General features: G+C 72.0%; 34 protein-coding genes (1 of these 34 only partly in view). 22 read left to right on the top strand and 12 right to left on the bottom strand.

The window, feature by feature from the left end; translation table 11 throughout:
- The 7 genes from ACIOKD_RS01410 to ACIOKD_RS01380 all read left to right on the top strand — a co-directional run.
- On the top strand, window positions 1–487 hold the 3' portion of the coding sequence (locus ACIOKD_RS01410; RefSeq protein WP_402076634.1) for a radical SAM protein. It extends 869 nt beyond the left edge of the window; the window shows 487 of its 1,356 coding nt (coding positions 870–1,356); its start codon lies off the left edge, out of view; its stop codon occupies window positions 485–487.
- Window positions 488–731: 244 nt separating this feature from the next.
- A complete protein-coding gene (locus ACIOKD_RS01405) occupies window positions 732–2,249 on the top strand; it encodes a cellulose binding domain-containing protein (RefSeq protein ID WP_402076633.1) in 1,518 nt (505 codons plus the stop codon).
- Between the two features lie 426 nt (window positions 2,250–2,675).
- The gene (locus tag ACIOKD_RS01400; protein WP_402076632.1) at window positions 2,676–10,262 is read left to right on the top strand and encodes a SpvB/TcaC N-terminal domain-containing protein; all 7,587 of its coding nucleotides are present in this window, start codon (window positions 2,676–2,678) and stop codon (window positions 10,260–10,262) included.
- A gap of 129 nt (window positions 10,263–10,391) precedes the next feature.
- Window positions 10,392–19,919: a neuraminidase-like domain-containing protein gene (locus ACIOKD_RS01395; protein WP_402076631.1), complete on the top strand. Its 9,528-nt coding sequence runs from the start codon at window positions 10,392–10,394 to the stop codon at window positions 19,917–19,919.
- Between the two features lie 289 nt (window positions 19,920–20,208).
- Entirely contained in the window at window positions 20,209–21,330 is a 1,122-nt protein-coding gene (gene rsgA, locus ACIOKD_RS01390; RefSeq protein ID WP_402076630.1) for a ribosome small subunit-dependent GTPase A, read from the top strand.
- A 113-nt stretch (window positions 21,331–21,443) separates the two neighbouring features.
- The gene (locus ACIOKD_RS01385; RefSeq protein ID WP_402077666.1) at window positions 21,444–22,832 is read left to right on the top strand and encodes a DNA-3-methyladenine glycosylase 2 family protein; all 1,389 of its coding nucleotides are present in this window, start codon (window positions 21,444–21,446) and stop codon (window positions 22,830–22,832) included.
- Complete coding sequence (locus tag ACIOKD_RS01380) at window positions 22,829–23,308, top strand: methylated-DNA--[protein]-cysteine S-methyltransferase (protein WP_402076629.1); 480 nt, start codon at window positions 22,829–22,831, stop codon at window positions 23,306–23,308. Before ACIOKD_RS01385 ends, ACIOKD_RS01380 begins: the two co-directional genes overlap by 4 nt.
- Before the next feature lie 32 nt (window positions 23,309–23,340).
- Here the strand turns inward: ACIOKD_RS01380 and ACIOKD_RS01375 are convergent, their stop codons facing one another.
- Entirely contained in the window at window positions 23,341–23,709 is a 369-nt protein-coding gene (locus ACIOKD_RS01375) for a PPOX class F420-dependent oxidoreductase (protein WP_402076628.1), read from the bottom strand.
- Between the two features lie 112 nt (window positions 23,710–23,821).
- On the opposite strand from ACIOKD_RS01375, the gene ACIOKD_RS01370 reads away from it, so the two are divergent.
- A complete protein-coding gene (locus ACIOKD_RS01370; protein ID WP_402076627.1) occupies window positions 23,822–25,081 on the top strand; it encodes an SGNH/GDSL hydrolase family protein in 1,260 nt (419 codons plus the stop codon).
- Between the two features lie 121 nt (window positions 25,082–25,202).
- Here ACIOKD_RS01370 and ACIOKD_RS01365 read toward each other — a convergent pair whose 3' ends face one another.
- Both ACIOKD_RS01365 and ACIOKD_RS01360 read right to left on the bottom strand, forming a co-directional pair.
- A complete protein-coding gene (locus ACIOKD_RS01365; RefSeq protein WP_402076626.1) occupies window positions 25,203–25,685 on the bottom strand; it encodes a DUF456 domain-containing protein in 483 nt (160 codons plus the stop codon).
- A gap of 36 nt (window positions 25,686–25,721) precedes the next feature.
- Window positions 25,722–26,747 (bottom strand): winged helix-turn-helix transcriptional regulator, encoded by a 1,026-nt coding sequence (locus ACIOKD_RS01360; RefSeq protein WP_402076625.1) that lies wholly within the window; start codon window positions 26,745–26,747, stop codon window positions 25,722–25,724.
- A gap of 450 nt (window positions 26,748–27,197) precedes the next feature.
- Between ACIOKD_RS01360 and ACIOKD_RS01355 the strand changes: the two genes are divergently transcribed.
- Together ACIOKD_RS01355 and ACIOKD_RS01350 are read left to right on the top strand one after the other, a co-directional pair.
- Window positions 27,198–29,252, top strand: coding sequence for a protein phosphatase 2C domain-containing protein (locus ACIOKD_RS01355; protein ID WP_402076624.1), 2,055 nt, complete (start codon window positions 27,198–27,200; stop codon window positions 29,250–29,252).
- 63 nt (window positions 29,253–29,315) lie between these two features.
- Window positions 29,316–31,058 carry a pyruvate dehydrogenase gene (locus tag ACIOKD_RS01350; RefSeq protein WP_402076623.1) on the top strand — a complete coding sequence of 581 codons (1,743 nt, stop codon included), beginning with the start codon at window positions 29,316–29,318 and terminating at the stop codon, window positions 31,056–31,058.
- A 41-nt stretch (window positions 31,059–31,099) separates the two neighbouring features.
- Here ACIOKD_RS01350 and ACIOKD_RS01345 read toward each other — a convergent pair whose 3' ends face one another.
- Window positions 31,100–32,518, bottom strand: coding sequence for a helix-turn-helix domain-containing protein (locus tag ACIOKD_RS01345; RefSeq protein ID WP_402076622.1), 1,419 nt, complete (start codon window positions 32,516–32,518; stop codon window positions 31,100–31,102).
- A 350-nt stretch (window positions 32,519–32,868) separates the two neighbouring features.
- On the opposite strand from ACIOKD_RS01345, the gene ACIOKD_RS01340 reads away from it, so the two are divergent.
- From ACIOKD_RS01340 to ACIOKD_RS01330, 3 genes are all read left to right on the top strand, one after another.
- Window positions 32,869–33,513 (top strand): hypothetical protein, encoded by a 645-nt coding sequence (locus ACIOKD_RS01340; RefSeq protein WP_402076621.1) that lies wholly within the window; start codon window positions 32,869–32,871, stop codon window positions 33,511–33,513.
- Window positions 33,514–33,635: 122 nt separating this feature from the next.
- Complete coding sequence (locus tag ACIOKD_RS01335) at window positions 33,636–34,169, top strand: hypothetical protein (RefSeq protein WP_402077663.1); 534 nt, start codon at window positions 33,636–33,638, stop codon at window positions 34,167–34,169.
- Between the two features lie 754 nt (window positions 34,170–34,923).
- Window positions 34,924–35,307, top strand: a complete 384-nt coding sequence (locus ACIOKD_RS01330) for an ATP-binding protein (RefSeq protein WP_402076620.1) — start codon at window positions 34,924–34,926, stop codon at window positions 35,305–35,307.
- A gap of 51 nt (window positions 35,308–35,358) precedes the next feature.
- Here the strand turns inward: ACIOKD_RS01330 and ACIOKD_RS01325 are convergent, their stop codons facing one another.
- A complete protein-coding gene (locus ACIOKD_RS01325; protein WP_402076619.1) occupies window positions 35,359–36,390 on the bottom strand; it encodes a DUF2637 domain-containing protein in 1,032 nt (343 codons plus the stop codon).
- 321 nt (window positions 36,391–36,711) lie between these two features.
- Window positions 36,712–37,602, bottom strand: a complete 891-nt coding sequence (locus ACIOKD_RS01320) for a (2Fe-2S)-binding protein (RefSeq protein ID WP_402076618.1) — start codon at window positions 37,600–37,602, stop codon at window positions 36,712–36,714.
- 1,056 nt (window positions 37,603–38,658) lie between these two features.
- Between ACIOKD_RS01320 and ACIOKD_RS01315 the strand changes: the two genes are divergently transcribed.
- Window positions 38,659–39,399 carry a GntR family transcriptional regulator gene (locus ACIOKD_RS01315; RefSeq protein WP_402076617.1) on the top strand — a complete coding sequence of 247 codons (741 nt, stop codon included), beginning with the start codon at window positions 38,659–38,661 and terminating at the stop codon, window positions 39,397–39,399.
- Between the two features lie 446 nt (window positions 39,400–39,845).
- Here the strand turns inward: ACIOKD_RS01315 and ACIOKD_RS01310 are convergent, their stop codons facing one another.
- Together ACIOKD_RS01310 and ACIOKD_RS01305 are read right to left on the bottom strand one after the other, a co-directional pair.
- Window positions 39,846–40,619 carry a hypothetical protein gene (locus ACIOKD_RS01310; protein ID WP_402076616.1) on the bottom strand — a complete coding sequence of 258 codons (774 nt, stop codon included), beginning with the start codon at window positions 40,617–40,619 and terminating at the stop codon, window positions 39,846–39,848.
- A gap of 190 nt (window positions 40,620–40,809) precedes the next feature.
- Window positions 40,810–42,564, bottom strand: coding sequence for a PucR family transcriptional regulator (locus ACIOKD_RS01305; RefSeq protein ID WP_402076615.1), 1,755 nt, complete (start codon window positions 42,562–42,564; stop codon window positions 40,810–40,812).
- A 356-nt stretch (window positions 42,565–42,920) separates the two neighbouring features.
- Between ACIOKD_RS01305 and ACIOKD_RS01300 the strand changes: the two genes are divergently transcribed.
- From ACIOKD_RS01300 to ACIOKD_RS01280, 5 genes are all read left to right on the top strand, one after another.
- A complete protein-coding gene (locus tag ACIOKD_RS01300) occupies window positions 42,921–43,811 on the top strand; it encodes an FAD binding domain-containing protein (RefSeq protein ID WP_402076614.1) in 891 nt (296 codons plus the stop codon).
- Window positions 43,811–44,452: a (2Fe-2S)-binding protein gene (locus ACIOKD_RS01295; RefSeq protein ID WP_402076613.1), complete on the top strand. Its 642-nt coding sequence runs from the start codon at window positions 43,811–43,813 to the stop codon at window positions 44,450–44,452. The genes ACIOKD_RS01300 and ACIOKD_RS01295 overlap by 1 nt, the downstream gene beginning before the upstream one ends.
- 2 nt (window positions 44,453–44,454) lie before the next feature.
- Entirely contained in the window at window positions 44,455–46,854 is a 2,400-nt protein-coding gene (locus tag ACIOKD_RS01290) for a xanthine dehydrogenase family protein molybdopterin-binding subunit (protein WP_402076612.1), read from the top strand.
- A gap of 231 nt (window positions 46,855–47,085) precedes the next feature.
- Window positions 47,086–48,543: an NCS2 family permease gene (locus ACIOKD_RS01285; RefSeq protein WP_402076611.1), complete on the top strand. Its 1,458-nt coding sequence runs from the start codon at window positions 47,086–47,088 to the stop codon at window positions 48,541–48,543.
- A 264-nt stretch (window positions 48,544–48,807) separates the two neighbouring features.
- Window positions 48,808–50,025: an XdhC family protein gene (locus ACIOKD_RS01280; protein WP_402076610.1), complete on the top strand. Its 1,218-nt coding sequence runs from the start codon at window positions 48,808–48,810 to the stop codon at window positions 50,023–50,025.
- Between the two features lie 42 nt (window positions 50,026–50,067).
- Here ACIOKD_RS01280 and ACIOKD_RS01275 read toward each other — a convergent pair whose 3' ends face one another.
- A complete protein-coding gene (locus tag ACIOKD_RS01275) occupies window positions 50,068–50,727 on the bottom strand; it encodes a TOPRIM nucleotidyl transferase/hydrolase domain-containing protein (protein WP_402076609.1) in 660 nt (219 codons plus the stop codon).
- A gap of 213 nt (window positions 50,728–50,940) precedes the next feature.
- Window positions 50,941–51,381: an SRPBCC family protein gene (locus ACIOKD_RS01270; RefSeq protein WP_402076608.1), complete on the bottom strand. Its 441-nt coding sequence runs from the start codon at window positions 51,379–51,381 to the stop codon at window positions 50,941–50,943.
- 187 nt (window positions 51,382–51,568) lie between these two features.
- Between ACIOKD_RS01270 and ACIOKD_RS01265 the strand changes: the two genes are divergently transcribed.
- On the top strand, window positions 51,569–52,321 hold the full coding sequence (locus ACIOKD_RS01265; RefSeq protein WP_402076607.1) for a hypothetical protein: 753 nt from the start codon (window positions 51,569–51,571) through the stop codon (window positions 52,319–52,321).
- 117 nt (window positions 52,322–52,438) lie between these two features.
- A complete protein-coding gene (locus ACIOKD_RS01260; RefSeq protein WP_402076606.1) occupies window positions 52,439–53,158 on the top strand; it encodes a sigma-70 family RNA polymerase sigma factor in 720 nt (239 codons plus the stop codon).
- A 56-nt stretch (window positions 53,159–53,214) separates the two neighbouring features.
- Here ACIOKD_RS01260 and ACIOKD_RS01255 read toward each other — a convergent pair whose 3' ends face one another.
- Window positions 53,215–54,651, bottom strand: coding sequence for a hydrolase (locus ACIOKD_RS01255; protein ID WP_402076605.1), 1,437 nt, complete (start codon window positions 54,649–54,651; stop codon window positions 53,215–53,217).
- Window positions 54,652–54,936: 285 nt separating this feature from the next.
- Window positions 54,937–56,112: a magnesium and cobalt transport protein CorA gene (locus tag ACIOKD_RS01250; protein ID WP_402076604.1), complete on the bottom strand. Its 1,176-nt coding sequence runs from the start codon at window positions 56,110–56,112 to the stop codon at window positions 54,937–54,939.
- 237 nt (window positions 56,113–56,349) lie between these two features.
- Here ACIOKD_RS01250 and ACIOKD_RS01245 point away from each other — a divergent pair, with 237 nt between their 5' ends.
- Complete coding sequence (locus ACIOKD_RS01245; RefSeq protein WP_402076603.1) at window positions 56,350–57,507, top strand: winged helix DNA-binding domain-containing protein; 1,158 nt, start codon at window positions 56,350–56,352, stop codon at window positions 57,505–57,507.
- The last annotated feature ends 164 nt before the right edge of the window (window positions 57,508–57,671 follow it).

Raw genomic sequence — 57,671 nt, 5'->3', positions numbered from 1 at the left:
CCTGTTCAAGATGTTCTGCCCGGGCAAGGAGCGCTACGTGGGCCGCGACGAGTGGCACAAGCGCATCCTGGACTCGGCGGAGGTCTTCGGCGCGCGCAATGTCATCCCCAACTTCGTCGCGGGCGTGGAGATGGCCGAGCCCTTCGGGTTCACGACGGTCGACGAGGCGATCGCCTCCACGACGGAGGGGCTGCGGTTCTTCATGTCGCAGGGCATCACGCCCCGCTTCACGACCTGGTGCCCCGAGCCGACGACCCCGCTGGGCAAGGCCAACCCGCAGGGCGCGCCGCTGGAGTACCACATCCGGCTGCTGGAGGCCTACCGGTCGACGATGGACGAGTTCGGGCTCGCCTCGCCGCCCGGATACGGGCCGCCCGGACCGGGCAACGCGGTGTTCTCGGTCAGCTCGTTCATGGACAGCCTCCCGGCGAACGCGCCGGTGGGGGAGGAGAAGGAAGCGGGTACGGACGAGGTGCCGGTGGCCTGAGGGCCAGGGCGGCCGACAGGGGGCGAAGGGCGGGGCGAGGTGCCGGTGGGGACGTACGTCTGAGGCCGGTGGGCCCGGTGGGGCATGAGACCGGCGGTAACCGGATGTGGTGGTGCCGCTTGTCAGTTGTGCGGGAAGCGTGAAAAACTCGCCCGGTCGCGAGACGTCCCCCGCAACTCCCGTATTGAACGGGTGAGTTGACCCCACTTGAACCCCCATCTGGATGCAGGTGAAACCCCCACCCATGCCAGACCTGCCGACCCCTCAGGACGCCGCCGAGGCAACCTTGTTCTCGGAGTGCTGGGACGCGGTTCTTTCCTACGCCGACCTCTGCACCGGCGGCTCCGCCGACGCACGCCCCCTGGCCTCCGAGGCCTTCTCCCTCGGCATACGCGAAGCGCGTGCCGCGGAGGCCCAGACCGGCGGCAGAAGCTTCGGACGCCGGGCACGTACGCCCCGGCTGCCCCGCATACCGCTCCTCCTGACCGCCGTACGACAGACCACCATCGACTGGGAGGCCCAGGGTCACGGCGACCGACTCGTACCCGAACTGCGTCTGTGGCTCAACTCCGAGCACGCCGAGCGCTTTTCCGGCCCGCCCCTGCACCGGCCGCTGGCCCTGCGCGGGCTGCGGGACATGCAGGAACCGGACGCCGCGCTCCTGTGGCTGAGCGAGGTCGAGGCCATGCCGACGGCCGCGGTGGCCCGCCGGCTCGGCCTCGATCCGGCGGGCCTCGTCGAGGAACTGCAGCAGGTGCGCGGGGTGTTCCGCGACCGCTGCCACCGCAATCACCTCGACACCCCGCTCTCCGAGGAGTGCCGCAGCTATGCCCGGCTGCTCGACGCGGTCACCCGCTCGCCCGCCGCCGACGTGCCGGACGACCTGTCACGGCACCTGGCGCGCTGCGTCGAGTGCGCGGAGGCCGCCGCCTGTCTGAAGCACAGCGGGGGCGGGCTGCCGTCCGCGCTCGCGGGCGGAGTGATCGGCTGGGGCGGCCTCGCCTACCTCGAACGGCGGCGCAGGGCCGTCGAGTCGGGGCTCAGCCGCAGTGCCGCCGACGACACGGACGAACCCGCCGCCTGGATGCGGGAGAGCGGCGGCCGGGCCCGGATCGGGCGCGCCGGGCTGCTGGCCGTGGCCGCCGGGGTCTCGCTGCTCGCACTCGTCGTGACCCTGGTGCCCTTCGGCTCGGGGGACGACGGCACCGAGACCGCCGCGGAGTCGGGCCGGCAACCCGTGGGGGAGCAGGTGCCCTCGTTCGACGGCCTGCCGTCCGGCTCCGGTTCGGTGGGCGAATCGACGTCGTCCACGGCGTCCCCGAAGACGCCGAAGTCCAGCGCCGGCGCGGGGGCCGGTACGGGGCCCTGGTCGGAGAAGGAGGCCCAGGGCGACTCGTCGTCCTCCGCCGAGCAGGACGGCATCCAGCCCGATCCCAGCGAGCCCGCCGTCTGCCACGCCAGGTACGACCTGGTCAGCGAGTGGCCGGACGGATTCCAGGCCACCGTCATCGTCAAGTCCGACTACGCCCTCGACACCTGGCGCGTCGGCTGGACCTTCCGCGACGGACAGAAGCTGACGCAGATGTGGGACGGCGGCTTCGACCAGAAGGGTTCCCGGGTGTCGGCGAGCGCCGCCGACTACAACAAGTCCGTCGCCGCGGGCGGCTCACTCGCGGTGGGCTTCCTCGCGTCGTGGCGCGGTGAGAACTCGGCGCCGGTCGACTTCACGTTGAACGGGCGGAGCTGTACGCACTCCGACTGAGCGGAGCGGAGCCCCGCCGCCCCCGTGTCCACCGTGACCATCGCGGACACGGGGGCGGCACTCGATCTCGGCCGGATCGAGCAGTTCCAGCGGACGGCCGCGCGGACGGCCGCGAGACGCCGTTGTGCCCGTGGCGTTCCAAGAGCAGAACCGGACAGATCGCATATGCTGCTGGATCGTTTCTGCGCACTCGGGGGCGGTAAGACGAGAGGATCGGCGGCCGAGTGGAGCGCGGACGCCTTTCGGTGAAGTACGCCTTTGACTCGTTTCAAGGTGACTTGTGCCCGTCTCGGGCGACAGACAAATCATTATGCCCCCTGGCAGCGGTTGCCCTGATTCGCCCTGTACTGGAGAGACATGCCTACCGGACGCTTGCCAGGCGAGTGGGCGCCCCTCGGCGGGTGCCTGCCACGAAACGGGGGTCTCGTGGACAAGTCCAAGAGAGAGGCGTCCTCGGACGCCGGGCGCGGTGTCGGGGGCGGCAGCGGTGCGGTGCTCGGAGGGTCGCTCCCGAAGGGCGGGGGAGCGATCCGGGCGATCGGCGAGAAGTTCGCCGCCGATCCGGTGCACGGCACCGGCCGGCTGTCCGTACCGATCGTCACCAGCGCGGCCCGGGAACTGACTCCCGCGTTCTCGCTCACCTACGACTCGGGCTCGGGAAACGGCCTGTTCGGCATCGGCTGGCAGTTCTCCCCGCCGATGGTCGCCCGCCGTACGGACACCGGCCTGCCCCGCTACCGCGACACCGCCCCGGACGTCGCCGCCGAGGACGCCGATGTCTTCCTGCTGACCGGCGGCGACGACCTCGTGCCGTTCCCGCCGGGGGAGGGCGGCGCGGTCTCCGCGCACCCCGGCTACCACGTGCGCCGCTACCGGCCGCGCGTCGAGGGCGACTTCGCGCGGGTGGAGCGCTGGACGCGCACCGCCGACGGCGACGTGCACTGGCGGACACTGTCGGCCGACAACCTCCTGAACGTCTACGGACGCGACGGGGCGTCCCGTGTCGCCGATCCCGCCGATCCGCACCGGATCTTCAGCTGGCTGCTCTGCGAGACCCGCGACGACCGGGGCAACGCCGTGCGGTACGACTACCGGGCCGAGGACGCCGAAGGAGTCGACACCGCGGCGCCGCACGAGCAGGGCCGGGGCGCCCCGGACAGCCTCGCGCGCGGTGCGGGCCGCAGCCTCCACCGTGTGCGGTACGGCAACCGCGTCCCCCTGCTCGACGGGAACGGCCGCCGGCCGGTGGACGTGACCCCGGACCAACTGCGCGACGCCGACTGGATGTTCGAGGTGGTGCTCGACTACGGCGACCATCCGGGCGAGGCCCCCACACCGGCGCCCACCGCACCCCGGCTGTGCCGCGCCGACCCGTTCTCCACCCACCGGCCGGCCTTCGAGGTACGCACCTACCGGCTGTGCCAACGCGTACTGATGTTCCACCACTTCCCCGACGAGCCCGGGGTGGGCCAGGGCTGTCTCGTCGCCGCCACCGCCTTCACCTACCGGGCCGCCCCCGACGCACAGGGCGTGCCCGGCGACCCCCGGCGCGGCCACCCGGGCGGTTCCTTCCTCGAATCGGTCACCGTCAGTGGCTTCCAGCGGTCCGCCGACGGCGGATACACCGGGAGCTCGCTGCCACCCCTCACCTTCACCTACACCCACGCGGAGATCAGCGCCGAGGTTCGCCACCTGGACGGCGACAGCCTGCAGAACCTGCCGGCCGGGCTGGACGAGCGGGCGTACGACTGGGTGGACCTGGACGGCGAAGGGCTGTCGGGCGTGCTCAGCGCACAGGGCGGCGCCTGGTACTACAAGCCGAACCTCGGCGACGGCAGGCTCGGTCCGGTGCGCCGTCTCGGCACCCAGCCGTCCCTGCGACTGAACCGCTCGGGCCCTGAGCTGACCGACCTCGACGGGAACGGACAACTCGATCTCGTACGGCTGGACCGGGAGCCGCGCGGCTTTCACACCCGGACCGCCGACGGCGCCGGCTGGGAGCCCTTCACCCCGTTCGCCTCCGCGCCGGCTGTCGACCTCGACGCCCCGTCCACCCGACGCCTCGACCTCACAGGAGACGGCCTCGCGGATCTGCTGACCTGCGAGGACACCGGTGTCGTCTGGTATCCGGGGCTCGGTGCGCGGGGCTTCGGCCCCCCTCGGGGCGCCCCGCATCCCGACGAGGACGGGGCGGGACCGCGCCCCCTGATCGGCGACAGCACGCACACACTGTTCCTCGCGGACATGTCCGGCGACGGCCTCACCGACCTGGTGCGCGTCCGCGACGGCGAGATCCGCTACTGGCCCAACCTCGGACACGGGCACTTCGGCGCCCCCGTCGTCATGAACGACGCCCCCCGCCTCGACACCCCCGACGGCTTCGACCCCGGCAGGGTGCGGCTCGCCGACGTCGACGGCTCCGGCACGACCGACCTGCTGTACGTGGGCCGGGACGGTGTACGGCTCTGGTACAACCGCTCCGGCAACGGCTGGGGCCCCGCCCACCGGCTGCCCGGACTGCCGCACCTCGGCCACCCCGCCCAGGTCCGCGTCGCCGACCTGCTCGGCAACGGCACCGCCTGCCTGGTGTGGTCCTCGCCGCTGCCCGCCGACGCCGACGACCCGCTGCGCTACATCGACCTGATGGGCGGCACCAAACCGCACCTGCTGACCGGCGCCGACAACCACATGGGCGCCGAGACCCGGGTCCGCTACGCCTCCTCCACCGCCTTCTATCTCGCCGACCGGCGCGCCGGACGACCCTGGCACACCCGCCTGCCCTTCCCGGTCCACGTCGTCGAGCAGAGCGAGCACATCGACCATGTCCGGCGCACCCGCTTCACCAGCCGCTACTCCTACCACCACGGCTACTTCGACGGCGTGGAACGAGAGTTCCGCGGCTTCGGCCTGGTCGAACAGCACGACACCGAGGCGTACGAGGGGTACGCAGCCGAAGTGGCGCGGACGGGCGGCGCCCAGGAGACCGACCCCGCCCTCTTCCAGCCGCCCGTCACCACCCGCAGCTGGTTCCACACCGGCGCCCACCCGGACGGCCCCGACCTCCTGGAGCGGCTGACCGGCGAGTTCTATCTCGGTGAGCGGCACCTGCCGGCCCCGGAACTCCCCGACGGCCTCGACCCCGCCGAACTGCGCGAATGCGTCGGGGCGTTACGGGGCCGTCCGCTGCGCACCGAGGTCTACAGCTTCGACGGCTCCCCGGACCAGGAGCACCCCTACGCGGTCACCGAGAGCGCCTACGCCGTCGAGCGGCTCCAGCACCGGCACGGCGCGGCGCGCCCGGCCTACCTCGTCAAGGACCGGGCGACGATGACCCGTACCTACGACCGCGACCCCTCGGACCCGCGCGTCGCGCACACCGTCGTCCTCGACCACGGCCCGCACGGAGAAGTGCTGAGATCGGCGTCGATCGTCCACGGCCGCCGGGTCGCCGATCCCGCGCTGCCCGCCGAAGTCACCCGGGACCAGCGCCGCACCCACATCACCTGCGTCGAGACCGACCACACCCCGGACCTCGACACCTCGGTACCGGTACCCGTGCACCGGCTCGGCGTCCCTTTCGAGAGCCGGGACTTCGAGATCACCGGCCTCGCGCCCGCCGGCGCCGCCTTCACCCTGCGGGAGCTGCGCGAGGGCATCGGCCGGGCGACACCGATCGCCTACGAGGACGACGCCGACGGTACGGGCGTCCAGCGGCGCCCACTGGCAGTGTCCCGGCACCTGTTCCGCTCCGACGCCCTCGCCCCGCTGCCGCTCGGCCAGTGGGACACCCGCGCCCTGCCGTACGAGAGCTACGGACTGGCCTTCACCGCACGGTTCGTCACCGACCGGTACGCGGGGCAGATCACCGACGCCGACCTGACCGGGGCCGGCTATGTGCGTCTCACGGGCGGCACCGACTGGTGGATCCCCTCCGGTACGGCGGTCCATCCGCCCGGTGACCCGGCCCTCCGCTTCTTCCGCGCCGTCGGCGCCCGGAGCCCCTTCGGCGTGGAGACGGTCACCGACTTCGACGCCCACGACCTGCTGCCGGTCCGGCACCGCGTCGTCCAGGCACCCTGGAACACCGTCGAACTGACCAACGACTACCGGGTGTTGGCGCCGTTCAGGCTGGCCGACCCCAACGGCAACCGTGCCGAGGTCGAGTACGACACGCTGGGCCTGGTCGTGAGGACCGCTCTGCTCGGCAAGGAGGGTGCCGGCGAGGGCGACACCCTCGCCGACCCGACCACCCGCCTGGAGTACGACCTCTTCCACTGGTCGGACCACAGGAGCCCCAACTTCACCCGCGTTCTCGCCAAGGAGCGGCACGGCGACCCGGCCTCCCCACTGCGGGAGTCGTACGTCCACCTGGACGGCGGCGGCACACCGGCGCTCACCAAGGCCCGTACCGCCCCAGGCGAAGCGCTCACCACCGGCCCCGACGGCAGCCCCGCCACGGTCCACGCCGACCCCCGCTGGATCGGCAGCGGACGCACGGTCGTCAACAACAAGGGCCTGCCGGTCAAGAGCTACGAGCCCTACTTCAGCCCCACCCACGCCTACGACGCCGAAGAGGCGATGCGCACCATCGGTTCCACCGCGATCCGCTTCTACGATCCGGTGGGTCGGCTCGTCCGCACCGACCTGCCCGACGGCACCTTCACCCGTACCGAGTTCGGCCAGTGGGCGAGCATCCTCCACGACGCCAACGACACGGTCAGGGACAGCCGTTGGTACGCGCAGCGGGGTCGCCCCGACCCGCTCACCGAGCCCGAACCGCAGGCCGACCCCGAGCGCCGGGCCGCCTGGCTCGCCGCCCGGCACGCGGGCACCCCCGCCGAGACCCACCTCGACAGCCTCGGCCGTCCGGTCCTGACGACCGTGCGGTACGAGACCGGAGCGACGGCGTCGGTCCGTGGCGCGACCGACCTCACGGGCCGCCGCACCGAGCTCTTCGACCAGCTGGGCCGCGCCGTGGCGTCCGGCTTCACCGGGATGGCGGGCACCCCCGTCCTCGCCGACAGTGCCGAACGCGGCCGCCGTTGGACCTTCACGGACATCACCGGCGCACTGGTGCGGACCTGGGACGAGCACGGCCAGGTGCTGCGCGCCGAGTACGACGAGCTGCACCGGCCGGTGAGCGGCCTGGTCCGCGCCGGCAGTGGCCAGGAGACGGTCTTCCAGTACACGGTGTACGGCGACCGGCACCCCGAGGCCGCCGAGCGCAACCTCCTCGGCACCGTCCACCAGTCCTTCGACCCCGACGGCAGCACGTGTGTCCAGCGCGCCGATCTGCACGGCATCCCCACCGAGGTGGAACGCCTCTTCACCCGCGACCACACGAGCGACCCGGACTGGCGCCCGCTGACGACCGCCACCACCTACGCGGCGCTGCAGACAACGGCGGCGCCCCTGCTGCTCACCGCCGAACCCTTCACCGCCACCTCCAGCCACGACGCACTCGGCCGCCCGGAGCGGCTGACCCTCCCCGACGGCACCGCGTTCGTCCCCGCCTACGACGAGTCCGGGCTGCCCGCCTCGATCGCGGCGCACCTTCCCGGCGGGGCGAGCCCGGTCACCTTCCTGGAGGAGCAGGACTACGACGCGCTGGGCCGTCGCCGCTTCGCCCGCTTCGGCAACGACGTGACGACCCGCTACACCTACGACCCGGCGACCACGCGGCTGACCGGTCTGCTCACCGGTTCACCCACGGCCCCGCTCCAGGACCTGCACTACACCTACGACCCGGTCGGCAACGTCACGCAGGTGCGCGACGACGCCCAGCAGACCCACTTCTTCGCCAACCAGGTCGTCACCCCGGCCACCCGCTACGAGTACGACGCGCTCTACCAGCTCGTCCGGGCCTTCGGCCGCGAACACGCGGGCGGCGCCAACGACACCGTCCGCACCGACGCCGACGTCGAGGCGGTGGACCGGCTCCCGCACGTCAACGACGCGGCGGCGGTCCGCACGTACAGCGAGAGCTACGAGTACGACCTGCTAGGCAACCTCACGGCCCTGCGGCACCGTGCCGCCCAGGACCTGTGGACCCGCCGCCACCGCTACGCCTACCAGGCCGACCCCGCCGACCGCACCAACCGCCTGCTGGCCACCAGCCGCCCCGGTGACCCGGAGGCCGGCCCGTACACCGCCACCTACGACCACGATGTTCGCGGCAACATGACCCGGCTGCGTACCGCCGCCCCCGACGAGCTGGTCTGGGACGCGTTCGACCGGCTGCGCCGGGCGGACCTGGGCGGCGGCGGAACGGCGCACTACCGCTACGGCGGTGACGGGCAGCGCACGCGCAAGGTGATCGAACGCCCCGGCGGGGAGATCGTCGAGCACCTCTACCTGGGCCCGCTGGAGATCCACCGCCGCCGACAGGGCACCGCGGCCCCCTTCTACGAGCGCCACACCCTGCATCTGTCCGACAACGCGGGCCGGGTCGCGCAGATCGACATCAAGCGCCGCGACGACCGGGGCGCCGATCCGGCGAACCCGCTGGACACCCCCCTGGTCCGCTACCAGTACGGCAACCACCTCGGCTCCGCCACCCTGGAGACGGACGACACCGGCCACCCGATCTCGTACGAGGAGTACCACCCGTACGGCACCACGTCCTACCGCAGCGGTCGTCCCGACACCGACCTGAGCCTGAAGCGCTACCGCTTCGCGGGGAAGGAACGGGACGCGGAAACGGGCCTGTACTACGTGGGGGCGCGCTACTACGCGCCGTGGCTGGGGCGGTGGACCAGCGCGGACCCCGGGGGGTTCGTGGACGGGCTCAACCTGTACCGGTACTGCGGCAACAACCCGGTGATGTTCACGGACCCCGACGGGCGGGAGAAGCGCAAACCGAAGCCGGGCGCTCTCAACCCGGCGGGCGAGAAGAGCGTTTTCCTCGTCAGGGTGCCCAAGGGGCGCAAGGCGACGGTGCCGACCGGAGCCGACTTCGAGAAGGCGTATCCGCCCGACAACCCCACGCATCCCTACACGCCCGGCAGCGCGGTCTTCGCGCGCTGGGGCCGGCAGAAGGACGGTTCGCGCTACCCGATCTTCAACGCCGAGTGGCTCGACCCGCAGACACTCAAGCCACGGCTGCCGCGGGTGGGCGAGCCCGGCTATGTCACCAGCTGGTCGAGCCAGCCCGATCCCCAGTACGGCACCCCGGGCGATGCGAGCACGATCAAGACGATCAAGGAGCATGTCTCACCGCGGGCGCAGGACAAGCTGGTCGGTGACGCGGCCCGCGCGGAGTCCGGGTCCACGCCCACCATGGTGTCGCCGAAGGCGGTGTCGGACACCAAGACGCCCGCCGACAACGCGGCGACGCGGGCGCTGAAGGCGCAACTGGCCTCGGGGAAACCCGTCGACCAGGTCGAGGGCATCGCCATGCCCGGTCTGGGGCGGATGAATGCGGCCAACAAGGCGCACGGCTCCCCGATCCCGCAGGGCTCCGCCGAGCGCGCGACGCTGGCGCAACTGGGCTACAAGTTCGAGGACGAGAGGCTCGGCGAAGTCCAGGACAAGATCGCCGCGCGTACCTCCGGCGGCTCCGCGTCGACGGGGGCCGCGTCCACACGCGGCCGGCAGGTCGCGGCCGGCGCGCGCGGCACGGGCAACGCCGTGGCTCAGGCGCTGATCCCCGGGTTCGCCGAGGCGGCGATCGCCGGCACGTTCATGGAGTCCTTCGTCATCGGCACCCTGGGGGTCACCTCGGGTTCGCTGCCCGCAGTGGCATCCGCGATCTCCGCGGCGCCGACGACGTTCGCCTGGTCCGTCACCCTGCCCGCGATCGGCGGCGCCGTCGTCGGCAACGTCATCGAGTCGGGACTTCGCGATGCCGGGGCGGGCGAGAAGCTCTCGCTGGGCGGTGCCGTCGCCGGAGCGGCCCTGACGGGCGCGGCCATCGGCACGCTCGTACCGATCCCGGGCGTCAGCACGGTGGTGGGGGCCGCCGCCGGGGCGGTGGTCGGGGTCGTCGGCTTCGCACTGAGCCGATGGTTCTGAGTCGAGCAGAGGAGTCCGGACGGAGCCGAACGCTCTGCCCGGACACGCGCACCAGGCGCACCACGCACATGGCGCACACGACGAACGCGAAAGCGAACCGAGTACCGATCAAGCGGGGGAAGGCGAACCATGCAGGCGACGAGCGACAGATTCCACGTCCGGGGACGCGTCATCAGCGTCTCCGGAGTGCCCTACCCCGGCCTGACCGTCCGGGTCTTCGTCAAGAGTGGGAGTTCCGCGCAGGAGCGTGAGGTCGGGGAGCCCGCGACCACCGATGAGGACGGGCGGTACGCCGTCTCCTTCCAGGGGCAGGGTTTCACGGAGGACTCGGCCACCCAGTCCCTGTGCCGCATCAAGGTGTTCAGCGGACAGGAGCGACTGGGCGACAGCCCGTACGAGCGGCTGGAAGAGAACACCGTCATCGACCTGACGGTTGACCGCGAGCCCGCCCAGAAGCCGTTACGCGTACACGGTGAGGTGCGCGACCGGGCGGGAAAACCGCTCAAGCAGGGCAAGGTCGAAGCGCTCGACCGCGACCTGCGCAGTGAAGAGCGGCTCGGCAGCGCGCAGTTGCGGAGCGGGACGTACGAGATCCGTTACAGCGAGGACCAGTTCAGGCGCTCCGAGAAGGACAGCGCCGACCTCGTGCTGCGCGTCCTGGGAGCCGACGGCGCCGAACTCCTGCGCACACCGGTCCGGTTCAACGTCCCCGACGACCTGGAGTGGAACCTCACCCTCGGCACCCGCGACTACCCCGGAGCCTCCGAGTGGGAAGTCGTCAGCACCGAACTGAGCCCGCTGCTCGACTCCGTACCGCCGGTGGAACTGCGCGAGGACGACCGGTTCCAGGACATCACCTTCCTGGCGGGGGAGACCGGCCGCACCCCGCTCGCGGTCGGCGTGTGGGTCGGCTGCCACCGGCTCGCCGCCAAGACCGCCCGGGAGAAGGTGCCCCTCGCCGCCGAGGAGTTCTTCGCCTTCCTGCGGCAGGGCCAGCCCTCGATCTTCAGCGAGTCCCTCCTCGACGACATCAAGGACCCCCAGCGGATGGCGCGGTTGGAGGACACGACGCTGCGCGCACTGTCCGAACTGGCCATCGAGACGCAAAAGGCCCTTCTGGAGACGGCCCTCGCGGACAATCTCGTCCCTGTCGCCGTCGAGGACCGGATTCCGGCCGTCCTGGAGACGCTCGCCAAGATCAAGCTGCGGTACACGGGCGACACCGTGCTCGGCGACGGCCAGGGCACCGTCGGCGACCTGGTCGATCTGACCCCCGACGCCGCCGAACACAAGACGGCCTTCCTGGAGGCCTTCTCCTCGTTCTCCGGATCGGCCGACGACTTCTGGGACAAGGTGGCCGACGACGAGGTGATCCCCGCGGCGACCGTGCCCCGCGTACGGCTCTCGCTGGAACTCGGCGGCCTCACGCGCAACCACGTCCCCCTGGTCGGCGCCCTTGCCAAGCGCTTCAGCGGCCTGACGGCAGGATTCACACACGCCGCACAGGTCGCCGAGGAACGCGGAGCGTTCGAGCGCTCCCTGGCCCGGCTCTCGCGGGACGAGTGGGAACGGCAGCTCCAGGAACCCGCACCCGGCGGCGGCCCCATCGGCGTCCCCGACGACATCGAGGGGAACACCCCCGAGGAGAAGCGGCGCAACTACGCCGCCGGCCTCGACCGGCAGTTCGAACGTGCCTTCCCCACCGCGTCGTTCACCGGCAAACTCGACCGCGCCCGCGACGCGGGCAGAGCCCTGGCGGCCGGGACCCCCGAGGACGACCGGCAACTCGTCCACTTCCTCGACCACAACCCGGCCTTCGAACTCGACCGCGTCCGTCTCGACCACTACATCGACGAGACACCCGGCGCACTCGACGGCATCCCGGACCCCGACACCCTGGTGACCGACCTGAAATCGGTCCAGCGGGCCTTCAAGCTCGACCCCGCCTACTCCTCCGTCAAGATCCTGCGGGACCGGGGGCTGGACTCCGCGCAGGCCGTCTACTTCCTGGGCCGCGGCCAGTTCACCGCCGCCGTCACCGGCGCGGCAGCGGGACGCAACGGCATCCTCGCCGACCGGATCGCCGCCGCCGAGGACACCGCCGCGCTGTCCGACACGGCCGCCGAGCGGCTGTACCGCAAGGCCGAGAACATCTACGCCCAGTCCCTGGCCCTGTACGGCGACTACAACCTGGCCGTCGCCGGTGCCACCCCCTTCGCCCTGCCCGACCAGAGCCCGGACGCCGCCACCCAGGCGCAGATCAGCACCCTGCCCAACCTGCGGACCCTGTTCGGCTCCGTCGACTACTGCGCCTGCGGTCCCTGCCGCTCCGTGCACAGCCCTGCCGCGTACTTCGTCGACGTCCTGCGCTATCTCGGCCAGCGCGGCACCCAGGGCACCGGGCCGCACTCCGGTCAGAGCGTGCGGGACGTACTCCTGGCGCGCCGCCCCGACCTGGGCGCCCTGGAACTCAGCTGCGAGAACACCGAGACGCCGCTGCCCTACGTCGATCTGGTCAACGAGATCCTGGAGGACGTCGTCGCACCCCCGGCGCCCGTCCTGCTCGACCCGGCACTCGCCGCCGAACTGGCCGCGGGACAGATCTCCGGGGAGCTGCGGGCCGGCCTGGCCGCCCGGGGCATCACCGTCGCCGCCGACGCCCGGGTGCAGGCCCCGGACAGCCGCGGCCGGTGGACCGTCCGCGACAGCCGTCACGCCTACACCATCTCCCGCCACCAGGTCGACGGCGGTGACGAACTGCGTGTCCTGGTCTCGCGTCAGACCTTCGCCTCGGCCCCCGAACTGCGGGCCGGCCCCGAATACACCAACCAGGAGGCCTACCGGCGGCTGCGCCAGGAGGTCTTCCCGCTGCACCTGCCCTTCGATCTGGCCCACCTCCAGAGCCGCGCCTACCTCGACCACCTCGGTGTGCCCCACCCCGACCTCCTCGACCTGCTGCGCCGCGGTGGCCCCGGCGCGCTCAGCGCGCCCCAGCTCGCCGCCGCCCGGCTCGGCCTGACCGAGACGGCCCGGCTGATCGTCACCGGGAACCTCCCCGGACGCGAGCCCTGGGAGTTCTACGGCCTCGCCGAGACCGACAACGACATTCCCGACCCCGACGACCCCTCCCGCCGCGTCACCGGCACCTGGATCCAGGTCCTCGGCAATGTCCCGGTCCTGCTGCACCGCACCGGCCTCGCCTACACCGGCCTGCTGCAACTCCTGGAGACGGCCTACGTCAACTCCGCGGGAAGCCTGCGGATCGTGCGGCCGAGCGAGGGCGACAGCGCCGAGTGCGACGTCTCCGCCTTCACCGTCGGCGGGCTGGACGCCGACGCGCTCGACCGCGTCCACCGGTTCGTGCGGCTGTGGCGGGCCCAGGCATGGACGATGGCCGAACTCGACGTGCTGCTGCCGCCGAACGAGGACACGCTCACGGCCGCCGCCACCCCGATCGCCCCGGGGGTGATCACCGACCGGGCGCTGCGCGAGCTGGCCGGGCTGCTGCGGCTGCGTACCCGTCTCGGCCTCGCCTGGAGCGAGGTCCGCAGCCTCTTCCGGGGGATCGAGCACCGCCCGCACCGCGTCTGGGGCGACGAGGGAGCGGCGCAGGCCGAGACGCAGTACCAGCGCCTGTTCCGCAACCGGCTCGTCGGCGCCGTCGCCCAGTTCCCCGCCGACCCCGCGGACATCACCGGCACGGTCGGCGACCACGTGCCCGGCATCCTCGCCGCCTTCCGTGTCCGGGAGGGCGACCTCCGGCTGATCCTCGACTCGATCGAGGCCACCGCCGGCACCCCGCTCGACCTGGACCTCCTCGGCGCGATCCACCGCGTCGCCGTCGCCGCCAAGGCACTGCGGCTGACCGTGGACCAGCTCCTGCGGCTCGTCCGCCTGTCGGACGACGACCCGTTCGGCGGCCCGGACGACCTGCTCGCCCTCGCCGACCTCACCGCCCTGGTGTCCGGCTCCTCGATCACGGTGGCCCAGCTCGACCACCTGCTCGCCCACCGGAGCACCCCTGGTTCCGCGACCGCGCTGGAGAACAGGACCGTCACGGCGTTCCTCACCGAACTGCGCACCGGCCTGGAGAAGATCACCACCGAGCTGCGCGGCAAGGCGGAGGAGAGCCCGGAGGCATACGTCCGGGCCCGGCTCGGACTGCTGCCGGCGCTCGTCGCGGACGCCGACCAGGTCACCGCGCTCGCCCTCGCCGACGGCAGCTGGCAGGGCACCCGGGCCGATCGGGACGCGCTCATCGAGCGGTACTTCACCGGGATCCTCGACCTCGCCGAAGCCCGCGCCCGCCTCGCCGCGCTGCCCGCCGGGCTCACCCCGCCCGAGCGCCAGCAGGCCGTCGACGCCCGCTTCGGCCACGTCCAGCCCGCCCTTGAGGCCTACCTGCTGACCACCCGACGCGCGGCGTACGTCGCCCAGCAGAGCGCCGACCTGCTGCGCCTGAACGTGCCCGCCGCCACGGCCCTGCTGAGCACGCTGCGCCTGCCCGGCGCCACCGGCACCCTGCTCGCCGACCTCGGCGACCCCCGCCTCCTGGAGCGGCTGCCCGACGGCGGTTACCGGCACCTGCCCACCGAAGAGGAGTTCCCGGCCGCCTTCCGGGCGCTGCGGCTGCTGCACAAGAACGCGCTCGTCGTCACCGCACTGCGTCTGACCGCCGCCGATGTGGAGTGGTGGCTGACCGACGGCCGGGCGAGCGGCCTGGGCTGGATGCACCCCGGGGACTTCCCGGTCGACGACACGGGCACAGCCGTACCCCTGCGGCAGTGGACCGCCCTGGTCGGGTTCTTCACCTGGCGGGCCGCGCTTCCCCCGGCCCCGCTGACCGCGCTGGAGTTCGCCGCCCGGGTCCTCGACCCTGCCGTGCCCACGGCCGCCGTCCTCACCGACCTGGCCGTCCTCACCGGCTGGCTGCCCGCCGACCTCGACGCCCTGGTCACCGCCTTCGGCTGGCTCGATCCGGACACAGGACTCGACGAGGTGAAGGTGCGCCTCGCCGACCCGGACCAGCTGCCGCGTCTGGCCGGCGTGGCCGCCGTACTCGCACGGGTCGGTGTGGGCGCGGCACGGGCCCTGTCCTGGGCGGTCGCCGAACCGGGGGAGGAGACCGCGGAGAGCCTCAAGCAGACCGTGAAGGCGAAGTACGACCTCAGCCAGTGGCAGGACGTGATCCGGCCGCTCCAGGACCTCTTCCGCGAGCGCAAGCGCAAGGCCCTCGTCGACTGGCTCGTCGCGCACCCCGCCGACGCGCTCGGCCAGACCTGGAGCGACAGCACCGGGCTCTACGAGTACTTCCTCATCGACGTCGAGATGAGCCCCTGCATGCTCACCTCGCGCCTCAAACAGGCAGGCGCCTCGGCCCAGTTGTTCGTACAACGCGTCCAGCTGAACCTGGAGCCGGACATCCTGGCCTCCACCGAACTCGACCCCCGCTGGAAGCAGTGGACCTGGATGAAGCGCTACCGGGTCTGGGAAGCCAACAGGAAGGTGTTCCTCTACCCCGAGAACTGGCTGGAGCCGGAACTGCGCGACGAGAAGTCCCCCTTCTTCCGCGAGCTCGAACAGGAGCTCATGCAGAACGAGGTCACCGCCGACAGCGCCGAGGACGCCTTCAGGACATACGTCGAGAACCTCGACAAGGTCGCCAACCTGGAGATCAGGGCCCAGCACACCGAGGTCGTCAGTGCCGACGAGACCTATCTGCACGTCGTCGGCCGTACCCGCTCCAGCCAGGGCGCCGAGTACTACTACCGGCGCCAGGTGAACGGGGCCCGCTGGACGCCCTGGGAGCGGATCGACCTGGAGATCGGCTCCGGCCACCTGGTGACCGCCGTGCACCACCGCCGGCTCCATCTGCTGTGGCCGCAGTTCCTGGAGCGGGCCGTCGCGCAGAGCACGGTGGCCACCCCCGGCGCCAACTCCTTCGCCACGCTGCCGCAGCCGGACAGGTTCTGGGAAGTACGCATGTTCTGGAGCGAGTTGAAGAAGGGCCGCTGGACCCCCAAGGTCCTCTCCGACCGGGCCGGTGTCATCTGGCAGTCCACCGCGGGCGCGACCACCCCGCGCAACATCGCCCTGCGCGCCCGTACGCTGCCCGACGGCATCCGCACCCAGCTCCATGTCAGCCGCGACACGAGCCAGACCGCACCGCGCAGCCTCATCGCCTTCGACAAGACCGGCCGCCAGATCAACCTCACCACCCCGGCCCCGCGTTACGAGCACCTCGCCTCACCGGCCCAGAGCCGGCTGACCGACGGGCTGATCCAGCACGACACCCGGTCGCTGTACTTCTCGTACAACTCGTTGTTCGAGAACACCCTCAAGCCGCACTTCTTCCCCGCGCACTCCCAGGCCCTCTCGCTGTGGCTGGCGAACAACGTCGAAGCCGGCTCGACGTACTCCGTCATCGACTCCACCGCACAGAACATGCCCGTCGACGGCGAGTACGGCACCTCCTTCCTGTGGGACTCGCGGCGCACCTACCAGATGTCGTTCTCCGCCTGGACCTGGTGGTTCTGGTTCTTCTCCAGCTGGGGCGGCTGGACCTGGGCCAATGTCCGCTTCGACATCCACTACCACCCGTACACCGACCTGTTCGTGAAGGAACTCAACACCGGCGGGGTCAAGGGCATCCTCAACCGGCGCATCCAGACCGACCCGCACAGCGTGCCCGGCGCCCCCGCCCCGTTCGACTTCGCCGCCTACCAGCCGACCGAGTTCAACGTCCCGCGACCCTGGCCCGTCGAGGAGGTCGACTTCAGCTACCGGGGTGCGTACGCCCCCTACAACTGGGAGCTGTTCTTCCACGCCCCGCTGCTGCTGGCGCAGAAACTCGCCGCCAACCAGCGGTTCGAGGAAGCCCTGGAGTGGTTCCACCACATCTTCGACCCCACCAGCACCGACACGGCCACCCCCGACCCGGACACCCCCCAGCAGAAGTTCTGGATCACCAAGAAGTTCTACGAGACGACGACCGCCCAGTACCAGGCACAGCGGATCGAGAACATCCTGCGCGCGATCGCGCAGGGCGACGCCGAACTGCGCGCCCAGGTCGCCGAGTGGCGCAACAACCCCTTCAACCCGCATCTGATCGCGCGGATGCGGACGGTCGCCTACCAGAAGAACGTACTCATCAAGTACGTCCAGACCCTGATCGCCTGGGCCGACCAGCTGTTCGAGCAGGACACCATCGAGACGGTCAACGAGGCCACGCAGCTCTACGTCCTCGCCGCCTCCGTGCTCGGCCCCCGCCCACGCAGTGTCCCGCGCACCACACCGGACGAGGCCAGGACGTACCACCAGCTCCAGACCGACCACATCGACGACTTCGGCAACGCCCTCGTCGAGATCGAGAACCTCCTCGCGGACACCGACGCCGGCGGCGTCGAGGGCGACGCGGAAGGGCCGGAACTGCCCCGCCTGGACGTCCTGTACTTCTGTGTCCCGAACAACAGCAGACTCCTCGGCCTCTGGGACACCGTCGAGGACAGGCTGTTCAAGATCCGCCACTGCATGAACCTGGCGGGCGCCGAGCGCACCCTGCCGCTGTTCGAACCCGAACTCGATCCCGGCGCCCTGATCGGCAGGGCCGCGGCCGGCGGCGACGTCACGGCGGCCGTCGCCGACCTCAACGCACCCCTGCCCCTCTACCGCTTCTCCTTCACGATCCAGCAGGCCAAGGAGATGTGCGAGGAGGTCGGATCCCTCGGCGCCGCCATGCTCGCGGCCCTGGAGAAACGGGACGCCGAGGCCATGGCCCAGCTGCGTTCCACCCACGAACAGCAGGTGCTGAACCAGACCAGGCTCGTCCGGGTCGCCCGCATCGAGGAGGAGACCCGCAGCCGGGAGAGCCTGGAGGAGGGCCAGAAGGTCGCCGTCAAGCGCCGCGACCACTACAGGAGCCTGCTTGCCGACGGCTGGAACGGCTGGGAGAAGGCCTGGCTCGGCCTCACCATCGGCGCGTTGGGCCTGGAGGCCGCCGGTGCGGTCCTCAACCTGCTCGCCGCGCCCACCGCCCTCATCCCCAAGGTCACGGCCGGCGCCTCCGGCTTCGGCGGCTCCCCGCACGTGACCCTCACCGTCAGCGGTCAGCAGGTCAGTGACTCCCTCGGCAAGACCGCCGACGCCCTCAAGGGCCTGTCAGGCATCGCCCAGCTGGGCGCCGGCATGACCAACACCATCGGCTCGTACGAACGCCGCGCCCAGGACTGGCAGTTGCAGCGCGACCTCGCCGACCAGGAGATCGTGCAGGCGGACCGGCAGATCACCGCGTCGAAGGTACGGATCCGCATCGCCGAGCACGAACTCACCGAGCACGACAGACGGATCGAACACGCCGCGGGCGAGGACGAGTTCCTGCGCGGCAAGTTCACCAACCAGGACCTGCACGACTGGACCGTCACCCAGCTGTCCACGCTCTTCTTCCAGAGCTACCGGCTCGCCCACGACATGGCCCGCCGCGCCGAACGCTGCTTCCGCTACGAACTCGGTCTCGCCGACTCCGACTACGTCCGCTTCGGCTCCTGGGACAGTCTGCGCAAGGGCCTGGTGTCCGGCGAGCGCCTCGCCCACGACCTGCGCCGCCTGGAGACGGCGTACTACGAGCAGAACCGCCGGGAGTACGAACTCACCAAGCATGTCTCACTGGCCCTGCTCGACCCGGTCGCACTGCTGCGCCTGCGGCAGAACGGCGAGTGCTTCATCGACATCCCCGAGTCGGCCTTCGACCTGGACTACCCCGGCCACTACTTCCGTCGCCTCAAGACGGTCGGCCTGACCATCCCGTGCGTCACCGGTCCCGCCACCACCGTCGCCTGCACCCTCACCCTCACCGGCAACCGGCTGCGCAAGGACGCCACGCTGCTGGCCGGAAAGTACGCGCGGGACACCGCCGGGGAGGATCCCCGCTTCCGTGACGAGGTGGGCGCGGTCCAGTCGATCGCCACCAGTACCGCCCAGGACGACCAGGGCCTGTTCGAACTCAGCTTCCGTGACGAGCGATACCTGCCCTTCGAGGGCGCGGGCGCCGTCAGCTCCTGGCAGCTGAGGCTCAACAAGGATCTGCCGCAGTTCGACTTCGCCTCGATCTCCGACGCCGTACTGCACCTGCGGTACACGGCACGGGAGGGCGGCGCGGTCCTGCGCACCCAGGCCGCCGCCGAATTGCGCCAGAGCCTGAGCGAGTCGGCCCTCGCCGAGTCCCGGCGCGGCCTCTACCGGGTGCTCGACCTGCGCCGCGAGTACCCGGACGCCTGGTACCGCTTCCTGCGCCCGTCCGGCACGAACGACGACCAGCAACTGGACCTCGGCGACCTCACCGCCCGCCTGCCCTTCTTCACCCGCGGCTTCACCTCGCACAAGGCCCGGGGCATCGAGATCGTCGTCCACCCCGCCGACCCGGCCCACACCTTCGAGGCCCAGCTCTCGCCCCTGGGCACGGAAGCGGCGGACCTGCTGCCCATCGGCCCGGACCCCACCTTCCAGGGCCTGCATCGAGGCACCAGGGATCTGACGGGCGGCGAGGTCGACCTGGACGACTGGACGGTGAGACTGCGCCGCACCGGAGCGACGGACTTCCGGTCGCTGCCGGTGGACGCCGTGACGGAGGTGTTCCTGATCGTCAACTACACGGTGGCGTAGGAAGCCGGGGCGGAGCAGGTGCGAGGGCGCACCTGCTCCGCCGGGTGCGCCGTAATTCGATGGCGCCGGGGGCCGGGCAGCTCTAAGCTCCGTTCTGTTGGAGCGGCGGCCGGTGGTTGCCGCGGATGACCCTGCTCGGTTCCAGGAGGTGTGAACGATGGCTGTCATGGCGATGGGCACTGCCCGCATCCGGAAGTGCATCGAATCCACCTCTGTGGTCACCGGCTGACAACCTTCTTCTCCGCGCCCGAGTGCGCGCGGCCGGGGCCACCCTTCGAAGGGTCACCCCTTGTCTTTCTCTTCTCCTCTTCCCTCTCCTTCCGCGTCCTCGGCCCACCCCCTCCTGCCCTACGGCTGGGACGACGAGTGGGCCGCTGCATTCGCCCCCCACCTCGAACGCGGGTTCGTGCCGGGGCGGGTCGTGCGGGTCGACCGCGGGCGGTGCGACGTGATCACCCCGGACGGGCCCGTGCGGGTCGACACCGAGTTCGTGACGCCGAACGACCCGCTCCGGGTCATCTGCACCGGGGACTGGGCCGTCGTCGACCCCGGCGGGGACCCCCGCTACGTACAGACGTATCTGCCGCGTCGTACCGCCTTCGTGCGGTCGACCTCGTCCAAGCGGTCGGAGGGGCAGATCCTCGCCGCCAACGTGGACTTCGCGATCATCGCGGTGTCCCTCGCGGTGGAGCTCGACCTCGGCCGGATCGAACGGTTCCTGGCCCTGGCCTGGGAGTCCGGGGCCCAGCCGCTGGTCGTGCTGACCAAGGCCGACCTCGTGCCGGACGCGGTGGGCCTGGCGTACCTCGTGCAGGACGTCGAGACCGCGGCGCCGGGCGTGCGGGTGCTGGCCGTCAGTGCCACGGACGGGGACGGGCTCGACGTGCTCGGCGCCGTCGTGTCCGGCGGGACCTCCGTCCTGCTCGGCCAGTCCGGCGCGGGCAAGTCGACGCTCGCCAACGCGTTGCTGGGGGAGGATGTCATGGACGTCCGGGCGGCGCGTGACGTCGACGGGAAGGGCCGGCACACCACCACGACCCGGAATCTGCTGGTGCTTCCGGGCGGTGGCGTACTGATCGACACCCCCGGCCTGCGCGGGGTCGGGCTCTTCGACGCCAGTAGCGGTGTCGGGCAGGTGTTCGCCGAGATCGAGGAGCTGGCCCAGGGCTGCCGGTTCCTCGACTGCGCGCACGTGGCCGAACCCGGGTGCGCGGTACTGGCCGCGCTCGAAGCCGGGGTACTGCCCGAGCGGCGGCTCGAAAGCTACCGCAAGCTCCTGCGCGAGAACCAGCGGATCGTGGCCAAGACCGACGCGCGCGTCCGCAACGAACTGCGGCGGGAGTGGAAGCGCCGGGGCGCGGAGGGACGGGCCGCGATGGAGGTCAAGCGCGGTAACCGGACCCGGCACTGAGGTGCGCGGGGGGTGGGCCGGCCCGCCCACCCCCCGACCCACCGGGGCGTCGGCAGCGCCGCGTCCGAAATCCGCCAGCCCGCGCGTCGGCGGGGGCGCAGACTGGAACGGTGATCGACGAGGAGACCGGATACGGAGCCGTACGCAGCCGGGACGCCCGGTTCGACGGGGCGTTCTTCTTCGCCGTGCGGACGACGGGCATCTACTGCCGCCCCAGCTGCCCGGCGGTGACGCCGAAGCGGCAGAACGTGCGGTACTACGCCACGGCCGCCGCCGCACAGGGCTCGGGGTTCCGGGCCTGCCGCAGATGCCGCCCGGACGCCGCTCCGGGGTCCGCCGAGTGGAACGTACGCGCCGATGTCGTGGGCCGTGCGATGCGAATGATCGGCGACGGAGTCGTCGACCGCGAGGGCGTCGCCGGGCTCGCGGTCCGGCTCGGCTACAGCGCCCGCCAGGTGCAACGGCAGCTCACCGCCGAACTGGGCGCGGGCCCGGTGGCCCTCGCCCGCGCCCAGCGCGCCCACACCGCACGGGTGCTCCTGCAGACCACGGAGCTGCCGGTCACCGAGATCGCGTTCGCGGCCGGATTCGCGAGCGTGCGCCAGTTCAACGACACGATCCGGACCGTGTACGCCTCCACACCGACCGGGCTGCGCACCCCCGCGCACCGCGGTGGGACGCGACCGGCGGCCACCCCCTCCGCGGGCATCCCGCTGCGCCTCGCCCACCGCGGCCCGTACCGGGCCGCCGCCGTCTTCGACCTGCTGGGCGCCGAGGCGGTGCCGGGCATCGAGGAGGTGACGGGCGCCCCCGGGTCCCGCACCTACCGGCGGACCCTGCGGCTGCCGTACGGCACGGGCATCGCCGCCGTCGGGGAGCGGCTGTCCGACGCGTCCGCCCACAGCAGCGGCTGGCTCGACGCCCGACTGCACCTCACCGACCTGCGCGACCTCACCACCGCCGTCCAGCGGTTGCGCCGCCTCTTCGACCTCGACGCCGACCCGTACGCCGTGGACGAGCGGCTCGGCACGGACCCGCGGCTCGCCCCGCTGGTCGCCGCCAGGCCGGGACTGCGCTCGCCCGGCGCCGCCGACCCGGAGGAACTGGCCGTACGCGCGCTCGTCGGACCCCGCGAGGCCGAGCGGCTCGTGCGGGCGTACGGGAAAGCGCTGGACTCGCCCTGCGGGACGCTCACGCACGTCTTTCCCGAGCCCGCCTCCCTGGTGGAGTCGGGCGGCACCCTGGGCACCCTCGCCGCGGCCCTCGCGGACGGCGGCCTGCGGCTCGACCCGGGCGCCGACCGCCAGGCGGCTCGGGCCGCCCTGGACGCCCTGCCCGGCCTGGACGCCCACGTCGTGGCCGTCATCCGCACCCGTGCGCTCGGCGACCCCGACGTGGGCCCGCCCGGAGCGCCGGTCCCCGACACCTGGCGGCCGTGGCGTTCCTACGCCCTGCGCCACCTCGAAGCGGCTGCCCAGCAGCCGGGAAGCGAAGACAAGTGACCACGTATCACACCTCCCTCGACAGCCCCGTCGGTGAACTCCTGCTCACCGCCGACGAGTCCGGAGCACTCACCTCCCTGTCCGTGCCCGGCCAGAAGGGCGGACGCACGGTCGGGCCCGACTGGCGGCACGCGCCGGAGCTCTTCACGGAGGCCGAGCGGCAGCTCGCCGCCTACTTCGCCGGTGAACTCACCAATTTCCGGCTGCCGTTGCGGGCGAGCGGTACCGAGTTCCGCGCGAAGGTCTGGGACGCCCTCGACTCCGTTCCCTACGGCACGACCACCACGTACGGCGAGATCGCCGCGCGCATCGGGGCCTCGCGCATCGCCGTGCGGGCCGTCGGCGGAGCGATCGGCGCCAATCCGCTGCTGATCGTCCGCCCGTGCCATCGCGTGATCGGCGCCGACGGATCCCTCACCGGATACGCGGGCGGGCTGGAGCGAAAGGTCCAGCTCCTCACCCTCGAAGGCCGCTGAGGCGCCACCGGGCGAGTGCCGGCCGTCCCCGGCTAATCCTCCAGACCCCAGCTGTGGATCCGCCGAGGATGGACACGGATCAGCTCCTCGCTGAAGTGCGGGCCCAACTCGTGGGGCCCGGTCAGGAGTTCGGCGTCCCCACGGATGTCCACTCCGCGTACCGTCCAGGGCCGGAGGCTGACGATGTCGTCGATGACGAGACCGACCTTCGGATTCTTCTGGAGATTGCGCCACTTCTTGGTGGTTCCCATGGCATAGCCGCCGATGAGGATCGTCCCGTCGTCCTGCGGATGGAAGCCGACCGGGTTCGCCTGCGGCTGGCCGTGCTGGTCGACGGTGGCGAGGCGGCCCAGCCGCTGGGATTTTAGGTACGCCCGTTCGGCTTCACTGAATGCGGTCATGTCAGCAGCCAAACACGGTTTCCGCGCCCCGCGCACCGGATCCTGGCCCCGGGCCCCGGTACCTGTATCCCGCGGGCCCTCTTCGGGCTCCGTCGGTGGGAGGCAGGAACGCATGGTCGAGGTCGGACGAAGAGACGCCTGCCGGGCCCTGACCGCCCTGGCCGGCGCGCTGGCGCTCACCCTGACGGGCACGGCCGCGGCGCACGGAGGGCCCCCGGCAGCCCCCGAGCACTGGACCGGCACCTGGGAGGCCGCCGCCTCCGGCACCGCGGCCCCGCTGCCCGGCGCCTCGATCCGTAACGTCGTCCGTACGAGCGTCGGCGGTACGGCCCTTCGGGTACGGATCTCCAACCGGCTCGGCACCCTGCCGCTGGTCCTCGGCGCGGCCACCCTGGCCAGACAGCGGCCGAACGCGCCCAAGAGCCCGAACGCCCTCTCCGGCACCATGCGCACCCTCACCTTCGGCGGCCGGAAGAAGATCACCGTGTCGGCCGGCAAGGACGTCGTCAGCGATCCCCTCACCCTGAGCGTCCCCGCCGCCACGAACCTCCTCGTCACCCTCCACACCCCCGGCGACTCGGGCCCCGCGACCTACCACCGCGACGCGCTGCAGACCAACTTCCTCGCCCTGGACGGCAATCGCGCCGCGCAGGCTGGCGGCGCCGCCTACAAGGCCACGACCACCTCCTGGTACTACGTGACCGGCGTCGACGTACTCCGTCCGCAGGCTCCCGGGAGCGTGGTCGCGCTCGGCGACTCCCTCACCGACGGCTCCGGCTCCACACCGAGCGCCAACCGCCGCTGGCCCGACCGGCTCGCCGAGCGGCTCCGCGCCCTGCCGGCCGACCGGCGGCAGGGCGTACTGAACGCGGGCGTCGCCGGCAACCGGCTGCTGCTCGAAGGGCGCGGGCCCAGCGCGCTGGCCCGGTTCGACGCCGATGTGCTCTCCCGCACCGGGGTGCGCACACTGATCGTGATGGAGGGCGTCAACGACATCAAGAGCGCGCCGAACCAGACCGACCCGGCCGCCCTCGGTGCCGCGTACCGCGAGATCGTCCGGCGCGCCCACGCCCGCGGCATCCGGGTCGTCGGCGCCACCGTCACGCCGTTCGGCGGCCACGGCGGTCACACGGCGGCCCGCGAGCGCGTGCGCCGGTCGGTCAACCAGCTCATCCGTACCGGCGGGCTCTTCGACGCGGTCGCCGACTTCGACGCCGCCGTCCGCGACCCCTCCCGGCCGGACCGGATGCGAGCCGCCTACGACTCCGGGGACCATCTCCACTTCAACGACGCGGGCATGCGCGCACTGGCCGACAGCGTCGATCTCACGGACCTGGCCGGTCTCGCGGACCTGCCCGGCCGCGCCGGGTGACGCACGGTGCGGGCGGACCCCAGCGCGGGGCCTCCTCGTTCGGCCCGACGGCCCGACGGCCCGACGGCCCGACGGCCCGACGGCTCGACGGCCGCGATCCGCGGACCCGGGCGGCCCCCTGTCAGCCCCAGATGACGGCTCCCAGCCACGCTCCCGCGACCAGCAGACAGGCGAACAGCTCCACCAGCACGCTCGTCCCGCCCCGGCGCATCACCCGGCGCACGGAGGTCATCGCGTCCCCGTGGCTGCCGAGCCGCAGCCGTTCGGCGAGGTAGACGCCACCGAGGCAGCCGGGTACCGCGCCGAGCACCGGCACGAGGAAGAAGCCGAGGAGCGCGCCGACGCCCGCGTACACCGCCATGCGGGGGGTGGCGCCGCTCGCCCGCAGACTGCGCGGCGGCAGCCACCAGCGGATCACCTGGGCGACGAGGAGAACGCCGGTGGCGCCCACGAGCACACCCCAGGAGAGCGCCCGGGGATCCTCGAAAGCCCACCACAGGACCGCGGCCCACACGAGCCACGACCCCGGCGCGCCGGGCACCAGCACTCCGCTCAGGCCGAGCAGTATCACCACACCGACCAGCAGGAGTTCCCACGCTCCCATCTGCCCAGGGTGCCCCAGTACGGAGGAACCCGCAGGTCAGTCCTGTGGGCCCCGGGCCACCCAGCCCTTCTCGTACGTGTGCCAGCCGAGCTGGAGGCGGGTCGCCACGCCCGTCAGCTCCATCAGCCGCTTCACCCGGCGCTGTACGGTCCGCAGCCCCAGGTCGAGCTGTTTGGCGACGCTCGCGTCGGTCAGCCCGGCGAGGAGCAGGGAGAGGATCTCCAGGTCGGTGCCGTCCGGCCCGTCCCGCTCCTCCTCGACGACGGTGCCGGGTTCGCCGGGCGTTGCCGGCATGCCCAGGCGCAGGGGCAGGGCGTCCCGCCACACCGACTCGAACAGACCCGACAGCGATTCGAGCAGCCCGCTCGCGTGGACGACGAGCGCGGCGGGTTCCAGGGCCTGCGAGGTCAGCGGCACCATGGCGAGGGTCCGGTCGACGATCACCAGCTTGGTCGGCACCTCGTCCACGACCCGTACGCGCTCGTCACGGCCGAGGGCCGCGGACAGTTCGGCGATGCCGCCCGGCAGGTGCAGGACCGACCGCTCGACGACCACGCGGTAGCGGACGCCGCGGCCGGCGGCCTGCTCCTCCGCGTCGTTGTCCGTCCCGGAGACGACGACGGGGTTGCCGGTGACCAGGGCGCACACCTCGTCGCTCGCGCCGAGCTGGAGCTGCAGGAAGCGCTGGGCCACCGCGGCGGCACCTGTCACCACCTCCACCAGGTCGACCGCGGCGGGTTCGGTGGCCTGCGCGCGGTACTCCTCGGCGAGCACCGCCGCCGTCAGTTCGGCCTGGTCCAGCTCGTGGCGCCGCTGGGTGAGCAGCGCGCCGAGCGCGACGCCGGGCGGCGCGGCGACCCAGCGGCCGGAGCGCGCCGACGACTGGGCCGCGAGCCCGTGCCGTTCCAGTCCGCGCAGCGCGCGTTCGGTGTCGTGTTCGCCGAGTGTGAGCCGACGTGCGAGATCGGGCACGTCGGCGGCGCCCACGGACACCAGGGCCCGGTACGCCGACTCATGTGTGTCGTCCAGCCCCAGTGCAGCCAGACCTGTCGCTTCGAGCATGCGGCGACGCCCCTCCCCGAACACCGGCCGTGGCGGAAAACGGCCACGGCGTAAAACCGCCTCGGCACATCATCGCCGTACCGTCCGTGTCTCTGCCAAGGTGGCGCCGGGACGGTACGGGGCACTGCCCCGGCGAGGACTGGCGCCAACCCGCGCGGACCGGCCAATGATCGAAAGAATGTGGGCCACCGCGGATGAACGGGACGGCAGGTGGAACTTGTCCGGTGTACACAGCTCGGCCTCAGGTGAGCGGGTCGCACTCGGGGCCGGACCGGCCGGTTCCGCGAGGGGTCCGGCCGCCCAGACCGTGACGTGGGCCGCCGGAGCCCGGTCACACAGGCGCCGCCGGGTGGTTCTCCCGTGGGGGGTGGGACTGCCCGGCGGTCCCGTATCGCTGGTTTTTGCCGATGCCCCGTTTTCATCCGGCCTCAGCGGTGGACAATTACGGGCATGAGCCAGCAGGGGGAGAGGCCGACCGGTCAGCAGGACGACTGGTGGGGGCAGCTGTACGACGACTCCACGGGGGACACCGGGCCGGCGCCCGCACCGGACTCCCTGGACGACCGCTTCGCCTCGGCGACAGACACGGTGGGCACACCACCCACCCAGAACCCAGGCGTCCCGCCGCCGCGTGAGGCCCACGGGCAACGGCACGACGAGCCCCCACGACCAGCACCCGGCGCACACCCGCCGGGGCGGCCCGTGGACGGTTCGGCGGGGCTGAGCACCGAGCCCGGTGAGGGGCGCGGGGAACGGCGCGGCCGGCCCTCACGGCCCGCACCCGACGTGCACCCGCCGGGGCGGCCCGTGGATGGTTCGGCGGGGCTGAGCACCGAGCCCGGTGAGGGGCGCGGGGAACGGCGCGGCCGGCCACCACGGCCCGCACCCGACGTGCACCCGGCTGGGTCGCCCGTGGATGGTTCGGCGGGGCTGAGCACCGAGCCCGGTGAGGAGCGCGGGGAACGGCGCGGCCGGCCAGCACGGCCCGCACCCGACGCACACCCGGCCGGGCCGCCCCCGGACGGCTTCGCGGAGAAGATGCCCCCGCCGTGGTGGCCCCCGAGCGCACCGGCCGCGGAGAGCCGGGGCGGCGCCGCGAGCGACCCGCGCGACCCCGTGCCCACCGACCCGGCCCCCGCCGAAGCCGAAGGGGCGGGGACGGACCCCCTGTGGCGCAGCGGACTCCAGCGGCAGCGGGCCCCCTGGGAAGCCCCGCCCGCGGACCCCCCGGGCCCGACCACCTTCGAGCAGGGCCAGGGCCCCACAGGGTTCCGCACGCCCGCAGCACCGCCCACAGCCATGTCCGCGGAAGTGCCTCCGCCGGCCTCGGAGGCGGCGGGACCCGGCAAGCGCCCCTCCGCCGCGGCCCCACCCTCCAAGCCCCCCGGCCGCCCGCCGACCATCGCGCCCCCGCCCACCGGCGCCGACACCCCCGCCGCCCCGCCGTCCGACCGGGGCAACCAGGTCGATCAGCCCGTCCTGCGGGTGCCCCGAACCCCCACCCCGCTCGACCACGTCGGCTCCGGCCCGCCCACCTACGACGCCGAACCCACCGCGCTGCCGCCCGCGGACCCGGACGACCTCGACGACCTCGTGGCCGACACCGTGCTGGACGGGGCCTCGTACGGGACGTACGCCCTGCGCGCCGTGTCCGTACGCGGGGACTCCGCCAGGTTCCGGGGCGAGCCGCGCAGGGACTCCCTGCTCACCGCCCGCTTCGGCACCGGCGACGACGCGCTCGTCCTGGTCGCCATGGCGACCGGCGCCCGCGCCACCCCCGACGCCCACCGCGCCGCCGCCGAGGCCTGCCAGTGGATCGGCAGGGCCGTGGGCCGCAGCCACGCGCGGCTGGCCGAGGACATCAGGGCCGCCCGGCGCGGCGACCTGAAGTCGGGCCTGCACCGTCTCACCGACCGCAGCCTCGGCAGACTGCGGGCCGGCGCCGTCGAGCGGGGCCTCGAACCCGAGGAGTACACCGCGAGCCTGCGCTGCCTGCTCCTGCCCGCAGACCCCGAGTGCCGTACGCGCGTCTTCTTCGGCGTCGGTACGGGCGGTCTGTTCCGGCTGCGGGACGGTGAATGGCAGGACATCGAACCGCGCGTCGCCGACACCACGGGCGAGGCCGTCGTCGGCTTCGGATCGCTGCCCCACGGGACGCCCCACGAGACACCGCGCGACGCGCCCCACGAGACACCCGACGGTGACCGTCTCACCATGGACCTGGGCATCACCACACCCCCGAGCCCGTACGAACCGGCGCCCGAACCGCCGCCCCGCGACCCCTTCCGCTTCCGTGCCTCCGTCGCCCGCCCGGGCGACACGCTCCTGCTGTGCAGCGGCGGGCTCGCCGAACCCCTGCGCGGCGAGCCGCGCCTGGTCGAACACCTCACCGCACGCTGGTCGGGGAGCGAGCCGCCCGGCGTCGCCGCGTTCCTCGCGGACAGCACGGTGCGGGTCAAGGGGTACGCCGACGACCGGACAGCCGCCGCCGTTTGGGAGGCGTAACCGCGCCCGCTGTGAACAGATGGGACCCGAGGGGATCCCGTGACAGCGAAGGGCGTGTGACTCATGGCCAAGCAGAACGTCGCCGAGCAGTTCATCGACATCCTCGTCCGCGCCGGCGTCAAACGCCTGTACGGAGTCGTGGGCGACAGCCTCAACCCGGTCGTCGACGCGATCCGGCGCAACTCCGCCATCGACTGGATCCATGTCCGGCACGAGGAGACGGCGGCGTTCGCGGCGGGCGCCGAGGCCCAGATCACCGGCGGCCTCGCCGCCTGCGCGGGTTCCTGCGGTCCGGGAAACCTGCACCTCATCAACGGCCTGTACGACGCCCACCGCTCCATGGCCCCCGTGCTCGCCCTCGCCTCGCACATCCCCTCCAGCGAGATCGGTCTCGGCTTCTTCCAGGAGACCCACCCCGACCAGCTGTTCCGTGAGTGCAGCCACTACAGCGAGATGATCTCCAACCCGCGGCAGATGCCCCGCCTGCTGCAGACCGCCATCCAGCACGCGGTCGGCCAGGGCGGCGTGAGCGTCGTGACACTGCCCGGCGACATCGCCGACCAGCCCGCCCCGGACAAGGCCGCAGAGACCGCCCTCGTCACCTCCCGCCCCACTGTGCGCCCCGGTGACACCGAGATCGACAAGCTCGCCGCGATGATCGACGCGGCCGACAAGATCACGCTCTTCTGCGGCAGCGGCACCGCGGGCGCGCACGCCGAGGTCATGGAGTTCGCCGAGAAGATCAAGTCCCCGGTCGGGCACGCCCTGCGCGGCAAGGAATGGATCCAGTACGACAACCCGTACGACGTCGGCATGAGCGGACTCCTCGGGTACGGCGCCGCCTACGAGGCGACCCACGAGTGCGACCTGCTGATCCTGCTGGGCACCGACTTCCCGTACAACGCCTTCCTGCCGGACGATGTCGAGATCGCCCAGGTCGACGTGCGGCCCGAACGGCTGGGCCGCCGCTCGAAGCTGGACCTCGCGGTGTGGGGCGATGTGAAGGAGACCCTGCGCTGTCTCACCCCGAGGGTGAGCCCGAAGACCGACCGCCGCTTCCTCGACAAGATGCTCAAGAAGCACTCCGCGGCGCTGGACGGCGTCGTCAAGGCCTATACGCGCAAGGTCGACAAGCACGTCCCGATCCACCCGGAGTACGTCGCCTCGGTCCTCGACGAACTCGCCGACGACGACGCCGTGTTCACCGTCGACACCGGTATGTGCAACGTGTGGGCGGCCCGCTACATCACGCCCAACGGCCGCCGCCGCATCATCGGTTCCTTCTCGCACGGTTCCATGGCGAACGCACTGCCGCAGGCCATCGGCGCCCAGTTCACCGACCGGGGCCGCCAGGTCGTCTCGATGTCGGGCGACGGCGGATTCTCCATGCTGATGGGCGACTTCCTCACCCTCGTCCAGTACGACCTGCCGGTGAAGGTCGTCCTCTTCAACAACTCCTCGCTCGGCATGGTCGAGCTGGAGATGATGGTCGGCGGGCTGCCGGCGTACGGGACGAGCAACAAGAACCCCGACTTCGCCGCCGTCGCACGGGCCTGCGGTGCCTACGGCGTACGCGTCGAGAAGCCCAAGGAGCTCGCGGGCGCCCTGAAGGACGCCTTCAAGCACAAGGGCCCCGCCCTCATCGACATCGTCACCGACCCGAACGCCCTGTCCATCCCGCCGAAGATCAGCAAGGAGATGGTCACCGGCTTCGCCCTGTCGGCGTCCAAGATCGTCCTCGACGGGGGAGTGGGCCGCATGGCGCAGATGGCCCGCTCCAACCTCCGTAACGTGCCCCGGCCGTAGGCCCTGTCCGGAGGGCTTCTGACGGATCCAGGCTCCGGCCGTCAGTCGGCGGGGACCCACTTGCGCTCCGAGCCTTCCGTTCCGTACCAGTAGCGCGGCAGGCCCTTGATGGCACTCGTACGGAACGGACGGCCGTGGTCGTCGATGCGGGCCGTGCCGGTGCGTCCCTCGGAGGACCAGTCGAGCTCCAGGTACCAGTCGCAGCCGCAGTTCTCCGTCTGCGCGGTGACCAGCAGTACCTCCGGGTCCGAGGCCGACACCCGGTAGGGCATGCGCACGGCCGGGATCGGCGTGCCGGTGTCGTTGCCGGGCACCGCGCGGGCGATCGGGCGGTCCTTGTCCAGGTCGACGGCGAAGGAGCGCGGGGTGATCGAGCCGCCGCAGCCCTGGTCCATGGCGTAGACGGTGCCGGGATCGGGGGCGGTGCGGCCGACCACCCGGACCCGCAGATCCGTCAGGACGACGGCGGTCGAGGTCCGGCCCTGCACGGAGATCTCCACGTTGGTCTCCCGCCCGTGCACCGCGCCCTGGGTCGCCGCCCAGGTCCCGGCGTCCTGCGGAGCCGGTGGCGGCGGGACCTGCCCCGGGTCCTTGCGGATGACGTAGTCGTGGCCGCAGCCGAGCTTCCACGCCTGCGAGTTCGCGGTCCAGGTGAGAGGTGCGGAGACGGTTCCGCCGCCGTTCGGCTTCCGCTTGCCCTTCGTGCCCTTCGTGCCCTTCGAACCCGAAGTCGCGCCGCCACGAGGGGACTTGGACGCCTTGCCCGTGGCGCCGGCCGAGGGCGACGCGCCGCTCCCGCTGGGGGACGGGCTCGTCGACGGGTGGTGACGGGTGTCCGAGGTGGCCGTCGTGGGGGACGGGCGCACGGTCCCGGAGGCGTCGTCGGAGGGCCCGTCGCCGGAGAGAGCCGACAGGCTGCCCAGCGTGAGAAGCAGCGCGGACGCCGCCGCGACGGTGACGGTGATCCGCCGCCGGTACCAGACGGGCCGGGGGCGCGCGGCGGCGCCGGCGGGGACGGCGTCGGACACGAGGCCGTCGCCGGAGTCGTCCACGGGGTTCGCGGCGGCGGGCGCGCTCGCGACGGCCTCGCCCGCGGGGTCCGGCTCATCCGGCTCATCCGGCTCGTTCGTCTCGTTCGGCTGTGGTCCGTCGTCCTCCGTCGTGTCCGGGGCCGGGCCCTCCGACGGGCCGGGCACACGTGGCCGCTGCCGGGCCGCGACCGCCAGAATCCAGCGGCGGTGCAGTTCGAGCCGCTCCTCCGGCGTCGCCCCGCACAGTGCGGCGAACCGCTCCACGGGTGCGAAGTCGAGCGGCACCGCGTCGCCTGCGCAGTAGCGGTGCAGCGTCGAGGTGTTCATGTTCACCCGGCGCGCCAGGGCGCCGTAACTGCGATCCGTCCGTGCCTTCAGACGTCTCAGCAGTGCCGCGAACTCCTCGACGTCCTCGTCCCGAGTCGACACCGTTCCCCCGTACTGGTCGTCCGTACTGGTGGCGCCCCGGCCGAGGGGCCTGTCCCGGCCCGGATGAGCATCCCAGGCACTCCATATACCTGCACGTCAGGAGGGCTGGGATGGTTCCACCGTGGCGGAAAGGGCGCCGCCTGTTGCGCACGCCCCGAGTGACGGCTGATGCTTCTGGTGTCGCACCGACCGCCGCCGGACCGACCAGCCGGCGGCAGCCCACGACGGGCCTTCGCGGCAACACCCACCACTTGTGCAGGCGGCTCGGTTCGCCGTGCACAGAACGGCCATGCACACAGAACGGCCCTGCACACAGATCGTGCAGGCACTCGCACCCAGGGGGACATCCAATGACCAAGCGCACCCGAGGCGTGGCGTTCACCGCACTCGCCGCCGCGGCCCTCGCCGTCGGTACGGTACTCGCCGGCCCGGCCGGTGCCGTCGTGAACACCTCGGTACCCGTCTCGGTGACGTCGAGCGGCACGCCCAGGTTCCTGTCGGCCTCCCAGCTGCCGCCGCACCCCTCGTCCGCCTGGACGGCGGGCAGGGTCACCCCCGGTGTCCCCGACGAGCTGGTGTTCTGCCTGGAGGACGCGCTGCCGGGCTACGACTCCTCGTACCGGGACTTCCGGACCGACCTGGAGACCAACGCCCAGCAGCTCACCATCGTCGTCGGCAGCAACGCGAAGGCCGATGCCCTCGCCAAGCGGCTGAACAAGGAGATCAAGGCCTGCGCGGCCAAGGCGGAGCAGGCCGACCCCGAGGTCGAGGCCACATGGAAGGACTACGGCACGTTGCCGGTCGAGGAGGGTGCCCATGTCTACGGGGTGCACACCGACACCTCCTGGGGCGCCACCGACATCAACCTCTACTCGGTCGGCCGGGACGGCCGGGCCGTCACCGTCGTGAAGTGGGGGCAGATGGGTGACTTCTCCGACGCGCCGGTGAAGGCCTTCAAGAAGACGACGACCACCGCGGTCAACAAGCTCCACTGACCGCCACCTGAGCCGGGGCCGCCCTCACGCGACGGGGGTCGAGAGGGCGGCCCCTACCGGTGCGACCGACCATCGCGCCGGTCATGACAGAAGTGCAGCAGCAGAACGGGGAGTACGGACCGATGAACAGCAACAACAGCGACAGCAGCGCCGCCGGCACCGCAGCACGCGGACGGGGACGCCGTGCCGCTCTGATCGCCGGCCTCGTCGCCGCGACCGCCCTGCCGCTCGGGATCACCGCGTCGGCCGAGGCGACCTCGGCCGACGCGACGGCGCGGACCGCCGCGTTCCGCTCGGTCGGCGGGCAGCCGTCGAACTCGGTGACCCGGATCGCCGACTTCTACGGCGCGTACATCGACGCGCAGAGCGGTCCGGGCGAGGGCGGGAACCTGGTCACCGAGCTCCGGAAGTACTACGTGCACGCCGACTACCGCAAGGAACTCGCGGCCTGGGAGGACAAGAACCACGCGGACGGCGTCCTGCGGGCCCAGAACGTGCCGGCGAAGTGGACGGTCACCGACAACGGCAAGGCGGACCACTCGGAAGCGGTCGTGACGATGACCTGGGGGGACAGGACCACGACCGAGCTTGTCGTCGACATGAACCGTGACCACGAGATCATCCACATCGGGGACAGGGGAAGTGGCGCCAAGTAGGCACGTAGGCACTTAGGCACTAGGCACGTGGGCAAGTAGGCAAGTAGGCAGCAAGTAGGCGTATAGGCAGGGGCACAGGCGGCGGGCAGTCGGTCGGGGGGCCGGCGGATCCAGCACCCCCGCCGGTCCCCGGCCGACTCGCGTACGGCCGGTGCGTCAGGTGGCTGTCGGCGGATGGACCGAACGCCGACGACCGTTCCGCCGGCCGGAGACAAGGGCTCGAAGCGGTGTGCGCCCGTCCGGTGCACCCCCGTTCCGCGCGGCAGCTGGACGGCGCCGCCTCCCGCGCGGGAGCCGCCTTCCCCGCCCGGGTCGCGGCCGTCGTGGGAGGCCATCGGCGGGGTCGCGGCACCATCTCCGGCGGTCCGCCCGCCGCGTACCGGCCGCCGGTCGACCGGCGCACCCCGCGTCGTCAGTGCGTTCTCCGACCGTCCCGGCGCTGGACGGCGCGCGTCGTACGGGGCCAACAACCCACGTACAGGCAGTGGTTGAAGAATCGACATGACTGCCGGGTTTCCTGACGGGGCATGCATTCCGTGAACGTGTTCGAGCAGGAGGGGTACCGAGAGCGGCGGGGGTCATGAAGAGGTATGCGCGAGGGGGCGGTCCCGTCTTATCCGGGGCCTTCTCGGCGGAGACGGTGAATGCGGCCACGACCGTGGAGGACACGGCGGACACGGCGGAGATCGCGCTTGATCAGCACGGTCTTCAGGAAGGTCTTCAGGAAGGTCTTCAGGAAGGTTTCCAGGACGGCTTGTCGCAACTCAGGAGCAGGCTCCGGCGCTGCGATCTCCGGGCCGTGCCCGAGGTCCGCAGAGCGCTGCGGGAACTGCTCGCCCACTGGGGGAGGCCCGGCAGGTCCGAGACGGCAGAACTGCTCACCAGCGAGATAGTGACCAACGCGCTCGTCCACACCGACCGGGACGCGCTGGTGACGGCGACCGTCGGCCCGCGCGGACTGCGGGTGGAGGTACGGGACTTCGAGGGGCGCAGGCCGAGGCTGCGGACACCGAACCCTGACGAGGGCACGCACGGCAGGGGCCTGATCCTGGTGCAGTCGCTCGCCGACGCGTGGGGCGTACGCGTGCACGGGGTGGGAAAGGCGGTGTGGTTCGAACTGGATGGGGGCGCGGCATGAGATGCCGCGCCCCCATCCGGAGTCGAGGCCGTCGAGAGCCCCGGGTCCCGCTCAGCCGAACTGCTGCTCCAGGTCCTTCAGCTTGCGCTCAAGGGAGTCGAGCCGTGGGAGGGCCATTGTGTCGTCCTCCGCGGTGAGATCGACCGTCCCCGAGTCCCCGCTTCGGCGGACCGGCTGCAACGAGGGTCGGGCGCGTGAAGGTAGTTCCGGCGTTGATATGGCAGGCTCCGAAGCGACCTGGGCGGCCGTCTGGGCCGACTGGAGTTCCGCCTGACGGCCGCCGCGGCCGAGCACGCCGCGGTGGCCGCGGGTGATCGCCTTGATGCGGGCGCGGTCCAGCTTCTCCTGGTCGCGTCGGCGCAGGCGGTTCTGCTCCTTGTCCCGCTTGTCCTCACGTACTTCCTCGACGGCCTCGTCCAGGCTGCGCACGTTCTCAAGCAGCATCAGCGACCAGGCGCCGAAGGTCTCACGCGGGGCGCGCAGCCACCGTACGATCCGGATCTGCGGCAGCGGCCGGGGCACCAGGCCCTGCTCGCGCAGGGCGGCGCGGCGGGTCTGCTTCAGCGCGCGGTCGAACAGGACTGCGGCCGACAGGGACATGCCGGCGAAGAAGTGCGGGGCTCCCGCGTGGTCGAGGCCCCGGGGGGCGTGCACCCAGTTGAACCAGGCAGCGGCGGCCGCGAACGTCCACACGAGTATCCGGGAGCCGAGCGCCGCGTCACCGTGGCTGGCCTCGCGCACCGCGAGTACGGAGCAGAACATGGCCGCGCCGTCCAGGCCGAACGGCACCAGGTACTGCCAGCCGCCGGTCAGGTTCAGGTTCTGCTCGCCGAAGCCGACCAGGCCGTGGAAGGAGAGAGCGGCGGCGACCGCGGCGCAGCAGAACAGCAGTACGTAGGAGGCGGTGGCGTAGACGGCCTCCTTGCGCCTGCGACGCTCTTCCGTGCGCTCCCACGAATCTTCGGCGCGGGTCTTCTCCCCGGCGCGCTTGCCACGCGCGAGCACCGCAACCGCCGCCAGCAGGCCCAGGAGCAGCACGGCGCCGGGTAGCAGCCAGTTCAGCGATATGTCGGTCAGTCTCATCTGGGGTCCCTTGCATTGGGATAGGGCGTAACGCCCGTCATAGTGGCCCAATCCCGCGGGTCCTCAGGGAGTTTCGGGGCAAGAGGCCGCCAGATAAGTGCAAGGGGATGCGCGTGGGCGGCATTCTCCTCGAACTGCCGCTTGAGGGGCGGGAGTTGAGTTCGAGTTAGATTACCCGTACGGGTGGTTCCACGGAAAGTTCCTGCGCCAAGTGAGGATATTGTGAACCAGCCGTGACCTCAGTACCCGCGTCCATGGCGGAGAACCCGGTCTCAGGCCGAGTTGATCTTACTGGATGCGGAAGGTGGTCCCGCGCGGGGCTCAGACCGCCGCCTCTGCCGCCTGGGCCGTCAGCTTCGCGATGCGCACGGCCTCGGTGTTGCGGGGGCAGTTGGCGCAGGTGTCCTCGGCGTCGAGGGTGTAGTAGAAGCAGCAACTGGCCCGGTCCCTGGTGGGCAGGCACTCGCCGTTCGAACCGGTCACCTCGCGGAAGCCGGCCGTGCCGACGTACGGCTTGGTGGTGCCGGGGAACAGCAGCTCCAGCTCCCGCGTCGCGCGCTCCTGCTCGCCGAGGAGACCGGCGACGTAATAAAGGCTCTCGACGACCTCGTCCGTGGCCATGGCCCACAGGGCGCGGCCCCTGCGCCGCATGCGCGGGGCGAAGCCGCTCAGGACCGGCTCCAGATGCTCGGCGACGGCGGCCCTCACCTCGGCGCGCAGAGCCTCTTCGTCCCGGACGACGCGGGCACCGGGCAGTGTCGCCGCCGGGTCGTCCGGGAGGCAGGCGAACTCGCCCACGCGCACCGCGATACGGCCGGGCATGCGCTGGAAGGTGACGTCCTGCACGGGGAAACGGGGGACGCGGCGCAGTACGAACCACGGAACCGTGATCAGCAGACAGGCCGGCCAGGCGTACCGGTGCAGACCGAAGCTGGCGATGACGTCCGGGCGGGCCCGCTGTCCGTGGTCGGCCAGGACCTGCTCGTCGTCCCATGCGAGAAAGGACTCGAACTCGGGCCCCGCCTCCGCGAGCCTCGCGACACCGACCCGCCCGCCACCCGTCGGGGCGGGTTCGCCCGGGGCGAGTTCCGTCACGCCCAGGGCCGGGAACACCTCGGTCATTCGCGTGTACGCCTCGGTGAGGGCCGAGTGGGCCGGGCGCGCGCCACCGGTGGTCACGGGCGCTGTCACGGCCGGGGCGGTAGCGGACATGCGAGGACCCCGTCTCTCGATCTTGGGCAAGTAAGGCTTACCTTACCCGATAGGGTCGAGGTTTACCCTGTTCTGTCGGGGTCACGACGGACCCCACCCGACATTGACACCCGCACACCCACCACCAGCGCCAACCCGGAGGAGGCTCCCGTGGAGAAGGCCGGTTCGCGCGAGGGGTACGGCTCTGCCGGGGACTCCTCGAAGGCGCGTCCCACGGGGGTGCGTCCGACGGGGGCGCGTCCGAGGGGGGCCCGTCTCACGGAGACGGGCCCCACGGAGACTCGGCCCACGGAGACCCGGCCCGGGGAGGGGCGTACCGGGGAGACGCGTGACGTGGCGGGCCGCCCCGGGGGCGCCGGCCTGCGGGTACCGCCCCAGGCGCGCTCGGAGGGCCGTGCCGAGGCCCTTGCCGTCGGCCCCTCTCCCGCGACCCCGCCGGTTCCCGCCGCCCCCGTCGCGCACGCCGCCCGCGGTGAGCACACCCACAGCGAGACGCCGATTCCCCAGCCGCGGGTGACGCGCGAGGGCGCCCGGGACCCGCGAGGCCCGGGCGGCACAGGCAGCGCCGCACGGCCCCAGGGTTCCTCGGGAGCCGGCGGGGGCCTGCCGGGCGGGGCATTCCCGGGCACGAGTGAGGCCCCCGCGAGCGGGACCCTGGCGAGCGGACCGTCCATGGGCGTTCCCAGAGGTGGCGCGCTCAGCTTCACGGACGGTGCCCGGCGCGCCGGCACGCACGACGCGTCGACCGCCGTGCCCGGAACAGAGAGCCGCCGGACCGCCACGAGCGCCCCGGATCTCCGCGAAGCGACTGCGCCTCCCGGCGCTCCCGTGGGCCCGGAGGCTCCGGGTGGAGCGGGCGGCGCGGGTGGCGTGGGTACTCCCGGCGGCCGGGGTGTGCCGGATGTCCGTGCGTCCTCGGCCCCGGGAGTCCTGGGTGGTCCCGGCCGCGCCACGGCGGCATGCGGAGCGCCAGGCGCCCCCGGCCCTGCCGCAGCCCCGGAGGCCCTGGGCGGCCCAGGCGTCTCCGGCGGCCGAGGTACGCCGTCAGGGCGCCGGGTGCCCGATGCCCGTACGGCCTCGATCGGCCCCGCGCCCGCGTCTGCGCCCGCCCCCACTCCTGCCCCCGTCCCCGCACCTGTCTCCGGGCCCGCCTTCGCGGTCGCGGCTCCCCGGCCCGTGATTCAGCGGCTCTCCGTCCGTGGGCAGGTTCTTGACGCGCTGCGGTCCGCTCTCGTCGCCGGTGACCTCGCCCCCGGTGAGGTCTACTCCGCCCCCGCGCTCGGCGAACGCTTCGGGGTGTCGGCGACCCCCGTGCGCGAGGCCATGCAGCAGCTCGCGAACGAGGGGGCGGTCGAGGTCGTACCGAACCGCGGCTTCCGTGTCATCCGGCGCGGGGCCCGTGAACTGGCCGAGCTGGCCGAGATCCGGGCACTCGTCGAGATGCCGGTGATGCTGCGGCTGACCCGTACGGTGGCGGCCCCCTGCTGGGCGGAGCTGCGCCCGCTCGCCGACGCGACCGTGACCGCGGCGGCCACCGGCGACCTCGCGCGCTACGCCGAGTCCGACCGCGTCTTCCACGCCGCGGTCCTCGCCCTCTCGGGCAACCGCCAGCTGGTACAGCTCGCGGACGACCTCCACCGCCGCGCCCAGTTGCCCCTGGCCGGGGCCCCCACCCGGCGTCCGCGCGCCGATCTCCTCGCCGACGCGGCGCAACACGCGGGGCTGCTCGACGCGTTGGCCGCGCAGGACGTTGCGGTGGCGCAGGGCTTGATACGGGACCACTTCGCGGGCGCGTAGCGGGTACGCGTCGGGCCGCCGCCTCGATCGTGCCCAAGGCCTCAGGGCCCTGACGTCCTGGGCCCTGAGGCCTTGGCGCGAGGCGTCGTTCATCCGTGGGCCCGGTGGGGGCTGGTCGCGCAGTTCCCCGCGCCCCTGAAAGACGGCGGGTCTGTGTGCCGGGCGCCTGCAGAGGTCGGCGGGTCTGCGTGCCCGGTGCCTGCAGAGGCTGGCGGGTCCGCGTGCCCCGCGCCCCTGAAAGACGGCGGGTCTGCGTGCCGGGCGCCTGCAGAGGTCGGCGGGTCCGCGTGCCCCGCGCCTCTGGGAGACGGCGGGTCTGCGTGTCTCGCGCCCCTGGGAGACGGCGGATCCGCGTGCCCGGTGCCTGCCGCACGAGGCGGGTCCGGGTCCGGGTCCTCCGAGGCTGCTCGGGAAGGCGCGTCCGTGGCCCGGCGCGGGCGCTGGCGTCACGCGGTGGCCGCCGGTGGTGCCAACTGGTCCGCCAGCCAGGTCGGTACGCCTCCGAGGAGCTTGAACAGCCGCCCCGCCTCCGCCCGTAGCCGGGACGCCTCCGGTTCGGTCTCCGCGTCGGCGAGGGACGCCAGCGCCGGGGCGGTACCGACGAGGTAGCCCAACTCCTCGCGGATGCGCAGGGATTCGGCGAAGCCGTGCCGGGCCTCCGCCAACTCGCCCTCGCGCAGCGCGAGTCCCGCGAGGTGACGCCAGGTGAAGGACAGGAGCAGCGGGTCGTCGTGCGCGGTGGCGCCCGCGTGGGCCCGGCGGTAGGCGGCGCGCGCGGACTGCGGCGAGTGCGCCAGGTTCTCCGCGAGCAGGCCGCGCCGGAAGTCGAGCAGCGCCCGCCCTCTGGCACCCGGCGCGATCAAGGCCGCCGCCCGGCCGAGCGCGGCCCGTGCCTCGTCGGCGCGGTCGCGGACCGCCAGCAGCGTCGACGCGTACGCGAGCTGCCCCCGCTCGCACGCCGCCGCGCCCCGCTCGTCGTCGCTCTGGGCCAGCGCCTCCGCCGTACGCAGCGCGTCCTCCGCCTCCGCCCACCCCTGCTCGGTGTAGAGGCAGCGTTCGACGAGGAGTGAGGCTCTCTGGAGAGCGGCCGATGCCGTGTGTGGTTCCAGGAGAGCGGCCGCGTCGGCCCAGCAGGCGCGCGAGCGCAGCCGCCATATTGCGGTCTGGAGTGGATCGTCCCCTGCAGTCGTTCCGTAACCAGACATGGCGGGATGCGCCACGTTGCCCTCCCCGAGCACGCCATTGAGCTGTTGAGTGGTGGCGGCATCTCAGCACGAATGAGCGCGCCCGGCCAAGGGGGTAGGTGAAGGATTTCACAAAGTCGTGGGTTGGAGAAGACACTTGACGCACGTTCCGGGCCTCCGCTCGCACCCGTGCGACGGGAGTCCCACCGCCCGCAGCGCTGTGACCTCAGCTCATCCGCAGCGCGAGGAAGAAGTCCAGCTTGTCCTCAAGCCGGGAAAGATCTCGGCCCGTCAACTGCTCGATACGCCCGACCCGATAGCGCAGCGTGTTGACGTGCAGATGCAGACGGGCCGCGCAGCGCGTCCAGGACCCGTCGCAGTCGAGGAACGCCTCCAGCGTCGGGACCAGCTCGGCGCGGTGCCGGCGGTCGTACTCGCGCAGCGGGTCCAGCAGCCGGGCCGTGAAGGCGCGGCGCACGTCGTCCGGCACGAAGGGCAGCAGCAGTACGTGCGACGCCAGCTCCTGGTGGCCCGCCGCGCACACCCGCCCGGGCCTGGCCGCGGCCACCCGCCGCGCGTGCCGTGCCTCCTCCAGGGCGCCGCGCAGGCCCTCCGCCGAGTGCACGGCAGCGCTGACGCCCAGCGTGAGCCGCCCGTCACCGTCCAGTCCGGCCGACAGCGGCTCGCGTACCGCTTCCAGTATCGCGTCGGCCAGCAGGCCCGTCTCCGAGCCGTCGTGCTCCGAGGAGACGGCCGGCAGGGGGACGAGCGCGATGGCCTCGTCGCCCGTGTGGGCGACCGCGATCCGGTCGGACGGCTCGGGACCCGACGACAGCGGGTCGACCAGGATCTCCTCCAGCAGCGCCTGCGCCACCGGACCGCCAGCCGGACCGCCAGCCGGACCTCCCGCGGGCCCCTCGGTCCGTCTGCCACCGCCGCCGGACTCGGCCGGGGAGCCCGCGGGCCCGCCCTCCGCCTCGTCCCATTCGACGCGGGCGACCACGACCTGCCAGTGCGGAGCCGCGCCCAGTCCGGGCAGCAGTACGGGCGCCGCGACCCGCAGCCGCGCCGCGATCTCGGCGGGCGCGGCACCGGTCCGCACCAGCTCCAGCACCTCCTGCGCGAGCCTGCGCCGCACGGTGCGCGCCGCGTCCCGTCGGTCCCGCTCCACGGCGATCAGTTGCGTCACGCCCTCCAGCAGGTCGAGCCGCTCCTCCGGCCAGTCCCCGGCGTCCGCCTCCACGGCGAGCAGCCACTCCGACAGGACCGTCTCGCGTACGTCGCGCGTCCCCGCCGTAGAGCGTCCGCCGCCGCGGACCGGGAACAGCGAGTACGTGGCCGGGCCCACCGTCACCCGGTACGGGCCGCGGCGGCCCGTGCGGACCGCCGCCAGGTGCTCACCGGCCAGCGTGGCGCAGACCTGCGCGGGCAGCTCGGTCTCCGCGAGACGCGAGCCCGCGATGAGGCGCCCGACGGGGGAGAGGACCCAGGCACGCAGGTCCAGGTCGGTACCGAGCAGGTCCAGGACCACGTCCGGGCCGCCGCCCGCCGGGCCTGAGGTCATCATCCGGCGGTGCCGGTCCACCACGGCCGCCAGGTCCCCGGCACGCTCGCCCGACACCTGCCGCACGACGTGCTCGGTGATCGTCGCGAAGGCCACCGACTCGTTGACGGCGAACAGCGGCAGCCGGTGCTGCGCGCAGGCCGCCACCAGGTCCTCCGGGATGGCGCCCAGCTCGGCCTCGCCCGCGGCCAGCGCCGTGACCCCGGCGCCCGCGAGGAGCCGTACGAAGGGCTCGGAGTCGGCCGGGCCACGGCGCCAGGCGAGCCCGGTGAGGACCAGCTCACCGCCCGACAGATAGCGGCTGGGGTCCCGCAGGTCCGTGGTCATCACCCCGCGCACCGTGCGGTCCAGCTCGTCCTGGCCGCCGAGCAGCCGCAGGCCCAGCGCGTCCGTGTCCAGCAGTGCGCGCAGCCGCATCTCGTCGCCGCCGTTCTGTCTCGAAAAATTACGATGGATGGGGAACCGATGGAGGGGGCCGAACCGATGAAGGGGCGAGAGGAGGACTCATTCCGGCCGGTGGCCGACGCGCAGCGGACTGCGTCCGACGTTTCCGAGGGAAAGCCGAGAGGTTACTGATGACCTCCGTTCATACGAATCTACAAGATGCGCGCCCTGGCCAGCCAACTCCTTCATGGTTTCGGTGACTGACCCCATTGGTGGAACGGGCTGTGTACTGGCTCCCATCCACGTGAACAACTCATGAACGAGCCTGGGCCGCCGCACACGATCTGGCTTGATCAGCACCATCAACGAGACGAAGAAGAGAGCCGGTCATGGACTTCCTTCGCCCCGCCAGCTGGGAGGAAGCGCTCGCCGCCAAGGCAGCGCATCCCACAGCTGTGCCGATTGCGGGTGGCACCGACGTGATGGTCGAGATCAACTTCGACCACCGCCGGCCCGAGTACCTGCTGGACCTCAATCGCATCGGCGAGTTGGGCGACTGGGAGGTCGGCGAGGAGTCGGTCCGCCTGGGCGCCTCGGTCCCGTACTCGGCGATCATGGACAACCTCCGCGGCGAGCTGCCCGGCCTGGCCCTGGCCTCCCACACCGTGGCCTCCCCGCAGATCCGCAACCGCGGCGGAGTCGGCGGGAACCTCGGCACCGCCTCCCCGGCCGGTGACGCCCACCCCGCCCTCCTTGCGGCGGGCGCCGAGGTCGAGGCCGAGTCCGTACGGGGTTCACGGCTGATCCCGATCGACGCCTTCTACACCGGGGTGAAGCGCAACGCGCTCGCCCCCGACGAGCTGATCCGCGCCGTCCACATCAAGAAGGCGGACGGCCCGCAGCAGTACTCCAAGGTCGGCACCCGCAACGCCATGGTGATCGCGGTGTGCGCCTTCGGCCTCGCCCTGCACCCCGCCACCCGCACGGTCCGCACCGGCATCGGTTCGGCCGCGCCCACACCCGTACGGGCCGAAGTCGCCGAGGAGTTTCTGAACGCGGCGCTCGAAGAAGGCGGCTTCTGGGACAACGGCAAGATCATCACCCCGTCGGTGGCCAAGCAGTTCGCCGAGCTGTGCTCCGGCGCCTGCAACCCCATCGACGACGTCCGGGGCACCGCGAGCTACCGCCGCCACGCGGTGGGCATCATGGCCCGCCGCACGCTGACCTGGACCTGGGAGTCGTACCGCGGCACCGCCGCCGCCACGGAGGGAGTCGCGTAATGCGCGTCAGTTTCACGGTCAACGGCCGTCCGCAGGAAGCCGACGACGTGTGGGAGGGCGAGTCCCTGCTGTACGTGCTGCGGGAACGCCTGGGCCTGCCGGGCTCGAAGAACGCCTGCGAGCAGGGCGAGTGCGGCTCCTGCACGGTCCGCCTCGACAACGTTCCGGTCTGTTCCTGTCTGGTCGCGGCCGGGCAGGTCGAGGGCCGCGACGTCGTCACGGTCGAGGGCCTGGCGGACTTCGCCAAGCAGCGGGCGGAGCAGCACGGGGGTTGCGCCTCCCGAGCCCCCGGAGCCCCGAGCGTCCCCGGAACCTCAGGAGCCGCGGGGGCCCCTGGCGCCTGCGGTACGCCCCTGGACGCGGCCAAGCGCTGGGAGGCGCGGCCCGCCGACTCGCAAACCGGTGAGGGCGCCGAACTGGCGCCCATCCAGCAGGCGTTCATCGACGCCGGAGCCGTCCAGTGCGGCTTCTGCACCCCCGGCCTGCTGGTCGCGGCCGACGAGATGCTGGAGCGCAACCCGACCCCGACCGACGCCGACATCCGCGAGGCGCTCTCGGGCAACCTCTGCCGCTGCACCGGCTACGAGAAGATCATGGACGCGGTCCGCCTGGCGGCCGCCCGGCAGGGAGAGGTGGTCTGACGATGGCGACCAACACAGCTCCCGTCGGTACTCCCACGAAGGTCACCCAGGGTTCGCGGACCAAGGGCGGCATCGGCGAGTCCACGCTCCGCCCGGACGGCACCCTCAAGGTCACCGGCGAGTTCGCGTACTCGTCCGACATGTGGCACGAGGACATGCTCTGGGGCCAGATCCTGCGCTCCACGGTCGCGCACGCCGAGATCCTCTCCATCGACACCGGCGAGGCCCTCGCGACGCCCGGCGTCCACGCCGTCCTGACGTACGACGACCTGCCGACCGCCGTGAAGACCTACGGCCTGGAGATCCAGGACACCCCGGTACTCGCCCACGGCCGGGTACGCCACCACGGCGAGCCGGTCGCGATCGTGGCCGCCGACCACCCCGAGACCGCCCGCCGGGCCGCCGCCAAGATCAAGGTGGAGTACCGGGAACTGCCGGTCGTCACGGACGAGGCCTCGGCCACCGCGCCGGACGCCCCGTTGATCCACGAGGGCCGCGACGACCACCACATGGGCCACGTGTCGCACCCCAACATCGTGCACCGCCAGCCGATCGTCCGCGGTGACGTGGAGGCGGCCCGTCGGCGCGCCGATCACATCGTCGAGGGCGAGTACACCTTCGGTATGCAGGACCAGGCCTTCCTGGGCCCCGAGTCGGGCCTCGCCGTACCCGCCGAGGACGGCGGCGTGGACCTCTACGTCGCCACCCAGTGGCTGCACTCCGACCTGCGCCAGATCGCCCCGGTGCTCGGCCTGCCCGAGGACAAGGTGCGCATGACGCTGTCCGGCGTCGGCGGCGCGTTCGGCGGCCGCGAGGACCTCTCGATGCAGATCCACGCCTGCCTGCTGGCACTCCGCACGGGCAAACCGGTCAAGATCGTCTACAACCGCTTCGAGTCCTTCTTCGGCCACGTCCACCGCCACCCCGCGAAGCTCCACTACGAGCACGGGGCGACGAAGGACGGGAAACTGACCCACATGAAGTGCCGGATCGTCCTCGACGGCGGCGCGTACGCCTCCGCGTCCCCGGCCGTCGTCGGCAACGCGGCATCCCTGGCGGTCGGTCCGTACGTCCTCGAAGACGTCGACATCGAAGCCATCGCCCTCTACTCCAACAACCCGCCCTGCGGCGCCATGCGCGGCTTCGGCGCGGTCCAGGCGTGCTTCGCCTACGAGGCGCAGATGGACAGGCTCGCGGACGCGGTGGGGATGGACCGGGTCGAGTTCCGGCGGCTCAACGCGATGTCCCAGGGCACGCTGATGCCCACCGGCCAGCCGGTCGACTCGCCCGCCCCGGTCGCCGAACTCCTGCGCCGCGTCAAGGCGATGCCCATGCCGCCGGAGCAGCAGTGGCTCGCGGCCGGCGAGGCGGCGGACGTCCGTCAGCTCCCCGGCGGCCTCTCCAACACCACCCACGGCGAAGGCGTCGTTCGCGGTGTGGGCTACGCGGTCGGCATCAAGAACGTCGGCTTCTCCGAGGGCTTCGACGACTACTCGACCGCCAGAGTCCGTATGGAGGTCGTCGGCGGCGAGCCCGTCGCGACCGTGCACACCGCGATGGCGGAGGTCGGCCAGGGCGGGGTCACCGTCCACGCGCAGATCGCCCGCACCGAGCTGGGCGTCGCCCAGGTGACGATCCAGCCGGCGGACACGCAGGTGGGGTCCGCCGGTTCGACTTCCGCGTCCCGCCAGACGTACGTCACCGGCGGCGCCGTGAAGAACGCGTGCGAACTCGTCCGCGAGAAGGTCCTGGAGATCGGCCGACGCAAGCTCGGTACGTACCACCCCGCCTGGGCGACCGCCGAACTGCTCCTGGAGGGCGGCAAGGTCGTCACCGACGGCGGTGAGGTCCTGGCCGACCTGGTGGACGTACTCGAAGACGAGGCGGTCGAGGTCGAGGAGGAGTGGCGGCACCGGCCGACCGAGGCCTTCGACCTGCGCACCGGACAGGGCAACGGCCACGTCCAGTACTCGTTCGCGGCCCACCGCGCCGTTGTCGAGGTGGACACCGAACTCGGTCTGGTGAAGGTCATCGAACTGGCCTGCGCGCAGGACGTCGGCAAGGCGCTCAACCCGCTGTCCGTCATCGGCCAGATCCAGGGCGGCACGACCCAGGGCCTCGGCATCGCGGTCATGGAGGAGATCATCGTCGACCCCGTCACGGCGAAGGTCAGGAACCCCTCCTTCACCGACTACCTCATCCCCACGATCCTCGACACGCCGACCATCCCCGTCGACGTGCTCGAACTCGCCGACGACCACGCGCCGTACGGGCTCCGTGGCGTCGGCGAGGCCCCGACCCTGTCGTCGACCCCGGCCGTCCTGGCGGCGATCCGCAACGCGACGGGTCTGGAGCTCAACAGGACACCGGTCCGCCCGGAACACCTCACGGGCACGGCGTAGTTGACCCGTCGTCCTTGCGTGCAGGCGTCCGCCGTCGCGCGTGAGCACCCGTTCCACCGCTACGCCGGCCCCGGTGCCGGGTGACCGTGTATCCCACGGCACCCCCGGCACAGGTGCGAGTGCAGCACCACGTCTCGTCTCGGGCCGTCCCCCGGGTCGTGCACCTTCCCAAAACCCGCGCAAGCCGAAAGCAGGGCGCGGGTGCCCCTATGAACCTTGGGAGAAGGCACCATGACCCAGCAGTCACTTGAGCCCGGGACCACCGCCGACGACGCGGGTGAAGGAACCCGCGTCCCGGCCGGCCGGTCCTGGCTCGACCGCTACTTCCACATATCCCTGCGGGGGAGCACGGCCGCGCGCGAGGTGCGCGGCGGCGTCACGACCTTCATGGCGATGGCGTACATCCTCCTCCTCAACCCCCTGATCCTGTCCGGCAAGGACGTGGCGGGCGACACGCTCGGCCGGCAGGCCCTGATCACCGCGACAGCGTTCGCCGCGGCCTTCACCACGCTGCTGATGGGCTCCTTCGGCAAGGTGCCGCTTGCCCTCGCCGCGGGACTGTCCGTCTCCGGCGTTCTCTCCTCGCAGGTCGCGCCCCAGATGACCTGGCCGCAGGCCATGGGCATGTGCGTGATGTACGGCGTGGTGATCATGTTGCTCGTGGTCACCGGGCTACGCGAGATGATCATGAACGCGATCCCGCTGGCGCTGAAACACGCGATCACGATGGGCATCGGTCTGTTCATCGCGCTCATCGGCCTGGTGAAGGCGGGCTTCGTCCACCAGGGCGAGGCGACCCCGGTCTCGCTCGGCGCCACGGGCGAACTGGCGGGCTGGCCGGTGCTGTTGTTCGCCGTCACGCTGCTCGCCATCTTCATGCTGCAGGCGCGCGGTGTTCCCGGCGCGATCCTGATCGGCATAGTCGGCGGAACCGTACTCGCCGTAGTCCTCAACGCCCTCGACGTCATCGACCCGAAGCAGTGGGCCAGTGGCGCGCCCGAACTGCACGGCAGCGCGGTGTCGATGCCCGACTTCTCGGCCTTCGGCGACGTCGAGTTCGGCGGCTGGGGCGAGGCCAGCGCGGTGACGGTCGGCATGATCGTCTTCACGCTCGTCCTCGCCGGGTTCTTCGACGCGATGGCCACCATCATCGGCGTCGGCACCGAGGCGGGTCTCGCCGACGGCAAGGGCCGGATGCCGGGCCTGTCCAAGGCGCTGTTCATCGACGGCGCGGGCGGCGCGATCGGCGGGGTCGCGGGCGCGTCCGGCCAGACGGTGTTCGTGGAGTCGGCGACGGGAGTCGGCGAAGGTGCCCGCACCGGGCTCTCCTCCGTCATCACGGGCCTGTTCTTCGCGGCCTGCCTCTTCCTCACCCCGCTGACGGCGATCGTCCCCGGCGAGGTCGCGGCGGCTGCCCTCGTCGTCATCGGCGCCATGATGATGATGAACGCCCGCCATGTGGACTGGGCCGACCGCGCCACCGCGATCCCGGTCTTCCTGACCGTCGTGATCATGCCGTTCACGTACTCCATCACCGCGGGAGTCGCGGCCGGAGTCATCAGTTACGTCGCCATCAAGATCGCTCAGGGCAGGGCGCGGGAGGTCGGGGCGTTCATGTGGGGCCTCACGGCGATCTTCCTGGTCTTCTTCGCGCTGAGCCCGATCGAGAGCTGGATGGGGGTCCACTGAGCGTTTCGCTGGGGGCGGGGTGACGGATCCGCGCCCCGGTGGGGGCTGACCGCGCAGTTCCCCGCGCCCCTCAAGGGAGGAGCCGCGCCCCAGCTTTCGCCCCCTTCAGGGGCGCGGGGAACTGCGTGGCCGTCGACAGCGCGCCTGCGCCCTTCAGGGGTGCGGGGGACTGCGCGGCCAGCCACGACGCACCCGGGCCTTTCAGGGGTGCGGGGAACTGCGCGGTCAGCCGCAACGCACCCGTAGACGGCAGGAGACCGAGAGATGCTGGACATAGCAGAAGACCTGCGGCGGTGGGTGGCGGAGGGCCGCGACTTCGCCGTGGCCACCGTCGTGGCCGTCGGCGGAAGCGCGCCAAGACGCCCCGGCGCCGCCCTCGCCGTGGACGCCGCCGGCACGGCGATCGGCTCGGTCTCCGGCGGCTGCGTGGAGGGCGCGGTCTACGACCTGTGCCAACAGGCGTTGGAGGACGGGGAGTCGGCCCTCGAACGCTTCGGGTACAGCGACGAGGACGCCTTCGCGGTGGGCCTGACGTGCGGCGGCGTCATCGACATCCTGGTGACCCCGGTGCACGCCTCCTCACCGCTTCGCGACGTGCTCACGTCCGCGCTCACCACAGCCGCCGACGGAAAGGCGGCGGCGCTCGCACGCGTCGTCTCCGGCCCGGCGGAACTGCGGGGCCGCGCCCTCCTCGTACGCCCCGACGGCCCGTACGAGGGCGGCTTCGGCGCGCACCCCGAACTGGACCGCACGGTGGCGGAGGAGGCGCGGGCCTTCCTGGACGCGGGCCGCACCGGCACCCTGGAGATCGGCGAACAGGGCTCCCGCTGCGGAGCACCGCTCACCGTGCTGGTCGAGTCCTCGGTACCGCCGCCCCGGATGATCGTCTTCGGGGCGATCGACTTCGCCTCGGCCCTGGTCCGCATCGGCAAGTTCCTCGACTACCGCGTGACGGTCTGCGACGCGCGTCCCGTCTTCGCGACGGCGGCGCGTTTCCCGGAGGCGGACGAGATCGTCGTCGAGTGGCCGCACACCTACCTGGAGCGCACGGAGGTCGACGCCCGTACGGTCCTGTGCGTCCTGACCCACGACGCCAAGTTCGACGTACCGCTCCTCGCGCTGGCGCTGCGGCTGCCGGTCGCGTACGTGGGGGCGATGGGCTCCCGCCGCACGCACCTGGACCGCAACGCGCGGCTCCGCGAAGTGGGCGTGACTGAACAGCAGTTGGCCAGGCTGCGGTCGCCCATCGGCCTCGACCTCGGCGCCCGTACGCCCGAGGAGACCGCCCTGTCCATCGCCTCGGAGATCGTCGCGAACCGGCGGGGCGGGAGCGGGGTGTCGCTGACCGGCGCGCACACGCCGATCCACCACGACGTGTCACCGATGCCGATGCCGATGCCGACTCCGGTGCTGACTCCGGTGCCGAGGCCGGTGCCGAGGCCAGTACCCACGCCGGTGCGGGACATGGGTTCGATGGCCTGACCAGGCAGCTCGGCCGCCAGGTGCGGGCGCCGGACGCGGCCGTCAGACGTGGGCGAGGAGCCGTTCCAGCGGCGGCGGCGTCCGGTCGAGGTCCAGGCTCGCGACGAGTTCCTGCGCGTACTGGGCCTTGCGACCGGCGTGGGTGCCCATGAAGCGGTGGAGATGCTGTTCCACGGTCCACCCCCGCTGCGCGGGCTGGTTCTGGAGGGTGCGGAACGCGCGCAACTCGCCCTGTTCCGCCACCACTTGCTGAATGACGTCGGCGCCCAGGGAACGGATCAGTTCGTCCTCCAGGTCCGCGCGGCACAGAAAGAAGCCGAGCGACTCCAGCCCGTCGGTCGTCAGGTCCGAGCCGATCCCGGCCCGTTCGAGCGCGCGCCGGAAGAACCGCTCCTCGGCCACGTCGCACAGACCGGCGAGCCGCACGTCGAGCCCTTGCGGCCCGCACAGATCCACGAACCTCCCGACGCTCATCGCGCCCCCGAGCGGCACCACCGAGACCCCCTCCTCGTCGAGGTCCCGGCCGTGCCGGGCGGCCAGCGCCTCGACGGCGACCCGGTCGCTGCCCCCCTCGACGAGCACGACCGTACGCAGCCCGGCGTCGGCCGCCGCCTCCCGCGCGCGCACGCCCGCTTCCACCGCCCCCGCGCCGCCGGCGGCCCACTGGACGACTGCCTTACGGAACCGCCCCATGTCGTTCATGGGTCCTAGTCTCGCAACTCCGAGCGGACTCGTTCCACACACTTTTGCCATGACGCATCGCGGGATCTTGCACGTTTCTCGGACACTGCCTCGACCCGGGTTTCCAGCGTGTCCTCCTCCTCGACCGCCCAGACGGTTCCCGAGACTCCCGGCTGACGGCTGACGGCTGACGGCTGGTCACGGGTTACGGCCGACGGCTGACGGGCCCGGCTCTCAGGGGTGTGACAGCAGCCGGTCCACCGCCCGGCCGAACATCCACCGGCCCGCCCGCCCCAGCACGGGGTCGAAGACGCGGGGCAGCCCTCGCACCCCCAACTCCTCCCGCCACAGCACCTGCGAGCCGCCGCCCGCCGCCGGCCGTACCTCGATCTCGGCCCACCCGACGACGAGGCCACCGCGTTTGACGAGCCGGCACAGCCCGGGCGTACGGTCCAGGGGCGGTCGCCAGACGACGACCTCCATACGGTCGTCGAACGCCACCGGCCCCACCCCGGTACGCGCCACGAAGACCGTGCCCGCCCCACGAGGCGGCAGCGTGACGACCCGGACCCGCGTCAACGGCACCACATCGGCATGCCGCTCCCACAGAGTGAGCCGCCGCCACGCCTCGTCGGCATCCAGGGAGGTGTCCCGTCGCACATGAAAGAGAGTCACGCGGCGATCGTATGCACTACGCGGAGCGCTCAAGGTCTCAGTCCGCGCGGACGTCGGTTCGGGCGCGGGTGAAGTTTCGGGCCTGCCATGTGTCCTGGATCACGCGTCGCGTGTTGAGGGTGGGACGGGGGCAATTCCCGTACCTCACCACGACGCACGCGCGACGAATGCGAGGATGAGGCCAGCCATGACTGCTGGGTGGGGTGTTCGCACGGTACGGGCCGCGGTCTTCGCGGTCGTCTGTGTGCTGCTCGCCGCCCTCGGCCACGTGCTGATGTCCGGCTCCCCGGTGGCCTGGTGGACGATGGCCGGCGGGACCGTGGCGACGGGCGGCGCGGGCTGGTGCCTGGCCGGCCGGGAGCGCGGACTCCCCCTGGTCGTGTCGGTGGTGGTCGTCACCCAGGGCCTGCTCCACTGGTCGTTCTCGCTCGCGGGGTCGATGGAGGGGGCGATGGCGGGGCCGGTGGCCTCCGGCCGGGGGGTGGGCGCGGCGCACACATCTTCGTCTTCCATGGACGCCGCGGACACCATGGACGCCATGGACATGGGGTCCATGGTGCACATGGGCTCCGGACACATGGCTTCGGAACACATGGGCGCGGGACACGTGGGCGCGGGCCACATGGGCTCGGGTGCCATGAGTCAGTCGGCGCACGACATGGACGGAACGTCCTCGCTCGGCATGCTCGCCGCCCACCTGTTGGCCGCGCTGCTGTGCGGTCTGTGGCTGGCGTACGGCGAACGCGCCGCCTTCCGTATCCTGCGCGCGGTGGCCGGACGGCTGGCCGCACCCCTGCGGCTGCTGCTCGCGCTGCCCACGCCCCCGCACCGCCCGCGTATTCGCGTCCGCCGCGGTCCCTCCGACCGTTCGCCGCGGCGCCTCCTTCTCGTCCACGCCATCACTTCTCGGGGTCCGCCCGCGGGGTCCGCTGCCTGTTGAGACAGCCGGATCCCCGAGGCGTCGCCACGCGCGCCTCGGGCGTCGGCCGTACCTCCGTGTACGGCCGTGCCCCCTCGCCGGACCGACGTGCGAGCGCGCCATCGGTCCGGATCACGGATGACCCGAGAAGGACACCTGGTGATCACGCCTGCCCCGCCCGTCCCACACGACGGAAGCAACAGAAGCGTCGCAAACAACAGAAGCGACACAGGCATCGCAAGCGACAGGAGCGGCAGTGGTGGTGAGACGGCGGCATCCGTCGACGAGTCGATAACCGCCTGGGCGCTGGCCGCCCGGGGTGGCGACCCGGACGCCGTCGAGCGTTTCGTGCGCGCCCTGCACCGTGACGTCGTGCGCTATGTCGCGTACCTCTCCGCCGACCCCCAGGCCGCCGACGACCTGGCCCAGGACACGTTCCTGAGGGCGCTCGGCAGCCTGCACAGATTCGAGGGCCGCTGCTCGGCCCGAACATGGCTGCTGGCCATCGCGCGACGTGCCGTGGTCGACAGCCTCCGGTACGCCGCCGCCCGGCCGCGCCTGTCCGACGTACCGGACTGGCGGCTGGCGGTCGAACGGGCCCAGCCGCGCGGCCTGCCCGGCTTCGACGACGGGGTCGTGCTCCTCGATCTGCTGGCGGCGCTGCCGGACGAGCGCCGTGAGGCGTTCGTTCTCACGCAGATGATGGGGCTGCCCTATGCGGAGGCGGCCGCTCTCAGCGACTGCCCCGTGGGAACGGTCCGTTCCCGCGTGGCCCGCGCCCGAGCCACCCTCATGGAGCTGCTCGCCGCAACCGACCCACTCCCCACCGCGCCCTCACCCGCGGCCCTGGCTGCTTGAGGAGGCCGGCGGAAGGGGGTGTCGGCAACCGGTGTCGGCATCCCCTTCCGCGTGGCTCACACCTTGAGCTTGATTGCTTCCAGCCAGAGGTCGTTGTTGTGGGTCCCGGAGTAGGTGAAGTCGTACCCGGACTCGGGGGCGTCGCATTCCATGCCGAGCCAGGCGTCGTCGTGGACGTGGGCGGTCTGGCAGACGCTGCTGCTGCCGCCTCCGACGTTGATGGTGAACCCCAGCATGTTCGGGGCGTCCTTCTTGGTGCTGCCGACGTAGTTGTCGATACCGTCGGCGGCTCCCGACCACGGGTCGGGGAAGTGCCCCTCGCCGTTGGTGGACCCGGGGTTGTGGACGAAGGCGGCGCTGCTTGTGCCCTTGGTTCCGGACACGGCGATGTTGACGGCCTTGAGCGGTGTCTCCTCGCCCACGGTGCCGGCCGTCTCGCCGTCGCACACGGCGTCGGTCCAGCCCTGGCCGGACACGTAGGCCCGGTAGCAGATGTGCCGTCCGGTCGGGTCCTGCGCGGCGAGTTCCTGGACGGCGGTCGCCGCCGTCCTCTCCGGGGCCTTGGCCTCCTTGTCCTCGGATCCGCCGCCCCCTGCCCCGGCTCCTGACCCGCCCGCCTTCTGCGTCTCGGTCGCGGCCGGGGGTGTCGTGGGGACGGACGACGGGGCCTTCGGCGCTTCGGGGGACGCCGTGGGACTGCTGGGCGGCAGGGTGCTGATGCCGGCTTCCTGCAGCTTCTCCGTGGCGGCGCTGCGCACCTGCGGCTTGTAGGCGATCCACAGCATCACGAACGTGATGGCGAGAGCCAGGAAGACGCCCAGGAAGGTGGCGAGCCAGCGCGGCAGGAAACTTCGCTGGACGTAGGTGCCTTCCACGTCCAGCGGGTCCACGCCGGACCGCTGCAGGGCGAGGGTGTAGGGGCGTGACTCCTTCGATCCGAACCAGATGATCTGGCGCGGCTTCAGCGTCGTCTTCACGAACGCCGCACGGCCCGGGTCGATCTGCACATTCGACGGATGGATGTCGTACGACAACTGATCGCCGTTGTCGCTGCCGCTCACCGACGCCGTCAGCTTCGTATTGCCCAGGTTGTCCACCGCCAGCTTCGGACGACCCCGGAAACGGCCCTTCACCGTCGGCGGCACCAACTCCGCCCGCACCTCCGTGAACGGGGTGATGGTGAGGTTCCCCTCCGGGACCGTGGTCGCCTCGGGATGCTCCGTCGGCGTGATCCGCACCGCGTACGGATTGGGGCCCGCCGTCGCATCGGGCGTACGCGGCGGCGCGAACGCGATGTCCACCGAACCCGTCGTCCCCGGATAGAGCCGCAACACCTGCGGCTCCACCCTCGCCCACGGCGCCAGCGGACCGACCGCCTCGAAGCGGTACTCGTCCACCACATCACCGGTGTTGCGAAGACGCAGCCGCACCGTCGTACTGCCACCCGGGTCCACGGTCGCGGAGGCGGGTTCCAGAGAAGTCCAAAGGCTCACTCTCGGACGTTAGACGCAACGCGGGTGCCGAGTCAGGAAGCGGCGGGGCACGGTGGCTGCCCTTAGGGACGCGCCCGGCTGCCCTCGTACCGGTGAGGGGCGGCGGGTGTGACGGACGAGACTCCCTGGCCGGAGGGAAAGGAGTTCGCTACCTCAACTCGCCTGCCAGGTGCCTCGTTAAGGGCTCGCAACCGTGTCTGGGGGCCGGTGAGCTCAGCACATGCCCGACCGGCTTGCCGCCCGCACCGCGTGCGTTGCCCTGCCCCGGCCGCCCGCTCGAAGTGCTCAGAGCCAATCGCGCCGCTTGAAGATGACGTACAGGCTGGTGCACACGACCGCCATCAGGGCGACCGCGAAGGGGTATCCGAAGGTCCAGCCCAGCTCAGGCATGTGCGTGAAGTTCATGCCGTAGATCGTGCCGACGAGGGTCGGGGCGAAGAGGATGGCGGCCCACGACGAGATCTTCTTGATCTCCTCGTTCTGTTCGAAGCCCGCCTCCGCCAACGCCCGCATCTCCGCGTTCTGTTGCTGGGTGACCAGTGTGGCGTTGACCGTGAGGATGTCCGTGAGGGCCTGGCGGAAGCCGTCCACGCGTTCGCTGGTGTGGGTGACGTGGTCGGCGACGTCGCGGAGGTAGCGCTGGAGTTCGTCGTCGGTGCCGTACTTGGCGAAGCCTGCCATCAGGCCGTGCAGCATGCCGACCAGAGGACGGGTGGCGCGCTGGAACTCGACCATTTCGCGGGAGAGTTCGTAGATGCGGCGAGAGACCCAGGGGTCCCCGCCGAAGACCTCGGTCTCGATCTCGTCGATGTCGTTCTGGACGCCGGAGACGACCGGTGCGTAACCGTCCACGACCGCGTCGAGGATGGCGTAGAGCACTGCCTCGGGGCCGAGGCTCAGAAGCTCCGGGGTCTCCTCCATACGGCGTCGGACGGCGGAGAGGTCCGGAGCGGCGCCGTGCCGGACCGTGATGAGGAAGTCGGGACCGAGGAACACGTGCAGTTCGCCGAAGTCGACCTCCTCGGACGCGTCGAGGTAGCGGGCCGCGCGCAGGACGACGAAGAGCGTGTCGCCGTACCGTTCCAGCTTCGGCCGCTGATGGGCCTCCATCGCGTCCTCGACGGCGAGCGGATGCAGGTCGAACTCGGCCGCCAGGGACAGGATCTCGTCCTCCGTGGGACGGGCCAGCCCGATCCACGCCATGCCGTCCGGCTGCTCGCGCAACTCACGGAAGGTGTCCGCGAGGGAGGCGGGGGTCGCGACCCGCACACCGTCGCGGTAGAGCGCCGCCTGTACGACGCTGCCGGGCTCCACGGCGTCCGTTTTCGCGTCGGCCGCGGTGGGGCGGTGCGTCGGAGGGTCCGCAGGGGCTTCGGTGGTGGTGGGAGCCACGGCGCGTCGCCATATCGGCTTCCGGTTGCCCCTGGTGGCGGGTACGGGGCGGGCTCGGCGCTCCGGCATCGCGGCTGCCTCCGTGTCACACGTGTCGCACGCTTGTTCGTACGTCTGTCTTGTCGGCCGTCTTGTCGTCTGTCTCGGCGTCTGTTTCGTCAGCTGTTTCAGCAGCTGCTCCGCCAGCTGTCTCGTCCGTCGCCTTGTCGATCACGGGCAGGATATACGGGTCACATGGCCGGAGCGGCTCGACCTGCTCGCGAACAGGGACAGAGGGTGTCCGCGAGGCCCAGTAACGTGCCGGACATGACGAAGACCTCGACCGCTCCCGTGCTGAGTGTCCGCGAGCTGAACCGTGCGACCCTCGCCCGGCAGTTGCTCCTGCGCCGGGCCACCCTGTCCGCGAAGGACGCCGTCGAGCACCTCGTCGGTCTCCAGGCACAGAACGTGAAGCCTCCGTATCACGCGCTCGCCGCCCGCCTGGAGGGCTTCGCCCCGCAGGAGCTCTCGACGGCCATGGAGGCGAGGGAGGTCGTCCGCATCGTCACCATGCGGTCCACCATCCACACGCACACCGCGGACGACTGCCTGACGCTGCGCCCGCTCGTACAGGCCGCCCGCGAACGCGAGTTGTACGGCTTCCGCAAGGGGCTCGCCGGAGTGGACCTCGACCGGCTCGCCGTGATCAGCCGTGAACTGGTCGAGGCCGAGCCGCGCACGATGAAGCAACTGCGGGAGGCGCTGCTCGCCGAGTGGCCGGACGCCGATCCGGCGGCCCTCGCGATCGCCGCCCGCTGCCGGCTGCCGCTCGTCCAGGTCACCCCGCGCGGGCTGTGGGGCCGCAGCGGCCAGGTCGCGCTCACCACCGCCGAGCACTGGCTCGGCAGGCCGTCCGAACCGGCTCCCGCGCCCGACGCCACCGTCCTGCGCTACCTCGCCGCCTTCGGGCCCGCTTCCGTCAAGGACATGCAGACCTGGGCCGGTCTGACCCGGCTGCGCGACGCCTTCGAACGGCTGCGGCCCCAGCTGGTCACCTTCGCCGACGAGCACGGTGTCGAGCTCTTCGACCTGCCGGACGCGCCCCGCCCGGACGCCGACACGCCGGCCCCCGCGCGTCTGCTGCCCGAGTTCGACAACCTGCTCCTTTCGCACGCCGACCGCTCCCGTGTGGTGTCCGCCGACTACAAGGGCCGTACCTGGCGGGGCAATCAGGCTTACCCGACCCTGCTCGTCGACGGGTTCCTGGCGGGCGTGTGGCGGCTGGAGGGGACCGGCGAAGGGACCGTGCTCACCGTCGAGCCCTTCGGCACGCTCACCGGGCGGCAGCGCACCGAGGTGACCGAGGAGGCGGGGCGGCTGCTGGCTGCGCTGAGCGGGTCGCCCTCGCCCTCGCCCTCACCCTCACTCTCGCCTTCGCCTTCGCCTTCGTACGACATTCGGTTCGGGACCGTTGTACGAGGCTGACGGCCTGGTTCCTGCGGGAGCGCCGGACATGTGGACAGGGGGCGTGGGGGGGGGGGGGGGGGGGGCCCCCCCCCCCCCCGCCCCCTACCTTTTTTTCCCCCGGGGGGTAGCCGGGGGGGGGGGCCCCCACGCCGGTGTGCGGCCCGGGCACCACCCAGGCGTAA

Origin of the sequence: Streptomyces sp. NPDC087844 (assembly GCF_044742785.1) — a bacterium.
Lineage (GTDB): Bacteria > Actinomycetota > Actinomycetes > Streptomycetales > Streptomycetaceae > Streptomyces.
This window is presented reverse-complemented; position numbering and strand designations above follow the sequence as displayed.

Coding starts and splice junctions, on each gene's coding strand:
- ACIOKD_RS01275 (WP_402076609.1), bottom strand. CDS start 50,727: ATGAACGACATGGGGCGGTTCCGTAAGGCAGTCGTCCAGTGGGCCGCC.
- ACIOKD_RS01290 (WP_402076612.1), top strand. CDS start 44,455: ATGGCGACCAACACAGCTCCCGTCGGTACTCCCACGAAGGTCACCCAG.
- ACIOKD_RS01360 (WP_402076625.1), bottom strand. CDS start 26,747: ATGCTCGAAGCGACAGGTCTGGCTGCACTGGGGCTGGACGACACACAT.
- ACIOKD_RS01365 (WP_402076626.1), bottom strand. CDS start 25,685: ATGGGAGCGTGGGAACTCCTGCTGGTCGGTGTGGTGATACTGCTCGGC.
- ACIOKD_RS01370 (WP_402076627.1), top strand. CDS start 23,822: ATGGTCGAGGTCGGACGAAGAGACGCCTGCCGGGCCCTGACCGCCCTG.
- ACIOKD_RS01300 (WP_402076614.1), top strand. CDS start 42,921: ATGGACTTCCTTCGCCCCGCCAGCTGGGAGGAAGCGCTCGCCGCCAAG.
- ACIOKD_RS01320 (WP_402076618.1), bottom strand. CDS start 37,602: ATGTCCGCTACCGCCCCGGCCGTGACAGCGCCCGTGACCACCGGTGGC.
- ACIOKD_RS01285 (WP_402076611.1), top strand. CDS start 47,086: ATGACCCAGCAGTCACTTGAGCCCGGGACCACCGCCGACGACGCGGGT.
- ACIOKD_RS01265 (WP_402076607.1), top strand. CDS start 51,569: ATGACTGCTGGGTGGGGTGTTCGCACGGTACGGGCCGCGGTCTTCGCG.
- ACIOKD_RS01305 (WP_402076615.1), bottom strand. CDS start 42,564: ATGCGGCTGCGCGCACTGCTGGACACGGACGCGCTGGGCCTGCGGCTG.
- ACIOKD_RS01335 (WP_402077663.1), top strand. CDS start 33,636: ATGAACAGCAACAACAGCGACAGCAGCGCCGCCGGCACCGCAGCACGC.
- ACIOKD_RS01295 (WP_402076613.1), top strand. CDS start 43,811: ATGCGCGTCAGTTTCACGGTCAACGGCCGTCCGCAGGAAGCCGACGAC.
- ACIOKD_RS01375 (WP_402076628.1), bottom strand. CDS start 23,709: ATGACCGCATTCAGTGAAGCCGAACGGGCGTACCTAAAATCCCAGCGG.
- ACIOKD_RS01260 (WP_402076606.1), top strand. CDS start 52,439: ATGACCCGAGAAGGACACCTGGTGATCACGCCTGCCCCGCCCGTCCCA.
- ACIOKD_RS01325 (WP_402076619.1), bottom strand. CDS start 36,390: ATGAGACTGACCGACATATCGCTGAACTGGCTGCTACCCGGCGCCGTG.
- ACIOKD_RS01250 (WP_402076604.1), bottom strand. CDS start 56,112: ATGCCGGAGCGCCGAGCCCGCCCCGTACCCGCCACCAGGGGCAACCGG.
- ACIOKD_RS01405 (WP_402076633.1), top strand. CDS start 732: ATGCCAGACCTGCCGACCCCTCAGGACGCCGCCGAGGCAACCTTGTTC.
- ACIOKD_RS01245 (WP_402076603.1), top strand. CDS start 56,350: ATGACGAAGACCTCGACCGCTCCCGTGCTGAGTGTCCGCGAGCTGAAC.
- ACIOKD_RS01340 (WP_402076621.1), top strand. CDS start 32,869: ATGACCAAGCGCACCCGAGGCGTGGCGTTCACCGCACTCGCCGCCGCG.
- ACIOKD_RS01355 (WP_402076624.1), top strand. CDS start 27,198: ATGAGCCAGCAGGGGGAGAGGCCGACCGGTCAGCAGGACGACTGGTGG.
- ACIOKD_RS01350 (WP_402076623.1), top strand. CDS start 29,316: ATGGCCAAGCAGAACGTCGCCGAGCAGTTCATCGACATCCTCGTCCGC.
- ACIOKD_RS01280 (WP_402076610.1), top strand. CDS start 48,808: ATGCTGGACATAGCAGAAGACCTGCGGCGGTGGGTGGCGGAGGGCCGC.
- ACIOKD_RS01395 (WP_402076631.1), top strand. CDS start 10,392: ATGCAGGCGACGAGCGACAGATTCCACGTCCGGGGACGCGTCATCAGC.